The 57,671-nt window shown below is 60.7% G+C and carries 51 protein-coding genes (2 of these 51 cut by a window edge); 30 read left to right on the top strand and 21 right to left on the bottom strand.

The genetic code is table 11. The features are described 5' to 3' along the window. The 9 genes from Q0931_RS01100 to Q0931_RS01140 all read left to right on the top strand — a co-directional run. Positions 1-288, top strand: the 3' portion of a protein-coding gene (locus Q0931_RS01100; protein ID WP_299256403.1) for a thioredoxin domain-containing protein. It extends 36 nt beyond the left edge of the window; only the last 288 of its 324 coding nucleotides appear in the window; the start codon falls outside the window, past its left edge; it ends in the stop codon at positions 286-288. Positions 289-703: 415 nt separating this feature from the next. Continuing rightward, positions 704-1,963, top strand: coding sequence for a transcription termination factor Rho (gene rho, locus Q0931_RS01105; protein ID WP_108843014.1), 1,260 nt, complete (start codon positions 704-706; stop codon positions 1,961-1,963). 100 nt (positions 1,964-2,063) lie between these two features. Next, on the top strand, positions 2,064-3,533 hold the full coding sequence (gene ubiD, locus Q0931_RS01110; protein ID WP_299256408.1) for a 4-hydroxy-3-polyprenylbenzoate decarboxylase: 1,470 nt from the start codon (positions 2,064-2,066) through the stop codon (positions 3,531-3,533). Positions 3,534-3,600: 67 nt separating this feature from the next. Then, on the top strand, positions 3,601-4,338 hold the full coding sequence (locus Q0931_RS01115; protein WP_299256410.1) for an FAD-binding oxidoreductase: 738 nt from the start codon (positions 3,601-3,603) through the stop codon (positions 4,336-4,338). Further along, the gene (gene folM / locus Q0931_RS01120; protein ID WP_299256412.1) at positions 4,335-5,048 is read left to right on the top strand and encodes a dihydromonapterin reductase; all 714 of its coding nucleotides are present in this window, start codon (positions 4,335-4,337) and stop codon (positions 5,046-5,048) included. The genes Q0931_RS01115 and folM overlap by 4 nt, the downstream gene beginning before the upstream one ends. 83 nt (positions 5,049-5,131) lie before the next feature. Beyond that, positions 5,132-5,257, top strand: coding sequence for a hypothetical protein (locus Q0931_RS01125; RefSeq protein ID WP_299256414.1), 126 nt, complete (start codon positions 5,132-5,134; stop codon positions 5,255-5,257). Between the two features lie 355 nt (positions 5,258-5,612). Continuing rightward, positions 5,613-5,774, top strand: coding sequence for a hypothetical protein (locus Q0931_RS01130; RefSeq protein WP_299256416.1), 162 nt, complete (start codon positions 5,613-5,615; stop codon positions 5,772-5,774). A gap of 61 nt (positions 5,775-5,835) precedes the next feature. Next, a complete protein-coding gene (locus Q0931_RS01135; protein WP_299257233.1) occupies positions 5,836-6,852 on the top strand; it encodes a 3-deoxy-7-phosphoheptulonate synthase in 1,017 nt (338 codons plus the stop codon). A 118-nt stretch (positions 6,853-6,970) separates the two neighbouring features. After that, positions 6,971-9,112 (top strand): PhoX family phosphatase, encoded by a 2,142-nt coding sequence (locus Q0931_RS01140; protein WP_299256418.1) that lies wholly within the window; start codon positions 6,971-6,973, stop codon positions 9,110-9,112. 98 nt (positions 9,113-9,210) lie between these two features. On the opposite strand, the gene ppk1 is transcribed toward Q0931_RS01140, so the two are convergent. After that, positions 9,211-11,406 (bottom strand): polyphosphate kinase 1, encoded by a 2,196-nt coding sequence (ppk1, locus tag Q0931_RS01145; RefSeq protein WP_299256420.1) that lies wholly within the window; start codon positions 11,404-11,406, stop codon positions 9,211-9,213. A gap of 69 nt (positions 11,407-11,475) precedes the next feature. Next, positions 11,476-11,778 (bottom strand): hypothetical protein, encoded by a 303-nt coding sequence (locus Q0931_RS01150; protein WP_299256422.1) that lies wholly within the window; start codon positions 11,776-11,778, stop codon positions 11,476-11,478. A gap of 397 nt (positions 11,779-12,175) precedes the next feature. On the opposite strand from Q0931_RS01150, the gene elbB reads away from it, so the two are divergent. Further along, positions 12,176-12,844 (top strand): isoprenoid biosynthesis glyoxalase ElbB, encoded by a 669-nt coding sequence (gene elbB, locus Q0931_RS01155; protein WP_299256424.1) that lies wholly within the window; start codon positions 12,176-12,178, stop codon positions 12,842-12,844. A 15-nt stretch (positions 12,845-12,859) separates the two neighbouring features. On the opposite strand, the gene tatC is transcribed toward elbB, so the two are convergent. The 13 genes from tatC to Q0931_RS01220 all read right to left on the bottom strand — a co-directional run bounded on the left by tatC (position 12,860) and on the right by Q0931_RS01220 (position 25,967). After that, positions 12,860-13,633, bottom strand: a complete 774-nt coding sequence (tatC, locus tag Q0931_RS01160; protein ID WP_299256426.1) for a twin-arginine translocase subunit TatC — start codon at positions 13,631-13,633, stop codon at positions 12,860-12,862. Further along, entirely contained in the window at positions 13,630-14,154 is a 525-nt protein-coding gene (gene tatB / locus Q0931_RS01165) for a Sec-independent protein translocase protein TatB (protein WP_299256428.1), read from the bottom strand. The genes tatC and tatB overlap by 4 nt, the downstream gene beginning before the upstream one ends. A gap of 6 nt (positions 14,155-14,160) precedes the next feature. Beyond that, positions 14,161-14,415, bottom strand: a complete 255-nt coding sequence (tatA, locus tag Q0931_RS01170) for a Sec-independent protein translocase subunit TatA (RefSeq protein WP_299256430.1) — start codon at positions 14,413-14,415, stop codon at positions 14,161-14,163. Between the two features lie 95 nt (positions 14,416-14,510). Continuing rightward, positions 14,511-14,849, bottom strand: coding sequence for a phosphoribosyl-ATP diphosphatase (locus tag Q0931_RS01175; RefSeq protein WP_299256432.1), 339 nt, complete (start codon positions 14,847-14,849; stop codon positions 14,511-14,513). A 96-nt stretch (positions 14,850-14,945) separates the two neighbouring features. Beyond that, entirely contained in the window at positions 14,946-16,574 is a 1,629-nt protein-coding gene (ubiB, locus tag Q0931_RS01180) for a ubiquinone biosynthesis regulatory protein kinase UbiB (protein WP_299256434.1), read from the bottom strand. Beyond that, entirely contained in the window at positions 16,574-17,209 is a 636-nt protein-coding gene (locus Q0931_RS01185; protein WP_299256436.1) for an SCP2 sterol-binding domain-containing protein, read from the bottom strand. The genes ubiB and Q0931_RS01185 overlap by 1 nt, the downstream gene beginning before the upstream one ends. A gap of 129 nt (positions 17,210-17,338) precedes the next feature. Beyond that, positions 17,339-18,085, bottom strand: coding sequence for a bifunctional demethylmenaquinone methyltransferase/2-methoxy-6-polyprenyl-1,4-benzoquinol methylase UbiE (gene ubiE / locus Q0931_RS01190; RefSeq protein WP_299256438.1), 747 nt, complete (start codon positions 18,083-18,085; stop codon positions 17,339-17,341). A gap of 168 nt (positions 18,086-18,253) precedes the next feature. Further along, complete coding sequence (locus Q0931_RS01195) at positions 18,254-18,646, bottom strand: DUF971 domain-containing protein (RefSeq protein WP_108843028.1); 393 nt, start codon at positions 18,644-18,646, stop codon at positions 18,254-18,256. A gap of 138 nt (positions 18,647-18,784) precedes the next feature. Beyond that, positions 18,785-20,149, bottom strand: a complete 1,365-nt coding sequence (gene hslU, locus Q0931_RS01200; protein ID WP_299256441.1) for an ATP-dependent protease ATPase subunit HslU — start codon at positions 20,147-20,149, stop codon at positions 18,785-18,787. A gap of 2 nt (positions 20,150-20,151) precedes the next feature. Next, positions 20,152-20,673 carry an ATP-dependent protease subunit HslV gene (gene hslV / locus Q0931_RS01205; protein ID WP_086620612.1) on the bottom strand — a complete coding sequence of 174 codons (522 nt, stop codon included), beginning with the start codon at positions 20,671-20,673 and terminating at the stop codon, positions 20,152-20,154. A gap of 310 nt (positions 20,674-20,983) precedes the next feature. Then, positions 20,984-21,823: an SPOR domain-containing protein gene (locus Q0931_RS01210; protein WP_299256446.1), complete on the bottom strand. Its 840-nt coding sequence runs from the start codon at positions 21,821-21,823 to the stop codon at positions 20,984-20,986. Further along, positions 21,824-23,509: an arginine--tRNA ligase gene (gene argS, locus Q0931_RS01215; RefSeq protein ID WP_299256448.1), complete on the bottom strand. Its 1,686-nt coding sequence runs from the start codon at positions 23,507-23,509 to the stop codon at positions 21,824-21,826. A gap of 223 nt (positions 23,510-23,732) precedes the next feature. Beyond that, positions 23,733-25,967 carry a primosomal protein N' gene (locus Q0931_RS01220; protein WP_299256450.1) on the bottom strand — a complete coding sequence of 745 codons (2,235 nt, stop codon included), beginning with the start codon at positions 25,965-25,967 and terminating at the stop codon, positions 23,733-23,735. 233 nt (positions 25,968-26,200) lie between these two features. On the opposite strand from Q0931_RS01220, the gene Q0931_RS01225 reads away from it, so the two are divergent. Further along, positions 26,201-27,472 carry a malic enzyme-like NAD(P)-binding protein gene (locus tag Q0931_RS01225; protein ID WP_299256452.1) on the top strand — a complete coding sequence of 424 codons (1,272 nt, stop codon included), beginning with the start codon at positions 26,201-26,203 and terminating at the stop codon, positions 27,470-27,472. Between the two features lie 83 nt (positions 27,473-27,555). Here Q0931_RS01225 and Q0931_RS01230 read toward each other — a convergent pair whose 3' ends face one another. From Q0931_RS01230 to Q0931_RS01240, 3 genes are all read right to left on the bottom strand, one after another. After that, the gene (locus Q0931_RS01230; RefSeq protein ID WP_299256454.1) at positions 27,556-28,335 is read right to left on the bottom strand and encodes a DUF481 domain-containing protein; all 780 of its coding nucleotides are present in this window, start codon (positions 28,333-28,335) and stop codon (positions 27,556-27,558) included. A 203-nt stretch (positions 28,336-28,538) separates the two neighbouring features. Further along, positions 28,539-29,381 carry a YdiY family protein gene (locus Q0931_RS01235; RefSeq protein WP_299256456.1) on the bottom strand — a complete coding sequence of 281 codons (843 nt, stop codon included), beginning with the start codon at positions 29,379-29,381 and terminating at the stop codon, positions 28,539-28,541. 63 nt (positions 29,382-29,444) lie between these two features. Then, positions 29,445-31,976 carry a penicillin-binding protein 1A gene (locus tag Q0931_RS01240; protein WP_299256458.1) on the bottom strand — a complete coding sequence of 844 codons (2,532 nt, stop codon included), beginning with the start codon at positions 31,974-31,976 and terminating at the stop codon, positions 29,445-29,447. Between the two features lie 281 nt (positions 31,977-32,257). Between Q0931_RS01240 and pilM the strand changes: the two genes are divergently transcribed. From pilM to Q0931_RS01295, 11 genes are all read left to right on the top strand, one after another. Beyond that, positions 32,258-33,313, top strand: a complete 1,056-nt coding sequence (gene pilM, locus Q0931_RS01245) for a type IV pilus assembly protein PilM (RefSeq protein WP_299256460.1) — start codon at positions 32,258-32,260, stop codon at positions 33,311-33,313. Further along, on the top strand, positions 33,310-33,927 hold the full coding sequence (locus Q0931_RS01250) for a PilN domain-containing protein (protein ID WP_299256462.1): 618 nt from the start codon (positions 33,310-33,312) through the stop codon (positions 33,925-33,927). Before pilM ends, Q0931_RS01250 begins: the two co-directional genes overlap by 4 nt. Then, positions 33,924-34,604, top strand: coding sequence for a type 4a pilus biogenesis protein PilO (locus tag Q0931_RS01255; protein WP_299256464.1), 681 nt, complete (start codon positions 33,924-33,926; stop codon positions 34,602-34,604). The genes Q0931_RS01250 and Q0931_RS01255 overlap by 4 nt, the downstream gene beginning before the upstream one ends. Further along, positions 34,601-35,131, top strand: a complete 531-nt coding sequence (locus tag Q0931_RS01260) for a pilus assembly protein PilP (RefSeq protein ID WP_299256466.1) — start codon at positions 34,601-34,603, stop codon at positions 35,129-35,131. Before Q0931_RS01255 ends, Q0931_RS01260 begins: the two co-directional genes overlap by 4 nt. Beyond that, positions 35,128-37,299 (top strand): type IV pilus secretin PilQ, encoded by a 2,172-nt coding sequence (gene pilQ, locus Q0931_RS01265; protein WP_299256468.1) that lies wholly within the window; start codon positions 35,128-35,130, stop codon positions 37,297-37,299. Before Q0931_RS01260 ends, pilQ begins: the two co-directional genes overlap by 4 nt. Next, positions 37,299-37,868 (top strand): shikimate kinase AroK, encoded by a 570-nt coding sequence (gene aroK / locus Q0931_RS01270; protein ID WP_299256470.1) that lies wholly within the window; start codon positions 37,299-37,301, stop codon positions 37,866-37,868. Before pilQ ends, aroK begins: the two co-directional genes overlap by 1 nt. Before the next feature lie 67 nt (positions 37,869-37,935). Continuing rightward, positions 37,936-39,018, top strand: coding sequence for a 3-dehydroquinate synthase (gene aroB, locus Q0931_RS01275; protein WP_299256472.1), 1,083 nt, complete (start codon positions 37,936-37,938; stop codon positions 39,016-39,018). Positions 39,019-39,369: 351 nt separating this feature from the next. Further along, positions 39,370-40,737, top strand: a complete 1,368-nt coding sequence (locus Q0931_RS01280; RefSeq protein WP_299256474.1) for a citrate:proton symporter — start codon at positions 39,370-39,372, stop codon at positions 40,735-40,737. A 481-nt stretch (positions 40,738-41,218) separates the two neighbouring features. Further along, positions 41,219-45,673, top strand: coding sequence for a glutamate synthase large subunit (gene gltB, locus Q0931_RS01285; RefSeq protein WP_299256476.1), 4,455 nt, complete (start codon positions 41,219-41,221; stop codon positions 45,671-45,673). A gap of 13 nt (positions 45,674-45,686) precedes the next feature. Next, entirely contained in the window at positions 45,687-47,123 is a 1,437-nt protein-coding gene (locus Q0931_RS01290) for an FAD-dependent oxidoreductase (protein WP_299256478.1), read from the top strand. Between the two features lie 162 nt (positions 47,124-47,285). Continuing rightward, entirely contained in the window at positions 47,286-47,540 is a 255-nt protein-coding gene (locus Q0931_RS01295; RefSeq protein WP_299256480.1) for a hypothetical protein, read from the top strand. A gap of 114 nt (positions 47,541-47,654) precedes the next feature. Here Q0931_RS01295 and Q0931_RS16700 read toward each other — a convergent pair whose 3' ends face one another. From Q0931_RS16700 to rutR, 3 genes are all read right to left on the bottom strand, one after another. Beyond that, a complete protein-coding gene (locus tag Q0931_RS16700) occupies positions 47,655-48,218 on the bottom strand; it encodes a BRO family protein (protein ID WP_366941563.1) in 564 nt (187 codons plus the stop codon). Between the two features lie 267 nt (positions 48,219-48,485). Continuing rightward, positions 48,486-49,682 (bottom strand): NAD(P)/FAD-dependent oxidoreductase, encoded by a 1,197-nt coding sequence (locus tag Q0931_RS01300; protein WP_299256482.1) that lies wholly within the window; start codon positions 49,680-49,682, stop codon positions 48,486-48,488. Between the two features lie 96 nt (positions 49,683-49,778). Continuing rightward, entirely contained in the window at positions 49,779-50,438 is a 660-nt protein-coding gene (gene rutR / locus Q0931_RS01305) for an HTH-type transcriptional regulator RutR (protein ID WP_299256484.1), read from the bottom strand. A gap of 320 nt (positions 50,439-50,758) precedes the next feature. Between rutR and Q0931_RS01310 the strand changes: the two genes are divergently transcribed. The 8 genes from Q0931_RS01310 to Q0931_RS01345 form a co-directional block, all read left to right on the top strand. Continuing rightward, positions 50,759-52,072, top strand: a complete 1,314-nt coding sequence (locus tag Q0931_RS01310; protein WP_299256486.1) for a solute carrier family 23 protein — start codon at positions 50,759-50,761, stop codon at positions 52,070-52,072. 142 nt (positions 52,073-52,214) lie between these two features. Further along, positions 52,215-52,931 carry a gamma-glutamylcyclotransferase gene (locus Q0931_RS01315; protein WP_299256488.1) on the top strand — a complete coding sequence of 239 codons (717 nt, stop codon included), beginning with the start codon at positions 52,215-52,217 and terminating at the stop codon, positions 52,929-52,931. Positions 52,932-53,014: 83 nt separating this feature from the next. Then, positions 53,015-53,518 carry a cupin gene (locus Q0931_RS01320; protein WP_299256490.1) on the top strand — a complete coding sequence of 168 codons (504 nt, stop codon included), beginning with the start codon at positions 53,015-53,017 and terminating at the stop codon, positions 53,516-53,518. 62 nt (positions 53,519-53,580) lie between these two features. After that, complete coding sequence (locus Q0931_RS01325) at positions 53,581-54,741, top strand: ATP-binding cassette domain-containing protein (protein ID WP_299256492.1); 1,161 nt, start codon at positions 53,581-53,583, stop codon at positions 54,739-54,741. Then, the gene (locus tag Q0931_RS01330) at positions 54,738-55,373 is read left to right on the top strand and encodes an ABC transporter permease (RefSeq protein WP_299256494.1); all 636 of its coding nucleotides are present in this window, start codon (positions 54,738-54,740) and stop codon (positions 55,371-55,373) included. The genes Q0931_RS01325 and Q0931_RS01330 overlap by 4 nt, the downstream gene beginning before the upstream one ends. Beyond that, positions 55,373-56,056, top strand: coding sequence for an ABC transporter permease (locus Q0931_RS01335; RefSeq protein ID WP_299256496.1), 684 nt, complete (start codon positions 55,373-55,375; stop codon positions 56,054-56,056). Before Q0931_RS01330 ends, Q0931_RS01335 begins: the two co-directional genes overlap by 1 nt. A 96-nt stretch (positions 56,057-56,152) precedes the next feature. Then, the gene (locus Q0931_RS01340) at positions 56,153-57,115 is read left to right on the top strand and encodes an ABC transporter substrate-binding protein (protein WP_299256498.1); all 963 of its coding nucleotides are present in this window, start codon (positions 56,153-56,155) and stop codon (positions 57,113-57,115) included. Between the two features lie 293 nt (positions 57,116-57,408). Then, a protein-coding gene (locus Q0931_RS01345) for an NAD-dependent succinate-semialdehyde dehydrogenase (RefSeq protein WP_299256500.1) crosses the window boundary here: on the top strand, positions 57,409-57,671 show its 5' portion. Its footprint extends 1,204 nt past the window's final position; 263 of the gene's 1,467 nt are visible here — the first part of the coding sequence; it begins with the start codon at positions 57,409-57,411; its stop codon lies off the right edge, out of view.

Below are 57,671 nucleotides of genomic sequence, written 5' to 3' on the forward strand. Positions count from 1 at the left end.
GAGCAGGAGGTGGCCGACAGGCATGAGCCGGCACTTGTGGTGCTGAAAGCCGACTGGTGTCGTCCCTGTCGTACCCTGATGCCGACCCTTGAAGACGTGGCGCAGCACTACGTCGATCGGGTGAAGATCTATCGTGTCGACATCAACGCCTCGCCGGCCCTGGCCGGGCGTCTGGGGGCCAGAGGCGTGCCGACGCTGTGTCTTTTTATCGATGGCACGCTTGAAACCACGCGAGTCGGAGCCCTTTCCCGAGCGCAGCTACACCAGCTTCTTGATGAGCATCTTTGAATAAGGTCCGGGGCCGGGGGATTCGGACAGGCAATAGCCGAGCAATAAAAGGGCTTGCGTCGACGATCAGCGTTGTCTAACATCGGTGCGTTCGCCTGATTTCAGCTGCTTGCCAGCCGCCGAGCGAGCCAACAGGGTCGTATTGCTTTTCTCCCAGTCTGCCACGCCATTTCTCAAGCAGACGAACTGACCCTGATGCGATCGGTGCTGAACTCGGGTTTTACCGTCATGTTACTTCTTTCCTTCGAACGAGGCGCTTTTCGGGTTCATCTCCACAGCCTGGTTTTCAACAACCATCAGGCGTCGAGATCCCGCGGGCTCTGACGACAAATCAGGCGGTATTCAAGATACCGTTTCCTGTCCCGGCCGCATCTCTTACAGCCATGCTGACTAAAGCGATTTCCGAATCAAGCCGATGAATCTAACCGAACTCAAGCAAAAGACTGTTCCCGAGCTGTTGGAAGTTGCCCAGGAAATGGGCATCGACAATCTGGCTCGTTCGCGCAAGCAGGACATCATCTTCGCCATCCTCAAAAAGCACGCTAAAAGCGGTGAGGACATTTATGGCGATGGCGTACTCGAAATCCTTCAGGATGGCTTCGGTTTCCTGCGCAGTGCTGACTCTTCCTATCTGGCCGGCCCCGATGACATCTATGTCTCGCCGTCCCAGATCCGCCGCTTCAATCTTCGCAAGGGCGACTCGATCGCCGGCAAGATTCGTCCGCCCAAGGAAGGGGAGCGTTACTTTGCGCTGCTCAAGGTCAATCAGATCAATTTTGACCGCCCCGAAAATGCCAAGCACAAGATCCTGTTTGAAAACCTGACGCCGCTGTTTCCCCAGGAGCGTCTGGTCATGGAGATCGGCAACGGCTCCACGGAAGACATTACCTCACGCGTCATCGACCTGACCTCGCCGATCGGCAAGGGCCAGCGTGGCCTGATCGTCTCGCCCCCAAAGGCGGGCAAGACGATGATGCTGCAAAACATCGCCAACTCGATCACCCGCAACAATCCCGAATGTCACATGATTGTGTTGTTGATCGATGAGCGCCCGGAAGAGGTCACCGAGATGTCGCGTACCGTACGCGGCGAAGTCGTGGCCTCCACCTTCGATGAGCCGCCGGCACGTCACGTGCAGGTGGCCGAGATGGTGATCGAAAAGGCCAAGCGCTTGGTCGAGCATAAAAAGGACGTGGTGATTCTGCTCGACTCCATTACCCGTCTGGCCCGTGCCTATAACACGGTCGTGCCAAGCTCCGGCAAGGTGCTGACCGGCGGTGTGGATGCCCACGCCCTTGAAAAGCCCAAGCGCTTTTTCGGTGCCGCTCGTAACATCGAGGAAGGCGGCAGCCTGACGATTCTGGCGACCGCGCTGGTGGATACCGGTTCCAAGATGGATGAAGTCATCTTTGAGGAGTTCAAGGGGACCGGTAACATGGAGGCGCATCTGGACCGCAAGCTGGCCGAGAAGCGTGTCTACCCGGCGCTCAACATTCGCCGCTCCGGCACCCGTCGCGAAGACCTGATCGCCTCGGAAGATGAAATGCAGCGCATGTGGATTCTGCGCAAGCTGCTCAATCCGATGGAAGATATTGCCGCGACCGAATTTTTGATTGATCGTCTCAAGGACACCAAGACCAATCTGGAATTCTTCGAGGCCATGAAGCGCCGCTAAAGCGCGGATCGGGTTTGACGGGCGTCCCCGAGGGACGTCTGCAGGGAAGGGGCAGCATGCTATGCTGCCCCTTTGCTTTATTACGGGAGCAGGACCGGGCATGAAGTATCGCGATCTGCGGGAGTTTATCCAGGGGCTTGAACGGATGGGGGAGCTCAAGCGTGTCACCGTCGAGGTGGACCCCTATCTGGAAATGACCGAGATATGTGATCGCGTTTTGCGCGATGAAGGGCCTGCCCTGTTGTTTGAAAACGTGCGCGGCAGCCGCATGCCGGTTCTGGCCAACCTGTTTGGTACACCGCGTCGGGTGGCGCTGGGGATGGGGCAGGACAGCGTCGAGGCACTGCGCGAGGTCGGCGAGCTGCTGGCCTTTTTGAAGGAGCCCGAGCCGCCGAAGGGCTTTCGGGATGCCTGGCAGAAGATGCCCATCTTCAGGCAGGTGATGAGCATGGGGCCGCGTCACGTTAAAAAGGCGCTCTGTCAGGAGGTGGTGCTGGAAGGGGACGACGTGAATCTGGACGCCATCCCCATACAGCACTGCTGGCCGGGGGATGCCGCGCCGCTGGTGACCTGGCCTCTGGTCATTACCAAAGGGCCGCACAAGGAGCGTCAGAATCTGGGGATTTATCGTCAGCAGAAACTGTCGAAAAATCGCCTGATCATGCGCTGGCTGTCCCATCGGGGCGGGGCGCTCGATTTTCGCGACTGGCAGCAGGCCCACCCTGGCGAGCCCTTCCCCGTGGCGGTGGCGCTGGGGGCCGACCCGGCCACCATTCTGGGCGCCGTGACGCCAGTGCCCGATACGCTGTCCGAGTACGCCTTTGCGGGGCTTTTGCGCGGTTCCAAAACCGAGCTGGTCAAGTGCCATCATGCCGACCTCAGCGTGCCGGCCAGTGCCGAGATCGTGCTGGAAGGCCATATCTATCCTGATGACATGGCGCCGGAAGGCCCCTTTGGGGATCACACTGGTTATTACAACGAAGTCGATACCTTCCCGGTCTTTACCGTCGAGCGCATCACCCATCGGCGCGATCCCATCTATCATTCCACCTATACCGGTCGTCCGCCGGATGAGCCGGCGGTGCTGGGCGTGGCGCTCAATGAGGTCTTCGTTCCCATTCTGCGCCGCCAGTTCCCTGAAATCGTGGACTTCTATCTACCGCCCGAGGGGTGCTCGTACCGCCTGGCCGTGGTGTCGATGAAAAAGCAGTATCCGGGACACGCCAAGCGCGTAATGATGGGGGTCTGGAGCTTTCTGCGTCAGTTCATGTACACCAAGTTCGTGATCGTGGTGGATGATGACGTCAATACTCGTGACTGGAAGGATGTAATCTGGGCCATCACGACGCGGATGGACCCGGCGCGCGACACGGTCATGGTGGAGAATACCCCGATCGACTATCTCGACTTTGCCTCGCCGGTCAGCGGTCTGGGCTCCAAGATGGGGCTGGATGCGACCTCCAAATGGCCGGGCGAGACTCAGCGCGAGTGGGGTACACCGATTGTCATGAGCGATGAGATCAAGGCCCGGGTCGACGAGCGCTGGGACACATACGGTATCCATACCTGAGCGGTCAAGGGCTTGGGAGTTACTGACACAATGCACTGCTGCATTTCTATCGATTGAAGGAAGCACCATGTCTGCCAGGACGCTGACCTGTAGGGTCGAGACCATGGAAACGCTATCGGCCGATGTCTATCGCCTGTTTCTGCGTGGCGACCCGCAACAGATTCTTTTTGCCCCGGGGCAGTATCTGACGCTGATTGTGCAGGGCAATCATCTGCCTTTCTCGATTGCCAATGCGCCCAACGGCGAGGGCATTCTGGAGCTGCATGTCCAGTATATCGCCGAAAGCGACAACGCTCGGGCGCTGTTTGAACAGCTCCATGTGGGGGCCGATATCGAGGTATCGCTGGCCGGCGGGGAATCCGTGCTGGAACTTGATGATCCGCGTCCGCTTTTGCTGATCGCGGCCGGTACCGGGTTTGCGCAGATGAAATCCATCATCGAGGCCTCGCTGGCCCTGCATCCCGAGCGTCCTATCCATCTGTGGTGGGCGGCGCGCGCGCGCAGCGAGCTTTACATGGAATGGCAGGCGCGCCACTGGGCCGAACACAATGAGCACTTCAGCTTTACGCCGGTCGTGGAGCTGCCCGGAGAAGAGGATTTTGATGGCGTGGTCGAGCGCATCGACAACGCCCTGCATGACCGGGTCCAGCGCGCCGATGAAGCCAGCATCTTTATTGCCGGCTCCCCCGGCATGGTCTATGCCGTGGTTGATACGCTGGCGCGCATCGAGCCCATGGCCAAGCGAATCTTTTCCGATGTTTTCAGCTATGCACCCCGAGTAAAGGGGCAGGGCGAGGCGTCATGAGTCAGGCGCCCATACTGATCACCGGCGGCGGTCAGCGACTGGGCCGCTACTGTGCCGAACGCCTTCATGACGATGGCCATCCGGTCATCATTACCTATCGCCGTGAACGACCGGCCATCGAGGCGCTGAGAGCCCGGGGCATCGTGGCCCTTTATGCCGACTTTTCGAGCGAGTCGGCCATTCTGGATTTCATTGCCCGACTGAAGGCACAGACGCCGGCACTGCGGGCCATCATCCATAACGCTTCGCACTGGCAGCGTGATGAGGATAGTGCCGCCTGCGGCGAGGATTTCGCCCTGATGTTCCAGGTGCACATGCAGGCGCCCTATCTCATTAATCTGCATGCTCACGAGCTTTTGATGGCCTGCCCCGAACCCATGCGCGACATCATCCATATTACCGACTATAGCGCCGCTCACGGCTCGCAAAGGCACATGGCCTATGCGGCCACCAAGGCCGGTCTCGAGAATCTGACCCTGTCGATGGCCGGACGCTTTGCGCCCGATATCAAGGTCAATACCATCGCACCGGCAGGCATCATGCTCAACGCCCGTGATACCGATGACTATGTGGCGCATCTCAACAGTAAATCAGCGCTGCCGGCAGTGCCCGGACCGATGGTGATCTGGCAGGGCGTGCGCTATCTGCTCGATAGTGCTTTCGTCACAGGGGTCACATTGCCTGTTGACGGCGGGCGCCATGTGAAGTGAACTGATAGCGGCGAACCACTCGCCAGACAACAACCACGATGTTCAAGACAATGTTGTTCCAACAACCGTGACAGGTGGCCATCATGACATCGCCGTCGACGTTACTGAAGGATCGTGCATTGCTGGTCGGTATGGTGGCCGGCGTAGTGGTGGTATCGCTGGCCGCCGCATTGCCGGCGCTGTTTATCTGGAGGGAGTTTCTCATCTGAGGCGTTTCTCACCCCGGGAAGTCATGCTAGTCTCGGATGATCGATCATGAGGGCAGGTGCCCCATGATGTGGTATCAAAATGTTTGATCAGGATAACGTCGCATGTTGCATTTCGCGCTCAATGACACGCTGACCCTGCTGGCCCAAAAGGCAACAGCGGTGTCGTCGTGTGCCTTGAGCACGGTCGATTATCCAGTGGGCTATTGGTTTAGAGACAGGCACGCCTGAACATCAGGGCGTGCCGGTATCCACCGTGCTGCCCACCCTCAAAAACCCCGGTCGGCAGCACGCCACCGGGGTTTTTTGTTTTTCGCATCACGGCAAATGATCCGACAGACATCAGAGGGAGAGCCGCATGACAATGACTTATGACCACTATCTGATGTTTGACTGGCGATTTAATCACACGCTGGTGGCGACTCGAGCGCTGACCGCCGGCGTGCTGATACAGGGCGCTCCACGTTTACCCTCATTACGCTGTCAAAGGATAGAAAAACGCCATGAACGCCTTGCTTGATACTGTTGAAACGGCCCATCCCGTGTCCGCCGACCAGAGCGGTCATGCTGGTGTCCCCACCATGGCCCAGCCGCTGCCGACGCCCGGCGCCCTTAAGGAGACCATTGCGCTTGAGCCCGCTCTAAAGGAAAAGATCGCAGGTTATCGTCAGACGATCCGCAATATCCTGAACGGACAGGATTCGCGCATGCTGGTCGTGATGGGCCCCTGTTCCATTCATGACCGCGACAGCGCGCTGGACTATGCCCGGCGTCTGAAAGGCCTTGCCGATGAGGTAGCGGACAGCATGGTGCTGGTCATGCGGGTCTACGTGGAGAAGCCGCGTACGACCGTGGGCTGGAAAGGACTGGTGTATGATCCGCATCTGGATGGCAGCGACAACATGGCCGAAGGGCTGGCCAGTACGCGCCGGCTCATGCGCGACATTACGGCACTGGGGCTGCCGATCGCCTGTGAACTGCTCCAGCCCATGCTGAGCGCCTACATGGATGATCTCGTCAGCTGGGCAGCGGTGGGAGCGCGTACCACCGAGTCGCAGATCCACCGTGAAATGGTCAGTGCGCTGCCCATGCCGACAGGCTTCAAGAACGGCACCGACGGCGGCATTCAGGTCGCCATTGATGCCATGGGGGCCAGCCGCCACGGCCATCGCTACCCGGGGTTCGATGACAGAGGCTGCCCGGCGCTTTTGCATTCCAGCGGTAATCCCGATACCCACCTGGTGCTGCGGGGCGGCCACCACGGTCCCAACTTTGACGCTCAAAGCGTGGAAGGGGCTGCTGATGCCCTCAGGGCGGCAGGTGTTTCAGGCGCCATCATGGTGGACTGCTCCCATGCCAACAGCAGCAAGGATCCCGCTCGTCAGCCACTGGTACTCGATGAGGTCATTCGCCAGCGTCTCGATGGCACTTCATCTCTCGTCGGTGTGATGCTTGAGAGTCATCTCGAAACGGGCAAGCAGGCGCTGGGCGGCTCGCTGCGCTATGGCGTCTCCATCACCGATGGCTGTCTGGGCTGGGTGGACACCGAGCATCATCTGCGTCGTGCGGCGCAGCGCCTGGCCATCCGCCATACCTGAAGCCCTCGAAATGTGGTCCGGGATCAAGCGACAGCCATCCCGGGCCATGGGGCTGTCAAAAACCTGTCATGATATCGTCGTAATCTCGGCTCATCGATCAAGACTTGAGAGCGATGACATGAGCCAGGAAATTGAAAATCACGACGACCACAACGAGAGCGGTAATCGTCCTTTCTCGTCCGTAATGACGCGCTACCTGTCGCGTCGTCGCATGCTGCAGGGCAGTCTGGGGCTTGCCGCTGCCACACTGTTCACCGATTTTGGTCTGGGTGCTGCCATTCGTCAGGCCGGCGCCGATCCCTCGAACCGCCGGCTTGTACTGGGTTTCGAATCGCTGCCCGGCAGCATGACGGATGCCATCGTGGTGCCCGAGGGCTATACCGCTCAGGTTCTTGTCCCTTGGGGGACGTCACTGGATGGCGGTAATACCGGCTGGCAGCAGGACATTCACATGACACCGGCCTTTCAGGCACGCGCCATGGGCATGCATCACGACGGCATGTATCACTTCCCGCTGGACACGCAGCACGCCTCGCGCGATTTTCTGCTGGCCATCAATCACGAATATATCGATCAGACGGCCCTCTGGGCGCCGCAGGGTGGCCCGACCAACAGTGATGAGGGCGCGCGCCCGGCCGATGAAGTGCGTACCGAGATCAACGCCCATGGTGTGGCGGTGGTGCGTCTGCGCCGTGATGATCAGGGGCACTGGGCGCCGGTGGCCGGTGATGGCCACAACCGGCGCATTACCTCGGCCACCCCCATGGAGCTTGCCGGCCCCGTGCGCGGGACGCCCTGGGTGGTCACTGCCTGGTCACCCGACGGCACGCGCGTTCGCGGCACCAATAACAACTGTGCCTGCGGCCATACCCCCTGGGGCACCTACCTGACCTGTGAAGAAAACTGGCCCGAGGTGTTCACCAATCAGGGCGAGCTGACGCCTGATCAGGCGCGTCTCGGTATCAACGGCGAGCGCGGCCGCTATGGCTGGGAAAGCGCTGATGATGGCGAACAGGGGGAATTCAGCCGTTTTGACAATACCCCACGCGGTGACGATCCCTCGAAGGACTACCGTAACGAGGCTCGCAGTTTTGGCTACATCGTCGAGATTGATCCCTACGATGCTGGCAGCGCCATTTACAAGCGCACGGCGCTGGGGCGTTTTCGTCACGAGGGCTGCTGGCCCGGTCGTGTCGTCGAGGGCATGCCGCTGACCTTTTATACCGGCCACGACAGCCGCAACGAATACATCTACAAGTTCGTCACTAAAAAACACTGGCAGCAAAGCGATGCCAATCGCCCGGGCGAAGCCTATGATCGCCAGGCCATCGGTGCCCGCTATCTCGATGAAGGGACGCTATATGTGGCCCGTTTTGATGCCGATGGTACCGGTGAGTGGCTGCCTCTGAGCGTGGACGCCATCATCCCCCGGGGCGAGCACAAGGGGCGTCGTCTGGGGGAACTGTTCAAGGATCAGGCCGGTATCATCATCAATACCTGCGACGCCGCTGATCTAATGGGCGCCACGCCCATGGACCGCCCCGAGTGGGGAACGGTCGATCCGCATTCGGGCATGGTGTACATGACGCTGACCAACAACTCGAAACGCACCGAAGAGGACAGCGAGGCGAGCTTTACCGGCGAGGGCAATGCGGCCGCCATGGGCAGTGGTTACGCGACCGCGCCGGTCAATGCTGCCAATCCGCGCCCGGATAATACCTATGGCCATATTATTCGCTGGCAGGAAAGCAGTGACGACCCCACCCGCATGCGCTGGGAACCTTTCGTCTTTGGTGGCAGTGCCAGTGATGCCGATAGCAATCTGTCCGGGCTGACCGATGTCAACGCCTTTGCAAGTCCCGACGGTCTCTGGTTTGACGAGCGTGACAACGGTGAAGGCATTCTCTGGATCGAAACGGATAACGGCCTGGACAAGGGGCGCGAGAATGCGGTGGCCGAAATGACCAACGATCAGGTGCTGGCCGTGGTCCCCGGTGCCATGAGTCAGGATGGCCAGCCTGCCATCAATGCTCAAAACCAGGCTCAGCTCAAGCGTTTCGCCATCGGCCCCAATGACGCCGAAGTCACCGGCATTTTTGCAACGCCTGATCGGACGGCACTGTTTATCAATATTCAGCACCCGGCCAACTGGCCGGCCGCCGATACCGAGGACGCCACTCAAGCAGCGCAGGGGCAGGTGCGACCACGTTCATCGACAGTCGTCATTCAAAAACGCGATGGGGGCAGAATTGGCGTTTAACATTCTGACACCTGTCATGGCAGCGCATCAGTCAGCAAAATAATCGCTCGGGCCGCCTTATGCGGCCCGAGCCGTTTCATGCGAGCCTGAATATCCTGTCAGGGGCGGGCGGCATAGGCATAAAGCAGGGTTTCCTGCGCGCTGATGGCGGCTTCATCCTTGCCCGGGCAGCGCTTTTCATAATGACCGTCCGGTTGAAGTGTCCAGCTCTGGCAGTTGTCCAGCATGTAGGTATCGAGATCCTTTCTGACCCGCTGGGCAATCTTCCTGTCCAGCAGAGGAAAACAGGTCTCTACCCGATGAAACATGTTGCGCTCCATGAAATCGGCGCTGGAACACCAGGTCTCCGATTTGCCGGCGTTGTGAAAGTAAAAGACACGGGTGTGTTCCAGAAAGCGCCCCACAATGGATCTGACCGTAATGTTGTCGGAGATGCCGGGAACGCCCGGGCGCAGGCAGCAGGTGCCCCGGATGATCAGCTGACAGATGACGCCGGCCTGAGAGGCCCGGTACAGCGCCTGAATCAGTTTGGGCTCTGTCAGGGAGTTGCACTTGACCGTCAACATGGCCTTGCGTCCCTTGCGGGCATGCGCCGTTTCACGGTCGATCAGTTCTACCAGTCGACGGTGCAGTGTAAAGGGCGCGTGCAGAAGGTGTTCGGTGTGGCGCGGCTCGCCCATGCCCGACAGTTGCTGAAAGACATGATGCACGTCCTCGCATAGCGTCTCGCGTGCGGTCAGCAGGCTATAGTCGGTGTAGAGCTTTGCCGTTTTTGAGTGGTAGTTGCCGGTGCCCATATGGGCATAGTGGCGAATGCGCCCCGCTTCACGGCGAACGATATGCAGCATCTTGGCGTGGGTCTTGTAGGCCATGACGCCATAGACCACGTTGGCGCCGGCTTCCTGAAGTCGTGACGCCAGCGCGATATTGTCGGCCTCGTCAAAACGGGCGCGCAGCTCGACCACGACCGTGACTTCCTTGCCGCTGCGGGCGGCATCGACCAGCGCACTGACGACGCCGGAATCGGCCCCCGTGCGATAAAGGGTCTGCTTGATGGCCAGAACACCTGGATCGCGGGCGGCCTCGGCCAGCCAGTTTTCGATCGCGCCGAACGACTCCCAGGGATGCAGCAGCAGAATGTCCTGCCGACTGATCAGGTCAAAGAGGCTCTCATCCTTGCGAAGCGCCTTTGGCAGGCCCGGCACGAAAGGGGTGTAACGTAGATCAAAGCGGTCACTGTCACCGATCATCGCCATCAGCCGGCTCAGGTTGACCGGGCCATCGACCAGATACAGATCTTCCTGCCCAAGCTTGAACTGTCTGAGCAGGAAACCGCTCAAGTGGGCCGGGCAGTTGTTGGCCACTTCAAGACGTACGCCATCGCCGTAGCGTCGGGCCAGCAGTTCGCTTTTAAGCGCCGAGGCCAGATCCGACACATCCTCGGTGTCCATGGCAAGATCGGCATTGCGGGTCAGTCGAAACTGATAGCAGCCGCGTACGGTCATACCGGGGAAGAGCTGCTCGGCATGGGCATGAATCATCGAGGAGAGAAACACGTACTCCTGACATTCCCTGCGCTCCAGTTCTGTTGGCAGCCTGATCAGGCGGGGCAGGGAGCGAGGTGCCGGGATGATGGCCATGCCGCCTTCACGCCCGAAGGCATCACGCCCTTCCAGTTCGACGATGAAGTTAAGGCTCTTGTTGACCAGTCGTGGGAAAGGGTGAGACGGGTCCAGCCCGATCGGACTGATGACCGGCATGATCTCGTCATCGAAATAGGTGCTGACCCACTCCCGCTGCGCCCTGTTCCAGTTGTTACGGCGCAGAAAATGGATGCCGCGCTCGGCCAGCGCCGGTATCAGTCGGGTATTGAGAATATGGTACTGACGTTCGACCTGCTCATGGGCAGTGGTCACGATCTCCCGAAAGATGCTGGACGTCGAGTGGCCATCCATTCCCGCGTCTTCATTGCCATAGGCAATGCGTCGTTTGAGGCCGGCGACGCGGATCTCGAAGAACTCATCCAGATTGGACGAGAAAATCAGCAAAAAGGTGAGCCGTTCGAGCAGGGGATGGGTCTCGTCCAGCGCCTGTTCCAGCACGCGGACATGAAATCTCAGGGTGGACAATTCACGGTTGAAATAGAGTCCGGCATCGTCCAGATCGCGCAGGGCATTGGCCGCTGCCCGGGCGCGAATACCGGCGTGTGTATGATTGATCCTCAGTGTGGAGGCAGGATCATTCTCGAGTGAAGTGGGCGTTTCAGAAGCCGGGTTAGTGGGTAGTGATGACATCGAGAACTCTCCTGAAAATGACATGCGCCACCAAAAGAAAGGCAGCGCATTCATCAGTGTGGGAAACTCTCATGACCATTTGATGACAGTCATAACATCCTGAGAGCCTGTGCGGCCTGCCTTGCATGCCAGCTCACGATGCCATCGGCACCGACGCTTGAAGCACCGCAGTGATTCCAGTATGACTATCTCTTTATTCAGCCAGCCGCTGGCGAAGGTGGCCTTGTGCATGGCGTACCTGACGCTCGTCTGGTAGACGAAAGTCTGGACCCCCAGCGTCTGTTTGACGCGATACAGTACGTTCGGAAAGGGCATGCCCGGTTTGATCATGAAGGCATCGGTGCCTTCGCATGATAACCATGGCGGCTTCATGTCGCGCCTCGTGACTTTTGGCCGGATGCATCCGAGAGGGGGTATCGGTCAGTCCTTCGATTTCCATAATCTCCCGGGTGGCCCCGATGCTGCCATCCATCCTGTATGGCCACAGGCAGAATCAGATCATCCACGGTCAGTATGCTTTCGCGCATCATGCGGTCGGGAACTCATCATGGCGCATGCGACGCCGACGGGTGGCAGAATATTGGCGTGAGGCAATGGCAGACAAAAGAGAACCCCTGAAACACAAAAGTGACACAACCAACATAACCATAATAGCTGGCCTGTCCGGCAGCGGTGATAACGATCGTCGCATTCGACAGGCCTGTGTGAGCGCCTTTCGCCACTATCTGCCCGGGAAGGCGGATGTCATGAATCTCATGGGAGCAGCAGCATGAAAAAGCGTGTAGCAGTCGTGATTTCCGGGTGCGGATGGCTGGATGGCACCGATGTGCAGGAGCTGACGATGGTGCTTTTGCGCCTGGATCAACTCGGGCTTGAGTGGAGCTGCTTTGCTCCGGACGTGCCGCAGCATCATGTGATAGACCACACCAGTGGCGAGCCCATGAACAGTGAAGGTCGCCATGCCATGGTGGAGTCATGTCGCATGGTACATGAGCGGATTTATCCGCTGGACAGGCTTCAGGCAGGGGAGTTTGGCGCGATTATCATCCCCGGTGGGCATGGCGCCATCAATCAATTGAGCGATTTTGCCGTCAGTGGTTCCTCCATGCAGGTGCTTGAACAGCTGGTCGGCCAGCTTCACGAGTTTCATGACGCCCACAAGCCCATCGCGCTGGTCGGTATGGCAGCACTGCTGGTACCGCGGCTCTTTGAGCAGGCCATTCCGGTCACGCTGGGTCACAGCGCCGAGCTGTCCGGCACCATCAGTGCCATGGGGGGATTGCACAAGAGTGCCGGCGTCGGCGAGATCGTGGTGGATATCGAGCACCGCGTTCTGACCACGCCCGGCTGGCTCATGGGCAAGCGGCCGTCAGACGTGGCGCAGGGGCTTTTCAAGCTGGTAGATCGTGTGAATACGCTCATGGAGCAGCCGCGCTGACGCGCGGCTGGTTACTCAGCTATCGGCGTCGTTCATCTCGACATCATCACGGCCGCCACGCGGGCGCCGGATAAGACGGGCAAAGATGATGCCGACTTCGAACAGCAGCCACATCGGGCCTGCCAGTAGCGTCTGTGAAATGACGTCGGGTGGTGTGAGCACCATGCCGACGATAAAACAGCCGATAACCACATAAGGGCGCTTGGCCGACAGCGCCTGCACCGTGGTTGCACCGGTCAGCACCAGCAAAAAGGTGGCCACCGGAATTTCAAATGCCAGTCCGAAGGCCAGAAACAGCTTGAGCACAAAGGAGAGGTAGGCGTTGATGTCGGTCATGATCTGAACATCCGCCGGCCCTGCCGTGGTGAAAAACTGAAACAGCAGTGGAAACACCACGTAGTAGGCAAAGGCCGCCCCGCCATAAAATAGCAGGATGCTCGAGCCCAGAAGGGGCAGGGCCAGCTTTTTCTCGTGCGCGTAAAGGCCCGGGGCGATAAAGGCCCAGGCCTGATAGAGCACAAAGGGGATAGCCAGAAACAGCGACACGATCAGGGTCAGCTTGAAAGGCGCCAGAAAGGGTGAGGCGACTTCGGTGGCAATCATCTGCGAGCCGGGCGGCAGCAGCGCCATGAGCGGCTCGGCCACAAAGGTATAGATCTGGTTGGAAAAGGCATAGAGCGCTGCAAAGACGACCACGATGACAATCATGGCGCGCAAAAGGCGTGAACGCAGCTCAATAAGATGATCGATCAGCGGTGTCTGCGACTGATTATCGTCCTGTGGGCTCATCGATCCTGTTTATCCCTGTCATGGCTGTCCGATACCGGTGACTGCACGGAGGAAGGGGTGTCGGAGGTTGTCTGCTCGCTGGCGGCCGCTTCGGCAGCCGACGGCGGGGCAGTCGATGGGTCGGCGGTATTGGCGTGGCGATCCGACAATGCCTCGGCGCTCGATGTCTCGCCGTGCTGCTCCGACGACTCACTCTGCTGGTTGGCGGGGCGATCATTGGAAAGTGCCTTGTCCGACAGCTTTCGACTGCTGGCCGAGGGATCATCGCCCAGACTTTCGATATCATTTCGGGCCTTTTTCAGACCCTGGTCAAAACGGTCCTGCTGGCTTTTCATCTTGCGCTGCAGCTCCTCGGCCTCGAGCTGCGAGGTGATTTCCTGCTGAACGCTGGACACCGTGCGCTTGATCTTTCCCAGCCATAAACCAGCCGTGCGGGCTGCCGTTGGCAGACGCTCGGGGCCCAGCACCACCAGCGCGATGGCACCGACCACGATCAGCTCGGGAAAACTGATATCGAACATGAAGGATTATTTCCGGGTGTCTTCTTTGTCACGCGTGTCCGCATGGCTATTGATGGTCTCGTTGCCCGGGGTCTCGTCGTGCTTGACGCGCTGATGAGGCTTGTTGGCTGTCTCATCGTCATCGTCATTGACGGCATTCTTGAAACCCTTGATGGCGCCACCCAGATCACCGCCCAGATTACGAAGCTTCTTCGTGCCGAAAATCAGGATAATGATGCCCAGAACGATCAGAAGCTGCCAGATACTGATGCCACCCAACATGGCGTTTCTCCATTGTGCCCGATCGGACACGTTCATTGATTGATTCGGTACTGCACCCATCATTGTAATGATAGGACAGGTAAAAGGGGGAAATGTTACCCCTCGGCGCGCGATGCCTTTTCTACCAGCCCCGAAATGCCCTGACGGCGTGCCAGCTCTTCAAGCACACTGCGATGATCAAGTCCCAGATGCGACAGCATCACCAGCGAATGAAACCACAGATCGGCCGTCTCGCTGATCAGCGCCTGACGGGCGGCGTCATCGCCATGCTCGGCGTCACGGGCGGCAAGGATCGTTTCGACCGCTTCTTCGCCGACCTTTTCCAGAATCTTGTTGAGACCGCGCTGGTGCAGGCCGGCGACGTAGGATGTATCAGCGTCGCCGTGGCGCCGGCTGGCCAGGCTCTGGTCGAGCTGGTCGAGGATAGTGCTCATTGAAATGGATTCCTGATTCATCATGCCAGGGCGTGTTCAGGACGATGGGAGCTTATATCATCACCGTCCGCAATCTGTCGATGTTCTCTGCGGTGCTCAGCGCCAGATGACCAGCGCCAGCCCGATACCGGCTGCGGCCAGGAGGCTCCAGTGCTGCTGCATCGCCCACTGGGAGAGGGGCTGCCAGGCCAGGGCCCCTGCGATCAGCACCAGCCCGATCCTGATCCGTCGTGCGCCCTTGCGTACGCCTGAAAAGGAGTTTTTCAGGGTCACGAAGGCCGCTGTCTGCTGCTCGCGGTGCTTGCGCTCGTTTTCGACCTGGGAAAGGGCCTGGTGGGCCAGTACCGGCAGCTGTGGGATACGCTGGGCCAGATCCGGGGCCTGACGCTTGAGCTCTTCCCAGAACCCCTTGGGGCCGGCACGCTCGTGCATCCAGCGCTCCAGAAAGGGCTTGGCGGTATGCCACAGATCAAGCTCCGGATACAGCGTGCGTCCCAGTCCTTCAATGTTGAGCAGGGTTTTCTGCAAAAGAACCAGCTGTGGCTGCACTTCCATGTGAAAGCGCTGCGCCGTCTGGAAAAGCCCCATCAGCACCTGACCAAAGGAGATGTCCTTGAGCGGTTTTTCCAGAATGGGCTCACAGACCGAGCGGATGGCGGCAGCAAACTCGTTGGCACGGGTATGTTCCCCGACCCAGCCGGACTCGATGTGGAGCATGGCCACTTCGTAATAGTCCTGGCGGAAAAACGCGATGATGTTGCGTGCCAGATAGTCCTGATCTTCCCGGGTCAGGCTGCCCACGATCCCGCAGTCGATGGCGATGTAGCTCGGATCGCTGGGGTTGCTGATATCGACGAAGATATTGCCCGGGTGCATGTCGGCATGAAAGAAATTGTCGCGAAACACCTGGGTGAAAAAGATTTCAACGCCGCGTTCGGCCAGCAGTCGCATATCGACGCCCTGGGCTTCCAGCGCGTCGGTATCGGCCACCGGAACACCGTTGACCCGCTCCTGGGTCATGACGCGCTTGCGCGTCAGCGGCCAGTAGATGGTCGGGACGTGCAGCAGCGGAGAGTGCTGAAAGTTGCGCTTGAGCTGGGAGGTGTTGGCGGCTTCCTTTTGCAGATCAAGCTCATCAAAGAGGGTGGACTCGTAGTCCTTGACCACCTCCACGGGGCGCAGGCGCCGGGCTTCGGGCCATATTTTCAAAAGCACCCTGGCAAAGGTATACAACAGCGCAATGTCATTGCGCATGACGCTGTCGATGCCGGGTCGGATTACCTTGACCACAACCTCTTCACCGGTATGGAGCCGTGCAGCATGGACCTGGGCAATGGACGCCGAGGCCATCGAGTCGGGTTCGAAGTGATCGAACAGCTTGCCGACCGGGGCGCCCAGCTCCTCTTCGATGATGTGGCGCGCCGTGTCGCTGTGAAAGGGCGGCACCTGATCCTGTAGTCGCTTGAGCTCCACGGCGATGTCCGGCGGCATCAGGTCGCGTCGGGTCGAGAGCATCTGCCCGAACTTGATGAAAATGGGGCCCAGATCCTCGAGCGCCAGGCGCAGGCGCTCACCGCGCGTCCTGTCCCCTTTCGGGAACAGCCGAATGGGGGCGATGGCCATCACAAAACGGGCATAGCCCGGCAGGCGTTCGGCCGGAATCAGACTGTCGAGCCGATAACGGGTCACCACCCAGGCAATACGGATCAGGCGCCATAGCGTCATCAAGAGTGATGCCCTCGCAGACGACGGTTGAGACGTTCCAGCCGCGCTTTCAGCCGGTCCGTCGCAATTTCGAGTTCGGTCAGATGTTCGCGGGCCATATCGAAGCGGGCACGGCCGGCAAGCCACTGACCCTCTTCCAGGATGTACTCGCGCAGATCCTGTTCAAGACTTTTGGAGGAGTGCACGCCAAAGTGGCCCAGGCGCCGCAGTCCGGTGGCCAGACTATGCGCCGGGGCCTCACCGAACCATTCGGCGAAGGCGCCTTCCCAGTTGATATCAAGATCCATCAACAGCTCGCGTGCCTGCATCAAAAGGCCGAGCTGGCCGCGTACCACCAGGCGGTGGCTGGTCATGAGCGACTGTATCGGCATGCCGCCCAGCAGGGCGCCGAGCGTATCGGCATCGATTTCGATGGTGGTGTCGGCGTCCCGGTCCTCGCCATCGGGCAGTGAGGCAAGCGTCAGACCATGAATGTGAAAGATCACCAGCACTTCGATCCGGGGTGATTCAAGTCTCAGCAAAAGGCGCTGCCCGGCCATGGCCGCCAAACGCGATGGGGCCGCCGGGTCACGCGCCAGAAGGCGATTGACGGTTTTCTCGATGCCGGCCAGCAATACGGGGGTGATAAAGGACATCAGCAGAACTGCCCTTGAGGTATGCAATGACGAAAAGTCATGAAGTACGCGTGTGTCATGCCATTCACCCTGTCGGGAAAGCGGCCCGGCGGATGCTGCCGCAAAAGGGGCACCATCCGCACGGGACGTTTAGAACTTGATACCGCGGTGCAGTGCGACAACACCGCCGGTCATGTTGGTGTACTCGACGCGTTCGAGCCCTGCATTTTCCATCATCGCCTTGAGCGTTGGCTGATCGGGATGCATGCGAATCGATTCGGCCAGATAGCGGTAGGAGTCGGCATCGTTGGCCACCCACTTGCCGATCCGCGGCAGGACATGAAAGGAGTACTGATCATAGACCTTCTCGAAGACCGTATTGACGGGCTTTGAGAACTCCAGAATCAGCAGCCGTCCGCCCGGCTTGAGCACGCGCGTCATGGACGCAAGCGCCGCATCCTTGTCGGTGACGTTGCGAAGGCCAAAGGCAATGGTAATGCAGTCAAAGGTGTTATCAGGGAAGGGCAGGGCCTGAGCATCGGCCTGCACGATCTCGACCTGAGCGCCGATACCGCGATCCATCAGTCGGTCACGTCCGACCTGCAGCATGGAGGCGTTGATGTCAGCCAGGACCACCCGACCGGTGGGGCCGACCCGCTCCACGAATTTGGCGGTCAGATCACCGGTGCCGCCGGCAATATCAAGCACCGCATGGCCGCGGCGGACCCCCGAGCGCTCCAGCGCCACGCGCTTCCAGAAGCGATGCACACCCATCGACATCAGATCGTTCATGATGTCATAGCGGCGTGCCACGCTATCAAAGACCTGCTCGACGCGGCCGGCCTTCTCCTCGACAGGGACTTCCTCATAGCCGAAGTGCGTTGTCTGCTTGTCCATGGCGTTCCCCTGTCAGCGTTTGCAAATCATGTGTTCTGGTGTCGTCAGTGGCGCTACCTGCCCTGCGGGCATGGGTGCGTCGTCTATCCGGTCGGGAGGGTCGCGCCTGTCGAAAGCCATTGTAGCTTTCAGGAAGTCATTTGTCCTGACGCCCATCAGGCGCCTTGTTCATTGACGCTGTAGCGGTATGCCCAGTGGCTCGCGCGAGGCATTGGCCTTTTTGAGTTCGTGAAGATAGTCATCCCACCACAGCTCGCGGTTTTCGATCATCTCCCAGAGATAGGCGTAGGTATAGAGGCCGCTGTCGTGGCCATCATCAAAGTGCAGCTTGAGGGCATAGTTGCCCACCGGCGTAATGTTTTTAAGACCGACGTATTTCATGCCGGTCTGCAAAACGGCCTGCTCCGGGCTGTGGCCTCGCACCTCGGCCGAGGGCGAATAGACCCTGAGCATCTCGGCACCGAGGCGAAAGCTCTGCGATTCACCGTTGATGTCATAGGTCAGCGCCAGTTCGCGACTGCGCTGATGGTAGTGAACACCGGTTGGCATGGGGGCACTCATGGGACGTCTCCATGATGTTGAATAGCACTCAATGACGCCGCGCCCTTGAACGGGACCGGCATTCATTTAAAAAAAAGCGGGCGGCCCATGAACGGGCCGCCCCCAGGATACGCCTTTGGCGTTAAACGATAAAGATGCTTAGAGGATGTAGCGTGACAGGTCCTCATCGCGCGCCAGTGCACCCAGGCGTTCATCGACATAGGGACCGTCAATCACCAGCGGTCCCTGCATGTCGCTGCCCTCAAAAAGCGCTTCTTCCAGCAGACGTTCCATGACGGTATGCAGGCGACGCGCGCCGATGTTTTCGGTGCCTTCGTTGACCTGCCAGGCGATCTGCGCGATGCGCTCGATGCCGTCATCGGTGAACTGTACGTCCAGACCTTCGGTCTTCATCAGCGCTTCGTACTGGCGCGTCAGCGAGGCCGACGGCTCGGTCAGAATGCGCTTGAACTCGTCAGGTGACAGGGCCGACAGCTCAACGCGAATCGGCAGACGCCCCTGCAGCTCCGGAATCAGATCCGAGGGCTTGGAGAGATGGAACGCGCCCGAGGCGATAAAGAGGATGTGATCGGTATGCACCATGCCGTGCTTGGTGGAGACCGTCGAGCCCTCGATCAGCGGCAGCAGGTCACGCTGTACCCCCTCGCGGGAGACATCGCCACCGCTGCCGGATTCGGCGCGCTTGGCGACCTTGTCAATCTCGTCAAGGAACACGATGCCGTTTTGCTCAACGGCTTCGATGGCCCGCGCCTTCAGGTCTTCATCGCTGACCAGTTTGGAGGCTTCCTCGTCCCGGACCAGCTTGAGCGCTTCCTTGACGGTGATGCGACGCGTTTCCTTGTTCTGCTTGCCCATGTTCGAAAACATGCTGGACAGCTGGTTGGCCATGTCTTCCATGCCGGGAGGGGCCTGAAAGTCCATGCCCTGACCGGCCGGTGACAGCTCGATGTCGATCTCCTTGTCATCGAGTTTGCCTTCGCGCAGCTGCTTGCGGAAGGTCTGACGCGTGGCACTGTCACGGCTCTTGCCGCTGTCGTACTCGCTGCCGCGGGCCGGCGGCAGCAGGGCATCCAGAATGCGCTCTTCGGCGGCGTCATCGGCCTTGTGACCGACCTGAGACTTGGCCTGTTCGCGCACCAGCTTGATGGCGGCTTCCACCAGATCACGAATGATCGATTCAACATCGCGGCCGACGTAGCCGACCTCGGTGAACTTGGTGGCCTCGATCTTGATGAACGGCGCGTTGGCAAGCTTTGCCAGGCGGCGGGCGATTTCGGTCTTGCCCACGCCGGTCGGGCCGATCATCAGGATGTTCTTGGGTGTGACCTCCGGGCGCAGCGCATCGTCGAGCTGCATGCGGCGCCAGCGGTTGCGCAGGGCGATGGCCACGGCGCGCTTGGCGTCGGCCTGGCCGATGATGTATTGATCCAGCGCGTGGACGATCTCGCGCGGGGTCATGTGTTGGCTGTTGGCATTTTCAGAGGGCATGGAAGTCTCAGTCATGATCAGTCCAGTGATTCGAGCGTCACGTTGTGGTTGGTGTACACACAGATGTCTGCCGCAATCGCGAGGCTCTTTTCAGTAATTTCACGCGCTGACAGGTCGGTATTTTGTACCAGCGCCCGTGCGGCGGCGTTGGCATACTGACCACCCGAACCGATGGTGATGATGCCGTGTTCGGGTTCCAGCACATCGCCGGTGCCCGTAATGATGAGCGAAGCGTTGCGATCAGCCACGGCCAGCATCGCCTCGAGCTTGCGCAGCGCGCGGTCGGTGCGCCACTCCTTGGCCAGTTCCACGGCCGCCTTGGTCAGATGCCCCTGATACTTCTCGAGCTGGGCTTCAAAGCGTTCAAACAGGGTAAAGGCGTCTGCCGTGCCGCCGGCAAAGCCGGCCAGCACCTGACCTCGGTAAAAACGGCGAACCTTGCTGGCGTTACCCTTCATGACCGTATTGCCCAGCGAGACCTGTCCGTCGCCACCCAGGGCGACCTGTTCGCCACGGCGAACCGAAACAATCGTGGTCATCGGCGCTACTCCAATGCGTTGGTGACATGCACCTGGTGACTTGAACGCAAACAGCGCCGAAGGCGCGTGAAGTCGTCTGCGTTTTGAAAACTTTCTCCTGAAGTGCGGGCTTTCATCACTCAAATCAAGCCATGAGCCCAGGGGAAGTTGTCTGAAGTGTGCAACAAGCTCTGATATGGCCCGCTTTTAATGCTCTGGCGACGCCAGGAGCTCGCCCTGGAGCATGACAGAGAGACCCTTGACCCCCGGGCATGAAAAAGGGCGCCTGCTGCATGGCAACAGGCGCCCCGGGGAGTACAGAAGCTGCGGCTCAGCGCTGCTGAATCTGCATCGGGTCGATGCCGCGGGTCTGCATCAGCCCTTTGGCGCGCGCAAGCTCGCCGGAATCGCGATAGGGGCCGGCCTGGACGCGATACCAGGTAGTGTTGTCCGCGGTCTTGACCTGGCTGACCTGCATCACAAGGCCCAGGTCACGCAGCTTGCCGGCCATGTTATTGGCATCGCTTTGTGACTTGAACGACGCCGCCTGCAGCATGTAGCTGGGGCCGCTGCCGGCGCTGCTCGCACTTTCCTGCCTTGCAGGCGCGCTCTTCTGACTGCTGGACGCCTCATGGCGAGAAGCCATCTGCTGAATGGCATCACTGCTGCCACTGCTTTTGGGCTCGGACTTTTGTGTCTGGGCGCTCTGCTGTGACGAAGAGGTCCTGTTGCCATCGGGATTACTCACCGTGGCATTGCTGTTGTTGCCCGCAATGCGTCGGGCGTGCTGTTCCAGTACGGCGCCCTCGGTACCCGGGCGCGGGGCCGAGTTGTAGTCTTCCACGTTCGGTGCAATCACTTCCGACTCGGGCAGCAGGGTATAGAACTCAAAGGTCGGCATCTGGCCTTCTTCACTGGTCTGCGATGACGCCTCACCTTCCTTTTGCTGATTGCCGCCATCGGCACGCTTTTTGGCCACGACAGCGGCCACCTGATCGCGCTTGGGTGGGGCATCATTTTGAAAGTACTGCGCGATGGCAAAGCCCGCGATGATGCCCACCAGTGCCCATAGCCAGCCGGGAATGTGGAAGCCGTCGCTGCCGGATTTTGACTTGTTGCGTGATGTGGCGCCCTTGCCAGAAGGCGCCTTTTTGCTCTGGCGCTGTGCCATTTACATCTCCCTGGGGGCCGACACGCCCAGCAGGTCAAGACCGTTGCGCATGACCTGACGTACGGCCATGCCAAGTGCCAGCCGCGCATTGCGCAGGTTGGCGTCTTCAACCATGACCTTGACGGCGTTGTAACAGGTGTGGAATTCGCTGGCGAGCTCCTGCAGATACAGGGCAATCTGCTGGGGCTCGCGCTGGTCGGCGGCGCGGCGCACCGTTTCGGGCCAGCTGCCCAGCCGGTTGATGAGATCGCGCTCGCGGGCGTCCTCGAGCAGATGCAGCGACGCGCGCGCCAGATTCTCATCAAAGGCCCAGCCGTTTTCGGCTGCCTTCGCCTCGACACTGCAGACGCGAGCATGCGCGTACTGGGCGTAATAGACCGGGTTGTCGCTGGACTGGGAGCGTGCCAGATCGATATCAAAGGTCATCTGCGAGGTCGCCGCACGCGATACCAGGAAGTAGCGCGTGGCGTCCCGGCCGACTTCATCGATCAGGTCGCGCAGGGTAACGTAACTGCCGGCCCGCTTGGAGAGTTTGACCTCCTGGCCCGAGCGCGTGACCATCACCATCTGGTGCAGCACGTAGTCCGGCCAGCCCTTGGGGATGCCGGTATCAAGCGCCTGCAACCCGGCACGCACGCGGGTGACCGTGGAGTGGTGATCGGCGCCCTGTTCATTGATAACGGTGGTGAAACCGCGCTGCCACTTGTCCAGGTGATAGGCGACATCGGGCAGGAAGTAGGTGTATCCGCCCTCGCGCTTACGCATCACGCGGTCCTTGTCATCCCCGAAGTCCGTGGTCCTGAGCCACAGCGCACCGTCGGATTCATAGGTATGACCGCCCTCGATCAGGCGCTTCACGGTGGCTTCCACCTTGCCGCTCTCGTACAGATCGGACTCCAGAAAGAAGACATCGAAGCCAACGCCGAAGGCCTTGAGATCGAGATCCTGCTCATGGCGCAGCCAGGCCACGGCAAAGGCGCGAATGGCGTCCATGTCATCAGGGTTGGCAGCGGCCGTCACCTGGCGGTCATCGGCCGTGACGGTATCCCCCTGCATATAGGCGCGCGCCACATCCTGAATATACTCGCCGCGGTAGCCATCGGCCGGCCAGGCCGGGTCGTTGGGCTCGATGCCCTTGATGCGGGCCGCCACCGACAGGGCCAGATTATCAATCTGGGCACCGGCGTCGTTGTAGTAGAACTCGCGGGTGACCTCAAAGCCATTGGCTTCGAGCAGGCGGCACAGGCTGTCGCCGACCGCCGCGCCGCGGCCGTGACCCACGTGCAGCGGGCCGGTCGGGTTGGCCGAAACGAACTCGACCTGCACCTTCTGTCCGGCCCCGTCGCGGTTGCGGCCGAACTCATCACCGGCGTCGAGAATGTCGAAGAGCACTTCGCCGGCGGCGCTGGTGTTGACGAAAAAATTGATAAAGCCGGGGCCTGCAATCTCGACGCTCGAGATGGCGTCGGAGGTCGGCATGGCGGCAATCAGACGCTCGGCGAGATCGCGCGGCTTCATGCCGGCGGGTTTGGCCAGCATCATGGCCAGATTGCTGGCGTAGTCGCCGTGGGCCCGGTCACGCGCAGCATCGACACGAATGTCGGGCTGGGTGCCAACGGGCAGGGCGCCTTCGGCCTTGAGTGCCTCGAGCGCCGTATTGAGCAGTAGGGTGATCGTCTCTTTCATGCTGGCATCTATGGTCGTGGATGGCTGGCCCGACGCATTCGGCCAGGTCTTGAATTGCGCGCCCCGTAACAAAACGTCCGCGCTGACGCTGTCGATGAATCCGCTGTCGATGAATCAACGGGGCAGGCGCTTTGGCGCCCGCCATTATCGTTCAACCGTGGACAGTGTCAAAACCGGTATTGTGTCCGGGATGTATCAGGCCCTCTCCAGCGCAGACATCGTTCTAATACATCTCCTGCGGATCGATGTCGATGCTGTAGCGCAGGCGTCTTGCATCGGCCTGCTGGGTCATCCACTCATCCAGCCAGGCGCTGGCCTCATGCAGTGCGCTGCGCCGGTCGGCGCTGAGCAGCAATTGGGCATGATAGCGGTTCTGACGCCGCTCCATCGGTGCCGGGACCGGCCCGAGGCAGTGAACCACCAGCCCCCGCTCGTCGAGCCAGGCTCGCATGGCCTCTCCGGCTCGGGTGAACAGCTCGATCACGGCCTCCATGCGCGCGCTTTCACCCCGCATGAGCGCCATGAAACGAAAGGGCGGCAGACCGGCCAGCCGGCGCTCGGTCAAAAGCTCCTCGGCCAGGGCGTCGTAGCCTTCTTCCACCAGCAGTCTCAGACTCGGGTCCTCCGGATGCAGGGTCTGAATCAGCACCCGCCCGGGGTGCTGGGCGCGTCCAGCTCGGCCCGCCACCTGGGTCAGCAGCTGTGCCGAGTGCTCGAGTGCGCGAAAGTCGGCGCTGTAAAGTCCGCCGTCGGCGTTGACCACGACCACTAACGTGACATGAGGGAAGTGGTGGCCCTTGGCCAGTATCTGGGTGCCGACCAGCAGGCATGAGCCGCCCTGACGAATTTCGGTCAGCGTCTGTTCGAGAGCATCGCGCCTGCGGGTGCTGTCGCGGTCGATTCGCATGATACGGGTATCGCTGAAGGCTTCCTGCAGGGCCTCTTCGGTGCGTTCGGTGCCGGCGCCCTGAGGCCTGAGATCGGCACTGCCGCACTTCGGGCAGGCATCCGGAACGTCGCGCTGCTGTTCGCAGTGGTGGCAGATCAGCCGATGCGGGTCACGGTGAAGGGTCATTCGGGCGTCGCACTGCGGGCATTCGGCCAGCCAGCCGCACTGATGACAGGTCAGCGTGGGCGCAAATCCGCGGCGGTTGACGAACACCAAAACCTGGCGCTCGGCCTGAAGATGCTCTCTGATGGCCGTCAGTGCCTGCGGCCCCAGACCACCGCGCTGGGGTTTGCCGCGCAGATCTACCAGCGACAGGGCGGCCGGGGCGGCGTTGCCGGCACGGGTATTGAGCCGCAGATGGCGATAATGGCCGTCACGCGCCCGCGAAAGACTCTCAAGCGAAGGGGTGGCGCTGCCCAGAACGACAGGGATGCCCTCGTGCTGGGCGCGAACGACGGCCAGATCGCGGGCGTGGTAGCGCAGACTGTCCTGCTGCTTGAAGGAGCCGTCATGCTCCTCATCCACGATGATGACGCCCGGGTGCGCCATCGGGGTAAAGACCGCCGAGCGTGTACCGATCAGTACAGCGGCGCGTCCCGAGCGCGCCGCTTCCCAGCTGTCGAGACGCTCGTTGTCGTTGAGCCCGGAGTGCAGGGCGATGACCGGCGCATTAAAGCGTTTTCGAAAGCGCGACAGGGTCTGCGGGGTCAGGCCGATCTCGGGCACCAGCACCAGCGCCTGACGCCCGCGATCCAGCACCGCTTCGATCAGCTGTAAATAGACCTCGGTCTTGCCGCTGCCGGTGACGCCGTGCAACAGCGATACCCGAAACCGGTCCAGATCCTGATGCAGCTCGGCCAGCACGCTCGCCTGTTCACGATTAAGCGGCAGCGTGGGCTCGGCCAGTGTCTTGGGCACTCGCTCGCTCGCGGGGGCTGCCACGCTTTCCTCGCGACAGTCGATAAGCCCCTTGTCACGCAGGGCGTTCAGCTGTGTTCGGTTGAACCCCAGAGCCGAGATGGCCGGCGCCACCAGACCGCGCGGATGCTGGGCGATGGCGGCCAGCAGTTCGGCCTGACGAGGCGCCCGCGCGAGCGCCTCGCCGGGGGTGCGACCCGATTCTGTCATGAACCAGCGCGCCTGCGAGCGTGCAGCCAGCGGGCGTCCCTGGCGCAGAAGAGCCGGCATGGCATTGCTGATGGTGTCTCCCAGCGAGTGCTGGTAATAGCGTGCGGCAAATCGGCACAGCCACAGCCAGTCTGCTGGCAGGGGGGTGCGGTCGATCAGGGCTTCGATACAGCGCAGGCGATCCAACGGGACGTCACTTTGGTGGCGAATCTCGATCACCACCCCGATCACCGAGCGCCGTCCAAAGGGCACACGCACACGCACGCCGGCCACCCAGCCCTCCTCGGGCGCCTCATGGCCGGGCAGGTAGTCGAACACTCGCTTGAGCGGTGAGGGCACGGCCACCGCCAGAATCACGCGGTCAGGCCCGGACGTGGACACGATCGGCTTGCTCCAGAATTGAAAAGAGGGTGATTCAGCCCGTATTTCGAGGGTGCACCCACGGGCCGCGGCAGGGTAGCACGTTCTATATCGGTCGTGATGACCATGCATGGATGCACTAATGTAGTGCTCTTGTATCCCCTGTGTGAATCGACTCTGCCAGCTTGTGGGGTGGGGGCTTTTTCGTTACGCTCCGCCGGATTGATCGTTGATTTTCAATCGGATAAAAAAACATGTCCCAGGACAAGAGACAGGCAGCACTGGATTATCATGCTCACCCGATTCCGGGAAAGCTGAGCATCGAAGTCACCAAGCCCACGACCTCCTCAAAACATCTCGCCATGGCCTATAGCCCGGGCGTGGCCGAGCCGGTCCGTGAAATCGCCCGCGATCCCGAAACCGCCTATCGCTATACCGGCAAGGGCAATCTGGTCGCCGTGATCTCCAATGGTAGCGCTATCCTCGGACTGGGCAATCTGGGGGCGCTTGCCAGCAAGCCGGTCATGGAAGGCAAGGGCGTTCTTTTCAAGCGCTTTGCCGGGATCAATGCCATCGACATCGAGGTGGACAACGCGGATCCCAACGCCTTTATCGAGACCGTGGCCAATATCGCCTGCAGCTGGGGCGGCATCAATCTGGAAGACATCAAGGCGCCCGAGTGTTTCCAGATCGAGCGCGAACTCAAGGCGCGTTGTGATATCCCGGTCTTTCATGATGACCAGCACGGGACGGCCATCGTGACCGCCGCCGGGCTGCTCAATGCGCTCGACATTGCCGGCAAGACACTGACGGACGCCCGCATCGTCTGCCTTGGCGCCGGTTCTGCCGCCATTGCCTGCATGGATCTGCTGATTGCCTGCGGTGCGACACGTGACAACATCCGTATGCTCGACAGCAAGGGCGTCATTCACAATGGCCGTAAAGACCTCAATGAGTTCAAGGCGCGCTACGCAGCCACTACCGACCAGCGCAGCCTGGATGATGTCATTGAAGGCGCCGATGTCTTTATCGGCCTGTCCGGTCCCGATCTGTTCACTGCCGAGCAGCTGAAAAAAATGGCGGCCAATCCCGTTGTTTTTGCCTGCTCCAATCCGGATCCGGAAATTCATCCCGACACGGCGCACGCGACCCGTGATGACGTGATCATGGCGACCGGTCGGTCGGACTATCCCAATCAGGTCAATAACGTGCTGGGCTTTCCCTTCATCTTCCGCGGCGCGCTGGACGTGCGGGCACGCGAAATCAATGAAGAGATGAAGGTCGCCGCCGTCCACGCCCTCAAGGACCTTGCTCGCGAGCCGGTCACGCAGGAGGTGCTGAGTGCCTATGAGCTTGAATCGCTCGAGTTCGGTCGTGGCTACATCATCCCCACGCCACTGGATTCGCGCCTGCTGGATCGCGTCTCCTCCGCGGTGGCCCGCGCTGCGGTAGACTCGGGTGTGGCCACCAAGGCCTACCCGTCCCATTATCCGCTGACCAGCATTGAGGATGTCTACGGCGGCTGATCGCGTGCCTCGTTGAGCAATACGCAACACGAAAAACCCCGCGACCGAAAGGTGGCGGGGTTTTTTACGCCGGGCAGAAACGTCTAAAAGTCGTAGACCACCGAGACGGCCGTGGTGGTATCGGTCTTGTGTTCGGCGTCCTCGGGCGGATCATCATTGAAGTCGACATCGTAGGACAGGCGCATCGCCAGGGCGTCATTGATCGCCACGGTCATCGAGGTCCGGGAGCGCATGATGAGATTGAGCCCGGTGGCTTCCACTACCAGATCCTGGCCGAAGGTGGCGGTATCCGAGACCTGCCAGCGATAGTTCAGGCCGCCATAGGCCAGCGCCCGATACTTCTTGTCGCCACCGGTATAGCTGTCGCGGCGCACGCCGGGGCCGGCTTCCACCGAGAGTGACTGCGGCGGCCCGCTGAACAGCTGGCGGCCATAACCGCCGGCCAGCGTGCTCTGGGAGTTGTAACCGGCGAAACGATCCTTGCGCCAGCGCGCCAGACCAAAGAGGTAATTATCGTCGCTCAGGTTATAGCGCGTGCGCCCGCCGAGATTGTAGTTCTCGGCCGAGGTGTCGTCCTCATCGCTGGCGCTGTTAATGCCGGCATAGAGATTCCACGACCAGGGGCCGCTGTACCAGGTGAGGTCGGCATTGGTGCGCAGACTGGCGCTGTTGCTGTTGCCGGAGAGTTTTGTATAGCCCAGCGCATATTCGCCATCGAAGTCTTCTTCGGCCTGACTGGCGCTTTCAAGCGTTGAATAGCCGGCAAAGTTTTCGTTATCGGCGGCCAGACTCTGTCCGGTCGACAGTGCAGTGATCAAAAGCGGTAGAACAGGAACAAGAAAACGTGTGTAGCGTGAACCCATGATGATGGAAATCTCTTGAATACCGAGGCACTGCGGTCGCAGCTGTTGTGGTTTTGGCCCATGGGGCGGTATCGCAGCGAGCCCTGATGCTGGGCATGGCGCTGCGCAACAGCAGTGTGCCCTGAAGGCTCAAGGGCAACACGGGGTTTGGGGTCACGTTTTGTGAAACCTGATGTTTTCGTGGGCCGAAACGTTGAATGGCGTTAGAAGTTGTAAACCACCGAAGCCGCCGTGGTGCGATCAGTGTGGGCGTCTGCCTCGCGGGGGGGATTGGAATTGCTCTTGATGTCGTGGGACACCCGAAGCGCAAGGCTTGAATTGATCGCCACTGAAATGGCCGAGTAGGAGCGAAGGGTCACGTTGTCCTCGGCGCCTTCGACCGAAAACTGCTGAATGAAGCTTGCCGTATCGGACAGCGACAGCGAATAGTCGGCAGCCAGATAGCCCAGCAGCATGTGTCGGCTGCCGGCATTTTCGTAGTCATCAAAGCGGTAACCGGGACCGGCTTCCAGCGACAGGGCCTGCAGGTCGGTATCAAAGAGCTGGCGGCCGTAGCCGAGGATGGTCGTGAACTGATTGTCGTAGCCCGAGAAGCGCTCCTTTTCATAGCGCGCCAGCCCGAAGAGATAGTTGGAGGACTCTCCGAGCGAATAGCGTTCGCGCTGACTGAACAGATACTGCTCGGCGGTGGTGTTTTCGCTGTCACTGACGCTTTTGACCTCGGCGCGGGTGGTGTGCGTCCAGGCCTGGTCATACCAGGTGATACGGCCCTTGCCCAGCAGTGTTTCGGTATTGGTATTGCCGGAAAGCGCCGTATAGCCAAGCTCGATGGCGCCCGAAAAGGGCACTGAGTCATCGCTGGGCGGCGGCGGCGCATAGAACAGTGAATCGGCAGCCCGGGCACTGCCATGCCAGCAGACCACCATGACGGTCAGCACGAATACTCCGAGCCCCCGGCGAAGGACCAAAGGCGTGCGGGACGTGACCATCGGCGCGGGCGCGGTCGTGACATCGGTGTTGGCGTAAACGGATGGGTGCATGGTCATGAGGTTTCATTGCGGTTTGAATGCCTGTCCGGACAGGACGCCCGGACAGACAGATAAGCACGATCAGAAAATGGCGTCGTAACTGCCGGTGCCCTGAGAGCCGCTTTCCGATTCAAGCTCAGGACGAATCGAGCGTGGCTGATAAGGCGGCAGGTTGTCCTTCCGAAAGATTTCGGTGATGCCACCGCTGTCTTCATCATGCAGGCGCTTGCCGGTATCCGGATCAATTCGCACCGTCACGATATCGTCAGGGGCACTCGGTGCCGCTTCCGGCGTCCCCTTGAGTACCGCGCCCATGTAATCCTTCCAGATGGGCAGCGCAGCCTGAGCCCCATATTCGGCAATGGTCTCGTTGGTATCCTTGCCGACCCAGACGCTGGTGGCCACGTTGTTGTTGAATCCCGAGAACCAGGCATCGCGCTGATCGTTGGTGGTACCGGTCTTGCCGGCAATATCACCGCGATTGAGTGACAGTGCCGCACGACCGGTACCACGCTCGATGACATCGCGCATCATGGTGCGCAGCATATACACCGATTCGGGCGAGGCCACGCGCTCGGCAATCGGATAGGTGCGCCCGTCAATGGTGACGGTAGCCTCCATCGGATCACAGTCGCGACACGCTGCCGGCGGATTGGTTTCTTCCAGCAGGTTGGGACCGTCTTCGCCCTGGGTCACGCGCTCGATGAACCACGGTTTGATGCGGAAACCGCCATTGGCAATCTCGGCGTAGCCACGGGCAATCTCCAGCGGTGTCAATTCGGCCGTGCCGAGTGCCAGCGACAGGCCATGCGGCAGACGCTTGCGCTCAAAACCCATGTTGACCAGGAAGTCGATGGTGTTGTCCAGACCCACCGACTGCAGGGTGCGGATGGTCACCAGATTGAGCGAGCGATAAAGGCCCACGCGCAGCCGGGTCGGGCCGCCAAAGCTGCGCTCGGAGTTTTCGGGGCGCCAGGCGTCCTGATTGCCGATGCCGGCCTGTACGATCGGCGCATCGTTGACGATGGTGGCCGGTGTCATACCGTTTTCAAGCGCGGCCAGGTAGATGAACGGCTTGAAGTTGGAGCCGGGCTGACGGCGTGCCTGAGTCACCCGGTTGAACTTGCTGCTGGCGAAACTGAAGCCGCCCTGCAGTGCCCTCAGGGCACCGGTCTGCGGGTCCAGCGATACCAGCGCGCCTTCGGCCTGCGGCATCTGCGCCAGGCGCCAGCCGTCGCCACGGGTGCGTTCCATGATGCGGACCAGATCGCCGCGTTTGGCGATCTGACCGGCACTGCTCGGTGCTGCCGCCCGACCACGCGGGCTCAGGTAGCGCGCAGCCCATTCAAGCCCCGGCCACTCAATGGTGATGACCTCATCGTTATCGTTGAGTACCCGCATGGTGCGGCCACTGGTGTCGATTACGATGGCCGGCTGCAGCGGCCCCAGACGCGGGGTGGCATCCAGCACGCGCTGCCAGTTGCTGACATCGCCGTCGATACCCGGAACGGAAGCCTTGCTGCGTGCGGCGGCCTCGCGGGCGGTACTTTCGACTTCCGGCGACTCGGAGAGCTCTTCTTCAAGGCCTGCGCGGTCGGTGCGGTCCTGAGCTTCTGACAGGCTGGCCGGGATATCGCTTTCTTCCGCGCCGCGCCAGCCATGGCGGGTGTCGTAATCCACCAGGCCGTTGATGAGTGCATCACGCGCGGCTTCCTGCATCCTGCTGTCAAGCGTTGTCACGATGCGGTAGTTGCCGGTATAGGCCTCATCGCCAAAGCGCTCAATGGCGTACTGGCGTGCCATCTCGGCCACCCAGGGGGCCTGAACATCAGGCTGGGCGTGATGGCGTCTGGTTTCGATCGGTGCCTGAACGGCGTCCTGATAGGCGCTCTGGTCGATCATTCCCAATTGATGCATGCGCAGCAGTACCCAATTGCGTCGAATCAACGAACGCTGAGGGTTGCTGATCGGGTTCAGACTCGACGGCGCCTTGGGCAGGCCGGCGATGGTGGCCAGCTCCGGCAGGCTCAGCTCGTTGAGCGGCTTGTCAAAATAGGCCTCGGCCGCCGCCCCCACGCCATAGGCGCCCTGGCCCAGATAGATCTTGTTGACGTAAAGCTCGAGGATCTGCTGCTTGGACAGAATCTGCTCCATCTGCAGCGACAGCAGGATCTCGCGAATCTTGCGGGTAAAGGTCTGATCAAGGGTGAGCAGATAGTTACGCGCGACCTGCATGGTGATGGTGCTGCCACCGGAACGGATACGACCGCTGGTGCCCAGCTCGAGCGCGGCCCGCATCAGACCGCGAGGGTCTACACCCGGGTGCTGATAGAAACCGGCATCTTCGGCGGCCAGCAGGGCATTGATAAAGTTCTGCGGAATCTCGTCACCCTTGACCAGCTGGCGGCGCTGGGCACCGAACTCACCGATGAGCTTGTCATCATGGGTATAGACCCGCAGCGGCATTTCGAGCTGGTAGTCCTGTAGCTGGTGAACGTCGGGCAGGCTGGGAGCGAAGTAGAGCGCAGCGCCAGCTACAGAAAGTGCGATGCCGGCCGTTATGGCAAGCAGCAGGAAAAAGAGGTGGAAAACCAGGCGCTTGATGAACGTCATGTAACACGTGTTCCGTCAATGAGGCGGGCTTGGGTGCGCAGGACATCGGTGACCGTCTGGCGTCGTCGTCGAAGGCCGCGCGGGAATATGACACTAGCAAGCCGGGCATTATAAGTAGCCGGTGCCAGGGCGACCAGCGTTAATGGGTAGTCGAGCACAGAGTACGTGCTTTTAAAACCGTTTAAAGCGCGAGTAAACCCCGTTATTTGCGCCATCAGGGTGGTTCGGGACACGTTATAAACAAGGTTCGTAAAAGACGAGCCACTGGCCGGAGAGCTCAAGTGCTGGGTTTTGGACATGCGACACAGGGTTTGATCGGCGTGGATATTACCTCCGCCACCGTCAAGCTGCTCGAGCTTGAGCGTCACAGTGATCATTGGCGGGTGGCCTCCTGGGCCGTACGTCCGCTGGTGGATCGCGCCGTGGTCGAGCGACGCATTCGTGACATCGACCAGGTGGTCATGGCCCTGTCCCGTGCCATTGACCATGCCGGCCCGCGTGCGCGCCGTGCCGTGGTGGCCGTGCCCACCGGCGCCGTGATTACCAAGGTGCTGAGCATGCCGGTGTCATTTGATGATAATGACATTGCCCAGCGTATTGCCATGGAATCGGACAAGCACATTCCGTTTCCGTTCAATGAAGTGACGCTCGATTTTCAGCGTCTGGGCGTCAATGCCCGCTATGACGATCAGCAGGATATCCTGCTGGTGGCCTGCCGACGGCAGGACATGCAGCAGCTGACCGACGTACTGGAACAGGTCGGACTCGAGCCTGCAGTGGTAGATGTCGAAATGTTCGCCATGGAGCGTGCCACCCGCTATCTGCTGTCCCGAACCCCCCATCACCCCGACCGGGGTAGTGCCCTGATCGACATCGGTGCCAGCATGACCGCCTTTCACATCGTGCATCGCGGTCGCATCGTGCATACCCGTGACAACGTCATGGGCGGGCGCCAGCTGACCGACGAAATTCGTCAGCACTATCGTCTGACCTTTGATGATGCCGGGCGTGCCAAGAAAACCGGTGATCTGCCGGGTTACCGTCAGCGCATTCTCCACCCCTTTCGGGAATCGCTGGTGCAGCAGATCATGCGCTCGCTGAAGCTTTACTACACCACGGCCGGTGCCTGCGAAATCGAGCGGCTGATTCTGGCCGGCGGCTCCAGCGTCATTGAGGGGCTGGCCGAGCGCCTGGCCGAGGAGAGCCGACTTGAGGTCGTGCCTGCCAATCCGTTTGCCACCATGCGTATTGGCAGCGGCATCGACAATGCCAGTCTCGCCCTGGATGCCCCGGCCATGATGACCGCCTGCGGGCTGGCCATGAGATCGCTGTCATGAGCACGGTGATCGAAACACCGGGCGATGTCCCGATCGATATCAACCTGCTGCCCTGGCGGGAGCAGGCGCGCGAGCGGCGCACCCGACGCTTTCACCTCTGGCTGTTGCTTGCCGTGCTTGTCGGGCTGGGTATCGGGTTTTTGTGCCAGTACTACCAGCAGTACCAGCTGGGTCGCGTCAATGCCGACATCGCTTATATCCAGCAGCGCACCGAAAGCCTTGAACACGACATCACTCAGGGGCATGCCCTGGAGGATCGGCGCCGCCAGATGCAGGAACGTATCGAGCTGATCCGGCAGTTGCAGTTCTCGCGCTCCCAGACCGTGGCGCTTTTTCAGGCGCTGACCGATACCCTGGTCGACGGTGCGGTCTACGACCGGGTGGCGCGCCATGACGGTCAGCTCGAAATCAGTGGGCTGGCGACCACCAACCGTCAGGTCTCCGATCAGATGCGCGCGCTTTCGAATGCGCCGGTACTGGGGGAGCCTCTGCTGCTGGACGTGCGTGCTGAAAACGAGCGTTCAAACCGTCGGCGCTTCAATCTGCAGGTGCCGGAGCACCCTTTGCATGAAATGCCGTCAGCTGCGACGACGACAGCGGAGGCCTCGCCATGACCCGCATCGACTGGCGTCTTGAATGGCAGCGGCTGCGTCAGGTTCGCCTGAGCGAACTGAGTCTTGAAGATGGCGGCAGCTGGCCCTGGCTTTTACGGGTACTTTTTTGCGCGCTGGTGGTGCTGGTGGTGGCGTTCGGGGCGCAGTGGTATCTGGCCGCCCCCGTCGCGCGTGATGTCAGTGATGCCCGTGCGCAGGTGGAAACGATGAAATCGCAGTACGCCACGCGCGCCTTTCAGGCGGCCAATCTGCCGCTGCTGGAAAGGCGTATGCAGGAACTGGATGCGCGCATGGGCGCGCTGTTGAGCATGCTGCCCACGGACAGCGAAGTCCCGGCGCTGCTCGATGACATCAGCGACGCCGCGCGCCAGCAGCAGCTCGACATCGACTTCATCCGGCTGGCCTCGACCGAGGCGCACCCTTTCTATATGACCCAGCCGCTGGATATTCAGGTGCGTGGCGATTACCACCACCTGGCGGCCTTTATTTCACGGGTGGCAGAACTGCCACGCATCGTGACGCTGCATGATTTCACCCTGGCGCCTGCGGACAGCGAGTCCCTGGCGCCCACGGACAGCGAGGCCAATGATGCGCTGGTGTTGTCGCTGCAGGCCGAGACCTATCGCTATGAGCCCGAACAGGCAGAAGCCGGCTCAGGCGCGGCGGTGACGCCATGAGGGCCTCTGCGTTGGTCATGCTGGCACTGTGCCTGGGGCTCTGGGGCTGTGAGCGCGACAGCAGTGCACAGCTGGATGCCGAGCTCGAGACACTGCGTCATCGTCCGGTCGGCCATCTGGATGCGCTGCCCGAGCAGCCGGTGTATCACCCTCTGCACTATGACGCCCATGAGCAGCGCAGCCCCTTCGCCGCCGCGCCTGGCATGGTGATGACCGCTCCCGTGGAGGCGACGCCCTCGGATGGCGTCAGACCCGACGCCGGCCGCGCTCGCGAGCCGCTGGAAAGCTACGCGCTCGCGACCTTGCGGCTGGTGGGCACCCTGAGTGTGGGGGGACGCACGATTGCGTTGATACGCACACCCGATGGACGGGTCGTACGCCTTGAGCCGCGACAGCACATTGGTGAAAACAGTGGACGGGTCACACGCATCGGCAGTGACCATATCGAGATTACGGAGCTGGCGCCGGATGGCCGCGGCGGTTTCAGCGAAGTCAGCCGCACGCTGACGCTGGGAGCAACCTCATGATACCCAAGGGTCACCCTTTTTACTGCGATCGGCCGTCGACCGGGCTGCACCTTCTGACGAAAGTGATGGGTCGCCGCCGATTCAGGCGTCGTGTCGTCACGCTTCTGACGGGGCTTTTACTGCTTCTGACGGGCGCGCTGGCGAGTGCTGCCTCGTTGACCGATATCTCGCTGCGCCCGGCAGGCCCGGGGCAGGAGCTCGTTCGACTGACCTTTGATGGCGCCGTCAGCGTGCCGCAGTCCACTCTGCTGAGTGCTCCGCAGCGGCTGGTGCTGGATTTCAACGGCGCCGGTAGTCGGTTGTCGTCATCGCGTGTACCGCTGGCCGGCGCCAGTGTCGATGAGGCCGAGGCACACGTTTCGGGCGATCGGTTGCGCGTCATTCTGGCCATGGCCCACCCGGTGGGCTGGCAGCTGTCTGCAGTGGGCAATGTGCTGGAGGTCAGACTCGGCGAGCGCGCGTCGGGCAGCGGTGCGGGCCGGGGTGGCGATCTTTTGCAGCGTATTGCCGCCGTTCAGGCGGGCGGTGCGGCCACACAAGCCCCTGATGACAGCGGGGCCTCGGCGGTCAGCGACGCCCGCGCCCGAATCGACAATATCGACTATCGCGTCGCCGGGCAGGGTGCCGGGGAGCTGATCGTGTCCCTGGATCGGCAGGGCATCTCGCCCCAGCTGGATGTGCAGGGCGGGCAGGCGCGGGTGCGTCTGAGCGGCGTGCGGCTGACACCACAGTGGCAGCGCATCATGGATGTCAGTGATTTTGCAACGCCGGTATCGCGTATTACGCCCTCACAGTCGGGCGAGGATGTCGTGCTCACGCTGGCCATGGCCCCGGGGGCTGTCGCGATGGCGACCCAGCGCGGTCGCGAGGCAGTGATTCGGGTGTCGTCGGCGGACTCGGCGGCCGCCAGTCAACAGCAATCGCAGTTTCCCTTTGACGGCAAGCGCATCTCGCTGAATTTCGAGGACATTGACGTGCGCACGGTGCTGTCGATTCTGGCCGATGAAGTCGGGCTCAATCTGGTGGTCAGCGACACCGTCAGCGGTAACGTGACGATCAACCTGCGTCAGGTGCCGTGGGATCAGGCACTTGATCTGATTCTGCAGACCCGCGGGCTTGCCAGTCGCCGCAGCGGCGACGTGCTGTTGGTGGCGCCCGGTGAAGAGCTGGCCGGCATGGCGCAGCGTGTTGCCCAGGCCGATCAGAGTCTCTCCGCCAACGAGGCGTTGACCACCGACTATCTACAGATGCGCTATGCCAGAGCGATCAATATGGCCGCGCTGCTGCGCGGAGAGCAGGGGCTGGGGCTGTTGTCCGAGCGCGGACACGTGTCGGTGGATGAGCGCACCAATACGCTGCTGGTGCAGGATACCCGCGAGCGCATCGAGGAGATCCGTCGCACCATCGATCATCTGGATGTCCCCGTGCGCCAGGTCCAGATCGAGGCGCGTATCGTGATTGCCCGTGATCGAGTGGTCAATCAGCTGGGTGTGCGCTGGGGCGTATCTCGTCCGGGAACCCCTTCCAGTGGCATCAATCTGGCCGGCGCCTCCAGTGGCGTGGCGGCCAATGGCGGGCTGAGCGTGGATCTGGGTAACAGCGTGGCGCCTACCACCGGTTTCAGCTTTGGCTATCTCTCCGGCGATGTATTGCTGGACCTGGAGCTCAATGCGCTGGAGTCCGAGGGCAAGAGCCAGACCATTTCCCAGCCCAAGGTGATCACGGCCAATCAGCATCCGGCCCTGATCAAGCAGGGGCAGGAAATCCCCTACCAGCAGGGCGGTGACAGTACGCTGACCGGCACGACCGTACAGTTCAAGGAGGCCGTGCTGTCACTGGAGGTCACGCCCCAGATCACGCCGGACAATCGCATTATCATGGATCTGATCGTCAACAATGACGACGTCTCCAGCAATCAGTACAACGGTGTTCCGGCCATTGATACCAATCAAATTCAGACCCAGGTGCTGGTCAATGATGGTGAAACGGTCGTACTTGGCGGTATCCTCTCTACCGAGCAGGTCAACAATTTGTACAAGACCCCTTTTCTGGGTGATCTGCCGGGCCTTGGTCGACTGTTTCGCTATACCGAACAGTCCAATGAAAAGGTAGAATTGCTGGTGTTCATTACGCCAAGGATCCTTGAGGACACCCTGACGGTGCGCTAATGCAGGCATTACCCAATCTGTTTCTGGTCGGCCCCATGGGGACCGGCAAAAGCACCATCGGCCGCACACTTGCGGCCGAGCTGCAGCGTGACTTCTTCGATAGCGACCACGTTATCGAGCAGCGCTGTGGCTGTAATATTCCCTGGATATTTGATGTCGAGGGTGAGGCCGGCTTTCGCCTTCGCGAAGCTCAGGTCATCGATGAAATTACCCGCTACCAGGGGATCGTGCTGGCCACCGGCGGTGGTGCGGTCATGCATCCGACCAACCGGCGCCTGCTGCGTGAGCGGGGCGTGGTCATCTATCTCTCCACCACCGTTGAGCAGCAGCTCAAGCGCACGTCGCGGGATCGCAACCGGCCGCTTTTACAGTGCGCCGACCCGGAGCAGCGCCTGCGCGAACTGCTGGAAGTGCGTGATCCGCTCTATCGTGACACCGCAACCCTGATTGTCAGCACCGACCGCCGCAGTCCGCGCTCGGTGGTGGCCGAAATTCGACGACGTACTCGCCGCTATGCGGGCTGCGTCTCGCGCGACTGTTGCGCCGATCTGTCGGGCTACTCGCTTTAGAGGCTGCCCGTCAGCGGCGGTGCCGGATGCCCCCATTTCCCCTTTACTGATCCAACGGATATCGCAGATGCAGACCCTCACGGTGGAATTGCCGGATCGTCACTACCCCATTCATGTCGGGCCCGGTCTTCTGGATGATGCCTCGCTTTTGACGCCGCATCTTGGCGGCCGTCAGGTCATGATCGTGACCAACGAGACGGTGGCACCGCTGTATCTCGAACGCTTGAAGGCGACCCTGACCGGTTTTGAGGTCCACGAGGTGATTTTGCCCGACGGCGAGGCGACCAAGAATCTCGAGCACGTCGAGCGCATCTGGGATGGTCTGCTGGCCGCCGGTTTTAATCGCCGCGCCACCCTGATCGCGCTGGGCGGGGGGGTGACCGGCGACATGACCGGTTTCGCGGCGGCCAGCTATCAGCGCGGCATTGCCTTTATCCAGATCCCCACCACGCTCCTGGCACAAGTAGACTCTTCGGTGGGTGGCAAGACCGGCGTCAACCATCCGCGTGGCAAGAACATGATCGGCGCCTTTCATCAGCCACGTGCGGTGATTGTGGATACCGACACCCTCAGGACGCTGCCGGCCCGTGAACTGACGGCCGGGCTTGCCGAGGTCATCAAGTACGGCCTGATCCGTGATGAGGCCTTCCTGACATGGCTTGAGAACAACATGGCCGGTCTGCGCGCGCTGGACGCCTCGCTTCTGACCGAAGCGATTTTGAAAAGCTGCGCCGTCAAGGCCGAGATCGTGGTGGAAGACGAGACCGAGCAGGGGGTGCGGGCCCATCTCAATCTGGGACACACCTTCGGCCATGCGATAGAGACGGCCATGGGCTACGGAAACTGGCTGCATGGCGAGGCCGTTGGTGCCGGCATGATGATGGCCACGGCCCTGTCGCATCGTCTTGGCTGGCTGGATGTGGCCGCCGTCAACCGGGTGGCGTCCCTGCTCGAGGATGCCGGCCTGCCGCGTCACGCGCCGGCGAAGGTCAGCGCCGAGCGTTTTCTGGAGCTGATGCATCTGGACAAGAAGGTGACGGATGCGCGTCTGCGGCTGGTGCTGTTAAAGGCGCTGGGTGAGGCCTGTATCACCGACGAGATCGATGAAGCACAGGTCCATGAGCTTCTGGAACACTGGGAAAGGCAGTAGTTTTATTCGTTTATTCTGATATGGTGTGATGTCTCTGATGGATGGCCGGTGCAACGACGCATCGGCCATTTTTTTAACTCAACTTTAGTAGTATCACTACATTGGCCGAGGCTTTCATTTATGAAAGTTTCAAGGGCCAAACGTCGCTTCAAATAATAATGATTCCTGTTGAGCGTCTTATTCCTGAGACCAAGGTCTTATTGTGAGATCAGACCGGTACTAAAAATTCCTTTCCTTTCAATTGTGTAAGTTTTGCCTTGCAGCAGCCGGGCCCTCTAGTCTCGCCCGATGGTTTCCAGCCGACACTTTGCCGGCAGGCCCCTTCATGACAACACACACGGGAGAGGAAAGGTGCTGACCCTCATAGGCCTTGCCATCATTATCACCATCGTGACCCTTTTGCTGTTTGAGAAGGTCATCCCGGTTATCGCGCTCAGCGCCATTCCCTTCGTTGGCGCGCTGCTGGCCGGTTTTGGCATCAGTGAGATATCGGAATTTTTTCAGCAGGGCGTGACCAAGGTGGCCGGCGTTGCCTTCATGTTCATGTTCGCCATCCTTTTCTTTTCGGTCATGAAAGAGCGCGGGCTTTTTGATCCGCTGATTACCGGCATGGTGAAGTTGACCCGTGGCAACGTGGTGGCCGTGGCGGTCATGACGGCGCTGGTGGCTGCCTGTGTGCATCTGGACGGGGCCGGTGCAGCCACCTTCCTGATCGTGTTGCCGGCGCTGATCCCGCTCTATCGTCGACTGGGCATGAACCCCTATCTAATGCTGACCCTGATGGCGACCAGCATGGGTCTTTTGAACATGGTGCCCTGGGGTGGCCCGATTGGACGGGCTGCCGCCGTCACCAATATCTCTCCCGACGAGCTCTGGCACGGGCTGATTCCGGTACAGCTGATCGGTGTAGGGCTGGCCGTGACTGGCGCGGCGCTGCTGGGGCTGCGTGAAAAGCGTCAAATCCAGGCCGCCGGCGGGGTAGAAGCCGCCATCGCACGTCACTATCCACCGGGCAGCAGCACGGATATTGCTTCCAATGGCACGGCCGCCGCCAATGAGACTTCCCACGACAGCGACCATGAACAAGAACCTGATACGCGTCACGGCATGCCGCGCTTTTACTGGATCAACGCGGCGCTGACGCTGGTCACGGTCGTGTCGCTGGCGCTGGGGCTGATGGCACCGGCCTATATCTTCATGCTGTCGCTGTCGGTGGCACTGCTGCTCAACTATCCGAGCCTGTCGGCGCAGTCACGCGTCATCACGCGCTACGCGCCGCAGGCGTTCAACATGGGGGCGATCATTGCTGCAGCCGGGGCCTTTCTGGGCATTCTCAACGGCACGGGCATGCTGGAGTCGATCGCGCTGGATGTGACGCACGTGCTGCCGGGCCAGGCCGTGGGCGTGCTGCATATTCTCGTGGGCATCATGGGGGTACCGCTGGAGCTTCTGACCAGTACCGATGCCTACTACTTCGCGCTGCTGCCGGTCATTCAGCAGATTACGGCCAGTGCCGGGGTAGATCCGATCTCGGTGGCCCACGCCATGTCGATCGGTAGCATCGTGGGCACCTTTATCAGCCCGTTCTCACCGGCGCTGTGGCTGGCGCTGGGGCTGGCCGGTCTCGAGATGGGACGCTATATCCGCTATGCCTTCCTCTATCTATGGGGATTCAGCCTGATCATGATGGTGGTGGGCTACCTGTTTGGTCTGTATTGAAACCGCGCTGCCGGCCATCCTGACGCTGGTGGTTGCATGGCAATGTCTGTTCTGGCCCGGAAGTTGTTTTCCGGGCCTTTTACGTCAGGGAGGGAGGTCGCGTGACGGCAGGGTGAAAACCAAAAAAGGCATGGGTCATGCACAAACGGCATGGGGTTGGTCGCCCTTTTATAGGGCGTTGAACGACTTTCGGCATCATTGAGGTGCAGGCCTAACGTCTTGAGAAGACAGTCTTTTTTATCAGATGGGGAACGTAACTCTTCGAAATGGAGCCGTTTTTTCCAAAACTCGGAGGGCGGCAGGGGGTTTGCCTCACGGGCCGTCTATCGTATGCTCGAAGCAGCTCTTTTCCCACCTCGGGCGCTCAAGAGGCGCTGTTTGAAATAAAAATAACCGATTAGAGTATCCTTCTTTTAGACCCATTACAACCGTGTCAATTTCTTGATGCTTCGCTTTTTAGCGTTTACGGAGAGGCATGTTCATGACAAGAGGTCTTCATCGGCCCGACGAGTTCCGAGACAACTGCGGTTTCGGCCTGATCGCTCACATGGAAGGGCAGTCAAGCCACGACCTGCTGGCCACCGCCATTGAATCCCTGACCTGCATGACGCACCGCGGTGGTATCAACGCCGATGGCAGGACCGGTGACGGCTGTGGCCTGCTGCTGGGCATGCCGACAGGATTCATGCGCGACATTGCCCGGGAGTCACTGCAGGCAGAATTGGGCGACAATTTCGCCGTGGGCGTGGTGTTCTTCCCCGACGACGACGACCGTGAAATGAAAGCGCGGGGCGTTGTCGAGGAAGAACTCGCCGCCCGCGGCCTTGCGTTTCACGGCTGGCGCGATGTGCCGGTAGACGACAGCGTCTGCGGGCCGCTGGCGCAGTCGTGCATGCCGCGCATTCGCCAGATGTTCGTGTCACCGGCCAGCGGTCGTGACAGCGACCTCGACTTCAATGTCGATCTGTACATGGCGCGCCGGTTTGCCGAGCAAAAGCTCAAGCGCGAGGAAGAGTTCTACGTCTGCTCGCTCTCCTCGAAGGTCGTCTCCTACAAGGGTCTGATGATGCCGGCGGATCTGCCGACCTTCTATCACGACCTGGGCGATGAGCGCATGGAGACCTCGATCTGCGTCTTCCACCAGCGCTTTTCGACCAATACGGCACCGCGCTGGCCGCTGGCCCAGCCGTTTCGCTTTCTCGCCCACAATGGTGAAATCAACACCATCGAGGCCAACCGCAGCTGGGCCAATTCCCGCAAGGAGAGCTTTACCACCGAGCGCCTCAAGGAGATTGCCGGCCTGGATGAGGTGGTCAATACCACCGGTTCCGACTCCTCCAGCATGGACAACATGCTCGAGCTGCTGCTGACCGGCGGCATGGAGCTTTACCGCGCCGTACGCCTGATGGTGCCGCCGGCGTGGCAGAACGTCGAGACCATGGACAGCGAGCTGCGTGCCTTTTACGAATACAACTCCATGCATATGGAGGCCTGGGACGGCCCGGCCGGTATCGTGCTGACCGACGGTCGCCACGCCGTGTGCATGCTCGACCGTAACGGCCTGCGCCCGGCCCGCTGGGTGATCACCGACAACGGCTACATCACGCTCGCCTCCGAAATCGGCGTGTGGAACTATCCCAGCGGGTCGGTCGTGGCCAAGGGGCGCGTGGGTCCGGGGCAGATCCTGTCGGTGGATACCCATACCGGCGAGGTGCTGCATACCCGCGATGTCGATGACAAGCTCAAGCGCGCTTATCCCTACAAGCGCTGGTTGAAGGAAAATGCCCACTATCTGGAGTCGGCGCTGACCGAGCTGGCGCAGTTCCAGCCGGTGGACGAAGGTCAGCTTCTGGCGATGGAGAAGATGTTTCTCGTCACCAACGAGGAGCGTGATCAGGTGCTGCGGCCGCTGGCCGAGACCGGCCAGGAAGCAGTCGGCTCGATGGGCGATGACACACCCATGGCCGTGCTGTCGCGTCAGCCGCGGCTTTTGAGCGACTTTTTCCGTCAGAAGTTTGCCCAGGTGACCAACCCGCCGATCGACCCGCTGCGTGAAGCGATCGTGATGTCGCTGGAGACCTGTCTGGGTGCCGAGCGCAGCGTGTTTGAAGCCACGCCCGAGCATGCCCATCGACTGATTCTGACCACGCCGGTGCTGTCACCGCGCAAGTTCACGGCGCTGACCGAACATGACGATCCGGTCTTTGCCAGCTGTCGCCTGCCGATGATGTATGACGGTGAGTCGATGAGCCTGAAAGAGGCCATCGTGCATCTGCGTCAGCAGGCCGAAGAGCGGGCGCGCGCCGGTTGCGTGGTGCTGGTGCTTTCCGACAACGGTCTTGAGAAGGGTCAGCTGCCGATCCATCCGGCACTGGCCGTAGGCGCCGTGCACCAGCATCTGGGTCGTCTGGCCCTGCGGCCGCGCGTCAACCTCGTGGTCGAGACCGGCTATGCCCGGGACGCCCACCAGATGGCGGTGCTCTTTGGCGTTGGCGCCACGGCGGTCTATCCGTGGCTGGCCTATCAGACCATGGCGGACATGTACCGCACCGGCGAGCTGACCGGTAATCCGGCGGATGGTCGCGAGAACTATCGTCGCGGCCTGCAAAAGGGGCTGTTCAAGATCCTCTCCAAGATGGGGATCTCTCACATCGCCTCCTACCGCGGCTCGCAGCAGTTCGAAGCCGTGGGGCTGTCTTCCGAGATCATGGATCTGTGCTTTCATGGCATGGCCTCGCGCATTGAAGGCACCGGCTTTGCCGAGCTGCAGCTTCAGCAGGAGCTGCTGGCCCGGGATGCGTGGACGGCGCGCAAGCCGATCCGACAGGGCGGTATCTATCGCTATGTCCACGGCCACGAGTATCACGCCTACAACCCGGACGTGGTCAAAAAGCTGCAGGAAGCCGTGCAGGAAGGCAGCTTCGAGAAGTGGAAGGTGTTCGCGGCACTGGTCAACGAGCGCCCGGTGGCGACCATCCGCGACATGCTCAGGCTCAAGGCCAGTGCCGAGCCGGTTGATTTGAGCGAGGTCGAGCCGGTGGAAAACCTGCTGCCGCGCTTTGACAGTGCCGGCATGTCGCTTGGTGCGCTCTCGCCCGAGGCGCACGAGTCGCTGGCTCAGGCCATGAACGAGGCGGGGGGACGCTCCAACTCCGGTGAAGGCGGGGAGGATCCCGCACGTTACGGCACGATTCGCTCGTCCAAGATCAAGCAGATCGCCTCCGGGCGCTTTGGCGTGACGCCGGCCTATCTGGTCAACGCCGAAGTCATGCAGATCAAGGTCGCCCAGGGCGCCAAGCCCGGTGAGGGCGGGCAGCTGCCAGGGGGCAAGGTCAACGCGCTGATTGCCAGGCTGCGCTACGCCGTGCCCGGTGTGACGCTGATCTCGCCGCCGCCGCATCATGACATCTATTCGATCGAGGATCTGGCCCAGCTGATCTTTGACCTGAAGCAGGTCAATCCGGCCGGGCAGGTCTCGGTCAAACTGGTGTCCGAGCCCGGCATCGGCACCATTGCCACCGGCGTAGCCAAGGCCTACGCCGACCTGATCACGGTGTCGGGTTATGACGGCGGCACCGCGGCCAGCCCGCTGACCTCGATCAAGCATGCCGGCTCGCCCTGGGAGCTGGGTCTGCCCGAGGTGCATCAGGCCCTGCGCATCAACGGCATGCGTGGTCGGATTCGCCTGCAGACCGACGGCGGCCTGAAAACCGGGCTGGACGTCATCAAGGCCGCGATTCTGGGGGCCGAAAGCTTCGGCTTTGGCACCGCGCCGATGGTGGCACTCGGGTGCAAGTACCTGCGGATCTGCCACCTCAACAACTGTGCTACCGGTGTCGCCACCCAGCATCAGGGCCTGCGTGACGAGCATTTCCGAGGCACGGTGGACATGGTCAGGAACTACTTCCGCTTCATCGCCGAGGAAGTACGCGAGCTGATGGCCATGCTGGGCGTACGCCAGTTGACCGATCTGATCGGGCGGGTGGATCTGCTCGAAAAGATCGAGGGCGAGACCCGCTCCCAGCGCGCGCTCGAGTTCGAATCGCTTCTTTATAACGATTTCGTCCCGGACGATGCGCCGCAGTTCTGCCAGGTAGAGCGCAACGTGCCTCACGATGGCGGTGAGAAGAACCTCGAGATCATGGCGCTCACGCGTGAGGCGCTCGAGGCGCAAAGCGGCGGCGAGTTCCATCTCACCACCACCAACTGCGACCGCTCGATTGGCGCCACGCTCTCGGGCGCCATCGCCAAGCGCTACGGCGAGGCAGGCCTTGAAGATGCGCCGATCACGCTGCGTCTCAAGGGCGTGGCCGGCCAGAGCTTTGGCGTGTGGAACGCCCGCGGGCTCAACATGTATCTCGAAGGGGATGCCAACGACTACGTCGGCAAGGGCATGAACGGCGGCAGACTGATCATCACCCCGCCGAAGGACAGCCGTTTCGAAAGCCGCCATACGGCGATCATCGGCAACACCTGTCTGTATGGTGCGACCGGCGGCACACTTTATGCGGCGGGCACGGCCGGCGAGCGCTTTGCGGTCCGTAACTCCGGGGCCTTTGCGGTGATTGAAGGTGCCGGCGATCACTGCTGTGAGTACATGACCGGTGGCGTGGTCACGGTGCTGGGCAGGACCGGGCTCAATTTCGGGGCCGGCATGACCGGCGGCTTTGCCTTTGTCCTCGATCTGGATCGCGAGTTCGTGGACAGCTACAACCATGAGCTGGTCGAGATTCAGCGCGTCAACACCGAGTACATGGAAGCCTATCGGCGCTATCTGCGTGAAACGCTTGAGGCGTATGTTGCTGAAACCGGGTCCGCCTGGGGGCAGGAGATCCTTGAGGATTTCACCGAATTTGTCCGCTATTTCTGGCTGGTGAAGCCCAAGGCCGCAAGCCTTGGAACCCTTCTGGCCGAATCCCGCCGCCGGCCCGAGTGAGGAGTGAATCCCAATGGCAGAACAGCTCTCCAACGATTTTCAGTTTATCGATGTGGGTCGCCAGGACCCGAAGAAAAAGGAAGCGCACCTGCGCGTGCAGGGGTTCGGCGAGATCTATGAAGAGTATCGCCCGCGCGACGCTGCAAGCCAGGCGCATCGCTGCCTGCACTGCGGCAATCCGTACTGCGAGTGGAAATGCCCGGTACACAACTATATTCCCAACTGGCTGAAACTGGTCACCGAAGGGAATATTCTGGAAGCCGCCGAACTTTCCCATCGCACCAACTCACTGCCGGAAGTGTGCGGGCGAGTCTGCCCGCAGGACCGCCTGTGCGAAGGCGACTGCACGCTCAACGACGGCTTTGGCGCGGTCACCATCGGCTCGATCGAGAAATACATCACCGACACCGCCTTCGCGATGGGCTGGCGTCCGGACATGTCAGGCGTTGAGTGGACCGACAAGCGCGTGGCGGTCATCGGTGCAGGACCTGCGGGTCTGGGCTGCGCCGATGTGCTGGTGCGCAACGGCGTCAGGCCCGTGGTCTATGACCGCTATCCGGAAATCGGCGGGCTTTTGACCTTCGGCATCCCCGAATTCAAGCTCGAAAAGCACGTCATGCAGCGCCGTCGCAAGGTGTTCGAGGAGATGGGCGTCGAGTTCCGTCTTGGCGTCAACATCGGCACCGACGTGGCGATCACCGAGCTTTTGTCAGAGTTTGACGCCGTGTTCATGGGCATGGGCACCTACAAGTACATGGAAGGGGGCTTCCCCGGCGAGCAGCTCGACGGCGTCTACAAGGCGCTGGACTATCTGATCGGCAACGTGAACCACAATCTGGGCTTTGCCAACACTGATACCGATTTTGTCTCGCTCAAGGGCAAGCGGGTCGTGGTGCTGGGCGGCGGCGATACGGCGATGGACTGCAACCGTACCGCGCTGCGTCAGGGCGCCGATGAGGTGACCTGCGTCTATCGTCGCGATGAGGCCAATATGCCCGGCTCGCGTCGTGAGGTGAAAAATGCCCGCGAGGAGGGCGTCGAGTTCCTCTTCAATCGTCAGCCCATCGCGGTGGTCGGCGAAGAGGGGCGGGTCGAAGGCATCAAGGTCGTGCGCACCCGCATGGGGGACCCGGACGAGAACGGCCGCCAGCGTGCCGAGGTGGTGCCGGATTCCGAAGAGATCATCGAGTGCGAAGCGGTGGTAGTGGCCTTTGGCTTCCAGCCTCACGAGGTAGACTGGTACAGCGACCATCGCGTCGAGATCGACGACCGCGGACGTGTCCTGGCGCCCGAGCAGGGTGATATGGAAATGAAGCGCTTTGCCTATCAGACCGGCAACGAGAAAATCTTTGCCGGCGGCGATATGGTGCGCGGGTCGGATCTGGTGGTGACCGCTGTTTTTGAGGGTCGCCAGGCCGCCGAAGGCATTCTGGACTACCTGCAGGTCTGAACACGACCGGGCAACCTTTCAAGGGCGTCGGCAGTCATGTCGACGCCCTTTTTTGGCTTGAATCCGGACGCGTTTGTGCCCATGTCGGTGGTATGTGCGCCCTTGAGTCTATACAGTGGCGCCCTCGCGAGACACTGCAACGAACGAACAAGGGTAACGAACATGATCAGGCTGGAACGCAACATTCTGGATCAGGCCAATCATCATATGCGTGAACTGGAAGATCATGTCATGGGCAACAATGACGGTGACCAGACAAAGGCGCTGGACACCTGCAGCCGGCTCAAGGCACTGCTGGCGCTGGCCGAGATCCGCGACAGTGGCATGTCCGATGAGTGTGCCGGCATGCTCGAGGAGATCGAGCGCCGCTCAAAGCTGGTAATTTCAAAGCTCGATGACAGCCGCCTGAGCATCTAAAGATTTTGATCGGTTTTTAAAAACGGGCGCCCTGATGATAGGGCGTCTGTTTCTTCTGAGATATGTGCTTGTGTAAGGATTATTGAGATCCCGTAGCATTGTCTGAAGCCTTTTTTAATACTTCTTCAGGATAAAGCGTCCCGTTTCCATCCTTATAGGAACTATGGAACTCCTCAGCGCATATTTTAATGCACCAACCAAATATTTTTTGCTGAGTACTTTGATCAGTAATGGGGGTGTTTGTTTGAGGCAATAACTTTCTACGCTTAAATAGCCCCTCGGGCTGGTTGTATATCCCGCCTCTGATATTTTAGAGTCAAGCTCTTGAAGCTTTTTTTCGTTTTCTATAAATCTCCTGTTAGTTTCTTGTTCTAGCCTTTCTCTCTCGTTTATTTCTCCTAGCAAAAGCTCAACGGCTCTTTTTAGTTCGTTACTATCTTCCTTTAAAGGCGGAGGATAAGTTCCATATTTTTGTATTGAGGGTAAAACATCATGTAATACCCATCGTTGGAATTTTTTGCAAGCGGGGCTCTTGTCAGCAAGTATGATTCTGAATAACCCTGGTTGAGTTACATACTGAACGGGATCTTTTTGGCTGTCATCACGTATGAATGCCCGCTCATCATCTTCGAGTGAATGTATTATTGCTTTAGTTAGGCCAGGCCAGTAAGTCCCGATTTTTCACCATCTTTAGCTATTTGGGTATTGCGGGCAGCAAGTAATTTGACGATATCTGCCAGGCAGAATAATATCTCCTCTTTTTGATAAATTGTTCTTATATGCTCTCCACCATCCGGGTATGCCAGTATAAGGCTAGATTGTTCCACAGTGACCTCAATAACCGAAAGCGTTGAATGATAATCTACTTATTATATCAGCAAAAATGCACAACATGCTGAACATGTTGTGCACTGTATATGGTGTAGCTCTGCCTATTGGGACTTGCTATGCAATCTCGATGCGACCCTTGAGCGTTTCTTCGCTCTGCTCCGAGGGGGCGGCCAGAACCTGCCGCGCCTCATCGAGCTTGTCCGGGTCCATGTTGAGCTGCAGCACGCCCTTGACCTTTCCGCCCTTCAGGTAATACACCACGCCCTGCTGCTGCGGGCTGGCCCACGCCTCGATGGTCTCAAGCGAGCTGTCGAGCGTGCCGACGGCCTTGTAGGCCATGTCGAAAACCGTGGAGTAGAAATACGGCGTGTGGTCGTAGGTCTCGCCGCTTCCGGCCATGATGTGGCCCACGGTGACGCCGGACTGATTGGCGTGATCGACATGCTCGATGCGTTGACGGCCCAGAATCCGGTCCGGATAGCGGGCGATGTCGCCGGCGGCGAAGATGTGCTCATCGGCGGTCTGCAGCCGCTCGTTGACGACCACGCCGTCATCGACCTCAAGGCCGGCGTTTTCTGCAAGTTCCACGTTGGGGGTCACCCCCAGCCCGAAGACCACCGCATCGGCTTCCAGCGTGCTGCCGTCATCGAGTGACAGGGTCACGCGGTCGCCGTGTACCCGGCCGGTGTCGACGCGGCGGCCACCCTGTAGCGTCACGCCCTGATCCAGATAGGTCTGATGAAAGCGGCTGGCCAGCGAGAGCGGAAACATCCTGCTGCCGAGCACTTCCTCGGGGGAGACCAGTGTGACTCGGGTGTCGTTTTGCACCAGCGCTGCAGCAATTTCGGTGCCGATATAGCTGCCGCCCACGACCACGATATGACGCTGGCCGCTTGAAAGTTCGCGCAGGCGGTCGTAGTCGCGCACGGTGCGAAAATAGAGCACGCGCTCGCCGGCCGGCAGAGCATCCAGCGTCACGGGGGTGCCGCCGGTGGCCAGCAGCAGTTTGCCGTAGCCGTACACCTCACCCGAGACCGTCATCACGGTCTTCTCGTCGCGATCAATGCTCTGGACGCGCGTGTCGGTGTACAGCGTGGTGTGGTCATCCTGCTCCGGCTGCATCCAGATCTTGTCATAAGTGAAGTCGGGATCGGTCCAGAGCTTTTTGGAAAGGGCGGGACGGGTGACCGGGCCGTCGGGCTCGGCGCCCAGAATGGCGATGCTGCCGTGCCTGTCGTGTTCGCGAATGCCGTTGACGGCGTTGGCGGCCACCATGCCGCCCCCGATAATCAGATAATCATGGCGTTGCATATCGACTCCCTGTCGTGAAAGGCGTTGAGTGCAGTTCCGGCCTCCGGCCTGATGGTTCAAGCGTAGTTCAGGACAGGCGAGCGTGTCGGGCCGCGATCAGGGGTGGCGAGGGATCAGTCCGTCCATGATCATCGTTTGAAGATTGCTGATTGCCGTCTCCAGAAACTCGGGGTCTGCCAGCGTCTTTCCCGAAATGGCCTTGATCTGGACGGCGAAGTCGGCGTAGTGCTGCGTGGTGGCCCACAGCAAATAGAACAGGTGCCATGCATCGGTCGTGGCGATGTCCCCCCGCTCGATCCAGTGCTCGATCACACTTGCCTTGTCATCGACCAGCTCACGCAGGCTGCCCTCCAGCATGGCGCCCAGATGCGGCGCCCCCTGCACCATCTCCAGACAGAAAAGTCGCGAGGCCTCGGCGTGATCGCGCGAGAGCTCGAGCTTGAGGCGGATGTAGTGGCGGATGGCGAGCAGGGCATCGGCCTCAGGCTGTAGCGCCTGAAAGGGTGCGATCCAGAGTTCGAGCATCTCGCTGAGCACCGCGGTATAAAGTGCTTCCTTGGTGGGGTAGTGATAGATCAGGTTGGTCTTGGAAACACCGGCACGTTCGGCCACCTGATCGAGGCTGGTGCCGTGCAGGCCAAAGCGCGAGAAAAAGTGCAGGGCCGCCTGGCGCATGCCGGCGCGACGTTTCTCGATGGCGCTGCGGCGTTTATCCGGAGCAGGTCGGGTGTTCTGGCGTGGCAGATCATCGTTCATCGGGACGTTATTCACCATCGTCTGTAGGGGTCTTACGATATCAGACGTCGGCGTAAAGACTCCCGGGTCAATTGTCACGTTTATGTGTCCCGACATATACCGTTAAAGGACAAGAGGCCATGGGTTGTGAAGTAGATACTTCACCGTTACGCGCAGCGACAGGCGATCCTGCCATGCCAGTCTTATAGAGTTCCTGGTGTGCTGCCTGAAAAATCGTCGGCGTCCAGTTCTGTCTTCTATCACAAGGAAGCATCAGGGCGTCCGGGACGATAGAATGCGCCACGGATGGCATTCGATGACAAGGCTGGAGTAGACAAGAGATGGCACAATCCTGGTTTCCACGCTGGCAGCTGGCCGACGCTGGCGAGGGCGGACTGGTCGCGCCCGATGAGCGACTGAGCGCCGGTCAGACGCTGGTCATGGGCATTCAGCATGCGGTGGCGATGTTCGGCTCGACCGTGCTGGCGCCGCTGTTGATGGGATTTGATCCCAATCTGGCCATTTTGATGTCCGGCATCGGCACACTGCTGTTTTTTTTGATCGTGGGCGGACGCGTGCCGAGCTATCTGGGTTCGAGCTTTGCCTTTATCGGCGTGGTCATTGCCGCGACCGGCTACGCCGGCAGTGGTGGCAACCCCAATATGGGTCTGGCGCTGGGCGGCATTATTGCCTGCGGGGCCATCTATGCGCTGGTCGGGCTGATCGTGATGGGGCTGGGCACGCAGTGGATTGAAGTGCTGCTGCCGCCGGTGGTGACCGGCGCGATCGTCATGACCATCGGACTCAATCTGGCGCCGGTGGCGGTCTCAAGCGTTTCAGGCTCAGGCTTTGACAGCATCATGGCGCTGGTCACGGTGCTTTGTGTGGGGCTGGCGGCAGTCTTTACCCGGGGCATGCTGCAACGGCTTCTGATTCTGGTCGGGCTGGTGGCGGCCTACATCATCTATGCCGTGGTCACCAACGGTCTGGGCTGGGGCACGCCGATCGACTTTTCGCTGATTTCACAGGCCGCCTGGTTCGGGCTGCCGACGTTGACTGCGCCCACATTCAGTGCTCATGCGATCGTGTTGATCGCGCCGGTGGCCGTGATTCTGGTCGCCGAGAATCTGGGCCATATCAAGGCGGTCGGGGCGATGACCCGGCGCAACCTGGACCCGTATATCGGCCGCGCCTTTCTGGGTGATGGCCTGGCGACCATGCTCTCCGGCTCGGCCGGTGGTACCGGGGTGACGACCTATGCCGAAAATATCGGCGTGATGGCGGTCACCCGAGTCTATTCAACGCTGATTTTTGTCGCTGCGGCCGGTTTTGCGATCCTGCTGGGCTTTTCGCCCCGTTTTGGTGCGGTGATTCACACCATCCCCGGGCCGGTGCTGGCCGGCACCTCGATCGTCGTCTTTGGCCTGATTGCCGTGGCCGGTGCGCGTATCTGGATCGAAAACAACGTGGATCTGGGAGACAACGCCAATCTGATCGTGGTCGCCGTCACGCTGGTACTGGGCGCCGGCAACTTCTCGCTGAGCCTTGGGCAGTTCACGCTGGATGGCATCGGCACCGCCACCTTCGGGGCGGTCATTTTGCATGCCATTCTGCGTCGTGGTACGGCGCGCAGGACGCTGGAAGGTGATCGCTGATCCCGTGCTCGAGGGCGGTATTTCGAGGTCTTTCATGCTGTCGGCATGGGCGATGCCGGTGTTATCACGCGGGGTGCTTTCGTTTTCAGGGCCCGGTCGCGTTAGGCTTGTACACCATGATGGTCATGAACGAGGGCGCCTTATGAACGAACAGCCTGATGAGGAACGACCGCTGGCCATGACGCGTGAGGCGCTCGAGGCCGACCGTCTGCGCGCCCACTACGAGAAATGCCACCCGCAGGAGACTCTGGTCTCCAACGATACCTTTCGCGAGTCGATCAACGAGATGCTTTCGCACCGCCCGCCCTGTGCCGAGCAGATCGATGGCTTGTATCTGTTCGCCTATGGCTCACTGGTATGGAATCCGTGCATCGAGATCGAGGAGCGCCGGCGCGTGCGTCTTGAGGGCTATCATCGTGACTTCTGTTTGAACCTGGAGCACGGTCGTGGCACGCCCGAATGCCCGGGGCTCATGCTGGCGCTGGTGCCCGGCGGTGACAGTGAGGGCATGGCGCTGCGGGTCAGTGAACAGCATCTGGCGCATGAGCTTTTGCTGGTGTGGCGCCGTGAGATGATTACCGGCGCCTATGTGCCGCGCTGGGTCACGCTGGCTACCGAGGAGGGCGAGCTGCCGGGCATTGCCTTTATCGCCAATCCCGAACATTCGCGCTATTTGCCGGGGCTTTCGGACGGCGATATTGTTCATCGTCTGGCCAGGGCCAGCGGTGTGCTGGGCAGCTGTCTCGAGTATCTCGACAACACGGTGGCAGGACTGCGTGACCTGGGGATCGAGGATCGCTATCTGGCGCGACTTCAGCGCGCCGTGCATGCCTATAATCGTACCGGGCGCACCCGTTAGGCCTGTGCATGTTTATCGCAGCCGGATTGATTTCCTGCTGTACTTGCCAGTCATGGCCATGGATACCTGACCCCGGAGTTTGAATGAAAAAGCCGCAGACCCTTTTGTTTCAGGATGATGGCAATATTCCCAATAGCCGCTATCCCGCGTTGCTCTATCGCGGTCTGACTGCAGAAAACGGCTGTTCGCTGGTAGACACTTTCGAGGCACTGTTCGATCGCAACGACTGGCCGGCGCAATGGCGCGGCGGTGTGTTTGATTACCACCATTTTCACAGCACTGCTCACGAGGTGCTGGGGGTATATGACGGCGCCGCCACGCTGCGGCTGGGCGGTGAGCAGGGTGAGGACATCGAGGTCAGCGTCGGTAACGTGATCGTTTTACCGGCGGGCACCGGGCATTGTCGCATCAGTGCCAGCAATGACTTTGCCGTGACGGCCGGCTACCCGCGCGGGCAGGGCGACTGGGATATCTGTCGCAGCGGTGACGACACCTCCGCCGTACGCCAGCGCATCGAGTCGCTGCCGCGGCCTGCGCTTGATCCGGTGGCGGGCGAGGCGGGCGGCGTGGCCAGCGACTGGGTTTGATGCCCATTGATAGCGCGCTGCCGACCCGGGGCAGCGTTTGTTCACTCCAGGAGGATACGCCGTTGACGAATGATCATCGCCAACGCGTCAGCGCGGAAGATCGTGATACCCACGACAGTAGCGCTATCGTGTTTGAAGGGGTCACCAAGCGCTACGACGACGGCACGGTGGCGGTCGAGTCACTGGATTTGACCCTGCCGGCCGGCGAGCTGACCGCACTGGTCGGCCCCTCTGGCTGTGGCAAGACCACCACGCTTCGCATGATCAACCGGCTGGAGACGTTGAGTGACGGGCGGCTTCTGATCGGCGATCGGGACGTCATGTCGGTGGACGCCACCCGGCTGCGCCGCCAGATTGGCTATGTCATGCAGCATTCGGGGCTCTTTCCCCACAAGACGATTGCCGACAATATCGCCGTTGTGCCGCGCCTGTTGGGCTGGGACAAACAGCGCATTCGCGAACGCGTCGCCGAACTGGTCGAACTGGTGGGCCTTGATGACACGCTGGCCCAGCGCTATCCGCATCAGCTTTCCGGCGGGCAGCAGCAGCGCGTGGGGCTGGCACGGGCCCTGGCCGCCGACCCGCCGATCCTTTTGATGGACGAACCCTTTGCCGCGGTCGATCCCATCGTGCGCGCCCACCTGCAGGAAGAGTTCCTGAACCTGCAGCGGCGGGTGCAAAAGACCATCGTCATGGTGACCCACGACATCGATGAGGCGATGAAACTCGGTGACCGGGTGGCCATTTTTGCGCAGGGTGGAAAGCTTGCCCAGTTTGATACCCCGACATGCCTTCTGGCCGCGCCGGCCAGCGAGTTTGTGGTCGATTTCATCGGGGCCGACCGCGAGCTGCGGCGTCTGGCACTGGAGCGCCTCGACAGCCTGGAGCTGGATGCGGGTCTGACCGCGCCGCGGGACGAGATCGTGGCGCGGGCGCGCAGCTATCTCCAGCAGGCTGGCAGCAGTGGCATCGTGGTACTTGATGAGGCGCGTGCGCCGCTGGGCTGGCTGGACTGGGATACCCTCAAGCAGGCGGACGATCGGGCAAGAATCGATTCCCTGCCTCTCAAGCCATGGCGTCATCGTCTTTATGTCCATGACAACCTGCGCAGCGCGCTCAATGCCCTGATCAGTGCACCGGGAGAGGTCATGCCGGTACTCAACGCCCAGGGACGCTACCTGGGCGTGATCGATCAGCTGCAGCTGACAAGGCGATTGTCATGAACCGGGACTGGATCGCTGCCAACAGCCATCAGATCACGGCGGCGCTTTTGCAGCATATACAGCTGGTGGGGCTGTCACTTCTGTTCGGTTTCCTGATCGCCTTTCCGCTGGCGCTTCTGGCAGTACGCTGGCCGCGACTTTATGGTCCGTCGCTGGCCGTCACCGGGGTCATGTTTACCATTCCCTCTCTGGCGCTGTTCATTTTGTTGATGCCCTTCACCGGGCTTTCGATGGCGACCTCGCTGATCGGGCTGACGCTCTATACGCTGCTGATCCTGTTTCGCAACATCGTTCAGGGGCTGCGCGGGGTGTCACCCATTGTTCGTGAAGCGGCACGGGCGCTCGGCTATACGCCGGCCCGGCGGCTGTTTACCGTTGAACTGCCCATTGCCCTGCCGGTGATCGTGGCGGGCATTCGCATCGCGGCGGTGACCATCATCGGCATGGTGACGGTGACGGCGCTGATCGGCCAGGGCGGGCTGGGGCAGCTTTTCATTACCGGCTTTACCCTGAGTTTTGCCACCCCGCTGATCATCGGTTTTGTGCTGTCGGTGGCGCTGGCGGTCATGGTAGATCTGGCGCTGGTCGGTATTCTGTACTGCCTGACGCCCTGGCAGCGGGGAGTGCGCTGATGAACAGTGATGTCATGACGCTCATGACCGGGGTGACCGACTGGTTCTCCCAGCCGATGAACTGGCAGGGCCCCGGCAGTATCCCCGAGCACATCCTTGAACATGTCACCTACGTGCTGATCTCGACACTGATCGGGGCGGCCATTGCGCTGCCGATCGGCATCGGCCTTGGGCATGGCGGGCGGGGCGGGCTGCTGGCCATCAACCTCTCCAACATCGGGCGTGCCATTCCGGCCTTTGGTGTCATTATCCTGGTCTTTTTGCTGGTGGGTTATGGCGTAATTCCGGTGATTGTGGCGCTGGTGGCGCTGGCCATTCCGCCGATGGTCACCAACAGCTTTGTGGGCATGCGCGAGATCGACCCGGCGGTGCGTCAGGCCGCCGTGGCGCTGGGCATGACCGGCTGGCAGCGCCTGTGGCAGGTAGAGCTGCCGATCGCCATGCCGCTGATCATGGCCGGGGTGCGGACCTCTGCCGTACAGGTCATGTCGACGGCAACACTGGCCGCCTATGTGGGGCTGGGAGGGCTTGGGCGCTATCTGATCGACGGGCTTGCCGTGCGTGATCTCGCCCAGGTGCTGGTCGGCGCCATCCTGGTGGCCGTGCTGGCCATCGTCACCGAGCTTCTGTTTGCGGGTCTTCAGAAGCTGATCACGGCCAAAGGGCTGCAGCAGCAGGGATGATGACAATAGCAGGGACGATGGCCGTAGCAGGATGCACGCAGCGCCACTCTGGGCCAGAATCGACAGACCAATGACGAACACAAGGGAATGCATCTCATGACAAAAGGGATCGGGACCATGAGCATGGGCCGTGGATGGAAGCTGGGCCTGGGAGCGCTGGCACTGGTCGCGCTGGCCGGCTGCTCCGGCGGGGACGATGACAGCACCGACAAGGACACCACACAAAATGGCGACAACGACCAGGCGAGCCTCACCATCGGGTCGACCAACTTTCCCGAACAGCTGATTCTGGCCAATATCTACGCTGATGTGCTCAGAAATGACGGCGTCAATGTCTCCACTCGCCTCAATCTGGGTTCGCGCGAAGTCGTGTTTCCGGCGCTGACCAACGGTGAGATCGATCTGCTGCCGGAATACTCCGGGGCACTGATGACGTATCTGGATCAGGACGAGGCTCATGTTGACGCCCGCAACAGTGAGGACGTCATGACGGCGCTGCGCAGTGTTCTGCCTGACGGGCTCGAGGCGCTGGACGCCTCGCCGGCCGAGGACCGTGATGCGCTGGTGGTCACCTCCGAGACCGCCGAGAAGTATGGCCTTGAAACCTTTTCCGACCTGGCGCCGGTTTCCGGTGAGCTGACCCTGGGCGGACCGCCGGAAACCCGCACGCGCGATGTCGGCATTCCCGGGCTCAAGCGGGTTTATAACATCGAGTTTGCCGGGTTCCGCTCGCTCGATGCCGGCGGGCCGCTGACCCGCGGGGCGTTGTCCAACGGCGATATCGACGTGGCACGCATGTTCTCCTCCCAGGGCGCCATTGCCGAAAACAACTGGGTAGCGCTCAAGGACGACAAGGATCTGGAGCCGGCCCAGAATATCGTGCCGATCGGTCGTAGCGAGGCGCTGACCGACGAGATGCGCGACAGCCTCAACCGCGTGTCAGAAACCCTGACCACGGAAGATCTGCAGGACATGAACCACCGTGTCGAGATCGACAAGGCCGATCCGGCGCAGGTGGCCAGTCAGTGGGTCGATGAGCACATGGCAGGCAGCCCATAGAGCGCGAATTAAGCGCCGTGCCATTACCCTGCCTGATTACGCCGCCCTTCGGGGCGGCGTTTTTGTGTCCGTATTGTCCTCTCCCGCCAGAGCCTGCACCGGCACTGACCAAAAAAACACCAGGTTGCACCACCCACAAGGAAAAAAATCCACGACGGCAGACACGCGGACAGAAAAAACATTCCGGTCGTCTCTGTCACGCTGGAAGGCAGGTAGCGACGGCATCTTTATTGACTGCCGGACCATTTCTCCCACAACGTGCATCCATGACGCGCCTGCGTCCAGGAGGTGACATGCAGCTCAACGACCCACGCCTTTTTCGCCAGCTGGCCTATGTCGATGGCCAATGGACGGCCGGCCGCAGCAATCACGACGAGCCCGTGCTGGATCCCGCCAACGGCGAAACCCTGGGACACTGCGCGCTGCTGGACGCCGAGCAGATTACCAATGCCGTGACGGCGGCCGAGCGCGCTTTTGCCGGCTGGCGGGCGCTGTCGGTGGATGAGCGGGGCCGGCATCTCCACCGCTGGCATCAGCTGTTACTGGAGCATCGTGA

The sequence above is a fragment of the uncultured Kushneria sp. genome, assembly GCF_947497025.1.
Taxonomy (GTDB): domain Bacteria; phylum Pseudomonadota; class Gammaproteobacteria; order Pseudomonadales; family Halomonadaceae; genus Kushneria.

Bases quoted from the DNA above. Each gene is read 5' to 3' on its own strand.
- rho (WP_108843014.1), top strand. From the start codon at position 704: ATGAATCTAACCGAACTCAAGCAAAAGACTGTTCCCGAGCTGTTGGAA.
- ubiD (WP_299256408.1), top strand. From the start codon at position 2,064: ATGAAGTATCGCGATCTGCGGGAGTTTATCCAGGGGCTTGAACGGATG.
- Q0931_RS01115 (WP_299256410.1), top strand. From the start codon at position 3,601: ATGTCTGCCAGGACGCTGACCTGTAGGGTCGAGACCATGGAAACGCTA.
- folM (WP_299256412.1), top strand. From the start codon at position 4,335: ATGAGTCAGGCGCCCATACTGATCACCGGCGGCGGTCAGCGACTGGGC.
- Q0931_RS01125 (WP_299256414.1), top strand. From the start codon at position 5,132: ATGACATCGCCGTCGACGTTACTGAAGGATCGTGCATTGCTGGTCGGT.
- Q0931_RS01130 (WP_299256416.1), top strand. From the start codon at position 5,613: ATGACAATGACTTATGACCACTATCTGATGTTTGACTGGCGATTTAAT.
- Q0931_RS01135 (WP_299257233.1), top strand. From the start codon at position 5,836: ATGGCCCAGCCGCTGCCGACGCCCGGCGCCCTTAAGGAGACCATTGCG.
- Q0931_RS01140 (WP_299256418.1), top strand. From the start codon at position 6,971: ATGAGCCAGGAAATTGAAAATCACGACGACCACAACGAGAGCGGTAAT.
- ppk1 (WP_299256420.1), bottom strand. From the start codon at position 11,406: ATGTCATCACTACCCACTAACCCGGCTTCTGAAACGCCCACTTCACTC.
- Q0931_RS01150 (WP_299256422.1), bottom strand. From the start codon at position 11,778: ATGAAGCCGCCATGGTTATCATGCGAAGGCACCGATGCCTTCATGATC.
- elbB (WP_299256424.1), top strand. From the start codon at position 12,176: ATGAAAAAGCGTGTAGCAGTCGTGATTTCCGGGTGCGGATGGCTGGAT.
- tatC (WP_299256426.1), bottom strand. From the start codon at position 13,633: ATGAGCCCACAGGACGATAATCAGTCGCAGACACCGCTGATCGATCAT.
- tatB (WP_299256428.1), bottom strand. From the start codon at position 14,154: ATGTTCGATATCAGTTTTCCCGAGCTGATCGTGGTCGGTGCCATCGCG.
- tatA (WP_299256430.1), bottom strand. From the start codon at position 14,415: ATGTTGGGTGGCATCAGTATCTGGCAGCTTCTGATCGTTCTGGGCATC.
- Q0931_RS01175 (WP_299256432.1), bottom strand. From the start codon at position 14,849: ATGAGCACTATCCTCGACCAGCTCGACCAGAGCCTGGCCAGCCGGCGC.
- ubiB (WP_299256434.1), bottom strand. From the start codon at position 16,574: ATGACGCTATGGCGCCTGATCCGTATTGCCTGGGTGGTGACCCGTTAT.
- Q0931_RS01185 (WP_299256436.1), bottom strand. From the start codon at position 17,209: ATGTCCTTTATCACCCCCGTATTGCTGGCCGGCATCGAGAAAACCGTC.
- ubiE (WP_299256438.1), bottom strand. From the start codon at position 18,085: ATGGACAAGCAGACAACGCACTTCGGCTATGAGGAAGTCCCTGTCGAG.
- Q0931_RS01195 (WP_108843028.1), bottom strand. From the start codon at position 18,646: ATGAGTGCCCCCATGCCAACCGGTGTTCACTACCATCAGCGCAGTCGC.
- hslU (WP_299256441.1), bottom strand. From the start codon at position 20,149: ATGACTGAGACTTCCATGCCCTCTGAAAATGCCAACAGCCAACACATG.
- hslV (WP_086620612.1), bottom strand. From the start codon at position 20,673: ATGACCACGATTGTTTCGGTTCGCCGTGGCGAACAGGTCGCCCTGGGT.
- Q0931_RS01210 (WP_299256446.1), bottom strand. From the start codon at position 21,823: ATGGCACAGCGCCAGAGCAAAAAGGCGCCTTCTGGCAAGGGCGCCACA.
- argS (WP_299256448.1), bottom strand. From the start codon at position 23,509: ATGAAAGAGACGATCACCCTACTGCTCAATACGGCGCTCGAGGCACTC.
- Q0931_RS01225 (WP_299256452.1), top strand. From the start codon at position 26,201: ATGTCCCAGGACAAGAGACAGGCAGCACTGGATTATCATGCTCACCCG.
- Q0931_RS01230 (WP_299256454.1), bottom strand. From the start codon at position 28,335: ATGGGTTCACGCTACACACGTTTTCTTGTTCCTGTTCTACCGCTTTTG.
- Q0931_RS01235 (WP_299256456.1), bottom strand. From the start codon at position 29,381: ATGACCATGCACCCATCCGTTTACGCCAACACCGATGTCACGACCGCG.
- Q0931_RS01240 (WP_299256458.1), bottom strand. From the start codon at position 31,976: ATGACGTTCATCAAGCGCCTGGTTTTCCACCTCTTTTTCCTGCTGCTT.
- Q0931_RS01250 (WP_299256462.1), top strand. From the start codon at position 33,310: ATGAGCACGGTGATCGAAACACCGGGCGATGTCCCGATCGATATCAAC.
- Q0931_RS01255 (WP_299256464.1), top strand. From the start codon at position 33,924: ATGACCCGCATCGACTGGCGTCTTGAATGGCAGCGGCTGCGTCAGGTT.
- Q0931_RS01260 (WP_299256466.1), top strand. From the start codon at position 34,601: ATGAGGGCCTCTGCGTTGGTCATGCTGGCACTGTGCCTGGGGCTCTGG.
- pilQ (WP_299256468.1), top strand. From the start codon at position 35,128: ATGATACCCAAGGGTCACCCTTTTTACTGCGATCGGCCGTCGACCGGG.
- aroK (WP_299256470.1), top strand. From the start codon at position 37,299: ATGCAGGCATTACCCAATCTGTTTCTGGTCGGCCCCATGGGGACCGGC.
- aroB (WP_299256472.1), top strand. From the start codon at position 37,936: ATGCAGACCCTCACGGTGGAATTGCCGGATCGTCACTACCCCATTCAT.
- gltB (WP_299256476.1), top strand. From the start codon at position 41,219: ATGACAAGAGGTCTTCATCGGCCCGACGAGTTCCGAGACAACTGCGGT.
- Q0931_RS01290 (WP_299256478.1), top strand. From the start codon at position 45,687: ATGGCAGAACAGCTCTCCAACGATTTTCAGTTTATCGATGTGGGTCGC.
- Q0931_RS01295 (WP_299256480.1), top strand. From the start codon at position 47,286: ATGATCAGGCTGGAACGCAACATTCTGGATCAGGCCAATCATCATATG.
- Q0931_RS01300 (WP_299256482.1), bottom strand. From the start codon at position 49,682: ATGCAACGCCATGATTATCTGATTATCGGGGGCGGCATGGTGGCCGCC.
- rutR (WP_299256484.1), bottom strand. From the start codon at position 50,438: ATGAACGATGATCTGCCACGCCAGAACACCCGACCTGCTCCGGATAAA.
- Q0931_RS01310 (WP_299256486.1), top strand. From the start codon at position 50,759: ATGGCACAATCCTGGTTTCCACGCTGGCAGCTGGCCGACGCTGGCGAG.
- Q0931_RS01315 (WP_299256488.1), top strand. From the start codon at position 52,215: ATGAACGAACAGCCTGATGAGGAACGACCGCTGGCCATGACGCGTGAG.
- Q0931_RS01320 (WP_299256490.1), top strand. From the start codon at position 53,015: ATGAAAAAGCCGCAGACCCTTTTGTTTCAGGATGATGGCAATATTCCC.
- Q0931_RS01330 (WP_299256494.1), top strand. From the start codon at position 54,738: ATGAACCGGGACTGGATCGCTGCCAACAGCCATCAGATCACGGCGGCG.
- Q0931_RS01335 (WP_299256496.1), top strand. From the start codon at position 55,373: ATGAACAGTGATGTCATGACGCTCATGACCGGGGTGACCGACTGGTTC.
- Q0931_RS01340 (WP_299256498.1), top strand. From the start codon at position 56,153: ATGACAAAAGGGATCGGGACCATGAGCATGGGCCGTGGATGGAAGCTG.